The organism is Ketobacter sp. MCCC 1A13808, assembly GCF_009746715.1.
Lineage (GTDB): Bacteria > Pseudomonadota > Gammaproteobacteria > Pseudomonadales > Ketobacteraceae > Ketobacter.
In genome coordinates, this window is the sequence record NZ_VRKW01000001.1 from 865073 (window position 1) to 922743 (window position 57671).

Genomic DNA, 57671 nt, shown 5'->3' on the forward strand with positions numbered 1-57671 from the left:
ATCGTTGTTAACCAAATGAGGGGACATCACATGGCTTTCACTTTGCCAGAATTACCGTACGCAAAAGACGCATTGGCACCGACCATTTCCGCTGAAACCCTGGAGTATCATTACGGCAAACATCACCAGACTTATGTCGATAAACTAAATGGCCTGGTTCCCGGAACTGAATACGAAGGCAAAAGCCTGGAAGAGATCATCAAGTCTTCCTCCGGCGGCGTTTTTAACAATGCAGCACAAATCTGGAATCACACTTTTTACTGGAACAGCCTTAGCCCCAATGGTGGCGGTGAGCCGACTGGTGCCATTGCAGAAGCGATCAAAAGTGCATTTGGTTCTTTCGAAGATTTTAAAGCCAAATTCAACGACAAAGCAGTGAACAACTTCGGCTCCAGCTGGACTTGGCTGGTGAAAAAAGCAGACGGCTCTTTGGATATCGTCAACACCAGTAATGCGGGCACACCGATCACAGAAGAAGGCGTCACTCCGCTGATCACTGTGGATCTTTGGGAGCACGCTTACTACATCGATTTCAGAAATGCCCGCCCGAAATACCTGGAAGGCTTTTGGAATCTGGTTAACTGGGAATTTGCTAACACTAACCTGGGTTAATCGAGCCATGTAACAAAGGCGCTTCGACCACGGTGGAAGCGCCTTTGTTATTTACCTGCCACGGTCATCGATTCCACCAACACCGAACCCATCTGAATATTGCCCCGCGCATCAATATCGTCTCCGATACCCAAAAACTGCCTGAACATATTTTGCAGATTCCCGGCCACCGTAATTTCGGATACCGGGTGCCGGATACAACCGTTCTCGACCCAGAACCCAGCAGCGCCCCGGGAATAATTACCGGTCACAATATTGACTCCCTGCCCCATCAGATCCGTCACCAATAAGCCCGTCCCCATTTTTTGCAACAACTCGTCACGGCTATGTGTAGCACTGCAACGAAGGTTGCGGATTCCGCCTGCATTGGCTGTGCTGGGCAAACCCAGTTTACGTCCGGAATAAGTGCTCAACACGTAATTGATAAGGCGGCCATTTTCAATGAAATATTTCTCTCGGGTCTGCAAGCCATCACCATCAATCGGTGCACTGGCTGCGCCTTGCCGCAGATGGGGTAATTCATAAACATTCATCCAGGAAGGAAACACCGGCTGTCCCCTTTGCCCTTCCAGAAAGCTGGCATGGCGGTACAAACTGCCCCCGGATATGGCTGCGATCAGATGACCAATCAAACCTCCGGCTACTTCAGCCGCAAACATAACCGGAAACTCACCTGTAGCAACCGATTGGCTGCCCAGACGCTGCAATGCTCTTTGCGCCGCTTTACTGCCGATACTTTCTACATCGGGTAACGAACCCACCACACGGCAGCTCTGCGACCAACCACCGCGTTCCATCTCATGATCACGCGATGCAATCAAGGCACAGCTGACACCGTGGCGACTTTGTGGATACGCAGCAACAATGCCATGACTGTTGCCATACGCCCTCACTGAGTCTCCTGTCCCCACATTAGCGCCATCGCTTTTATCAATGCCCTCATAGGCCAGGCCAGCAGCCTCACAGCGTTGCGCTATTTCTATCGCCTGCTGCGGCTGCAGTGGCCAGGGATGATATAAATCCAGATCCAACACCTCGGTCGCTTCCTGGCCGGCATCCGCCAATCCGGAAAATTCATCTGGTGCGGTAAACTGAGCGATATCCAGTGCTGCCTGTACTGTTTGCCGCACAGCCTGATCTGAAAAATCGGAAGTCGATGCACTGCCTTTGCTTTTTCCCCGGTAGACGGTAATCGCAAAGCCGTGATTACGGGTGAATTCAACGGTATCGACTTCTCCATTGCGCACACTGACGTTGAGCCCCTGGTCCTGATAGGCGCCGACTTCCGCGGTCGCACCGGATTTTTCCGCCAACAGCAATGCGGTCTTGATCTTATCCCGCAGGCTTTTCAATTCCTGGTCAATATCCATTTCAGATCCTGTGGTACAATTAGCAACAAATTCGAGTATATCCTGTCCTCCGGGTAACACATCAACAGAGCATAGGCAGCACACACCGAACCATCATGTCTGAATTCAATCATCAAAATCAATCCGAAGAAGAAGACTTGCCGCCGAGCAAATCCGCCGTAAAACGCGAAGCTGAGCGACTAAAAAAAATTGGCGAACGACTCCTGCAATTGAGTGATAGTCAGCTCAGCCCTTTTCCACTAACGGAAAAGCTGGAAATAGCGATCGCAGAAGGCAAGCGTATGAAAAGCCATGAGGGCTTACGTCGCCATAAGCAGTATATCGGCAAACTGTTGCGAGACACGGATACGGACGCCATCGAAGCTCGCCTCAGCGATATTGAAAACGCTCATACGCTTAACACCCAGGCCTTTCATAAACTGGAAACCTTGCGCGATGAGTTGATTGGCGGGGATAACACCACTATAGGCGCCGTTATTGCCGAATTCCCAGGTGTCGATACACAAAAGTTACGCCAGCTGGTGCGTAACGGCAAAAAAGAACAACAGACCAATCTGGCTAATCCCGACAAAGTCAGCAATGCCCACGGGCGCAAATTATTTCGCTATCTGCGTGAAATGAGCGAAGCAAAATAACCGTCCATCATCGGGTCCCTCCCACTACCAACTCATCTACTTTAAGCGTTGGCTGTCCCACACCGACCGGCACCGACTGCCCTTCTTTACCACAGGTGCCAACGCCTTTATCCAGCGCAAGGTCATGTCCAAGCATAGAAACTTTTGACATCGCCTCCGGGCCATTACCGATCAGTGTTGCCCCTTTCACCGGATAGGTAACTTTACCGTTTTCTATCATATAAGCTTCACTGGCGGCAAAAACGAACTTACCCGAGGTAATATCCACCTGGCCGCCACCAAAATTCACCGCATATAAGCCTTTCTTCACCGACTTAATAATATCCGCAGGATCGTCTTGCCCGGCTAACAAGTAAGTATTGGTCATGCGCGGCATGGGTAGATGCGCGTAGGATTCGCGGCGCCCGTTGCCGGTAAGTTCCGCGCCCATCAGGCGGGCATTGAGCTTATCCTGCAGATACCCTTTCAGAATGCCCTTTTCGACCAACATAGTGGTGCCCGTTGGTGTGCCTTCATCATCAATAGTGAGCGAGCCGCGCAGGTCCGGCAGCGTGCCGTCATCCACGATCGAACACAGCGGAGATGCTACCTGCGAACCGATCCGCCCGCTGTAGTTTGACGTGCCCCGGCGATTGAAATCCCCTTCCAGGCCATGACCAACCGCTTCATGCAGTAATACACCCGGCCAACCCGACCCGAGTACGACCGGCATGGTTCCGGCTGGCGCCTCTCTCGCTTCCAGATTTACCTGGGCCATTTTGATCGCATCATCTACGTACTGTTTCAGCGTCGCATCATCAAACAGCTCATAACTCCTGCGCCCACCACCGCCGCTACCACCACGCTCCCGACGGCCATCCTGCTGCAGTATCACGGACAGGCTTAAACGCACCAACGGCCGGATATCAGCACTCAACGTACCGTCAGTGGCCAGAACCAACACGGTTTTCCAGCTACCGGCCAGGCTGACGCTGGCATCCACTACCCGGCTATCCGCCTGTCTCGCCATACGGTCAATTTTTTCCAGCATCGCGACCTTTTGGTTCCGATCCAGACTGTCCAGGGGGTTTTTATTTGAGTATAAAGCGCGAATGGGAGCGGGCTTAACCGCATTTACAGGTCGTGCGGTTCCGGCAACAGTGACAGCGGCATTGGCCGCATTTTGAATGGCTGTCGCGCTGATCAGGTCAGAATAAGAAAAACCGGTCTTTTCGCCACACAAGGCCCGCACACCAACACCGCCGCCCACGTTAAAGCTAGCACCCTTCACAATGCTGTCTTCCAGACTCCAGGATTCGGACAAGGTTTTTTCAAAATAGAAATCAGCGAAATCGACGCCCTTACCCAGCATCGAATCCAGAATTGAATTCAGTTGTGATTGTTCCAATGAATTGGGCAACCACACCTCTTTTTCGGCCAGTTGAATCAGTTCAGATGCGTTCATTTCTTAACGATAGCACGAAAGCATTGGTGCTGCTGTACCGGCATCGCCGCACGCACTTCCCGTTGCCACTCAAAATCCAGGTCCGCAACCACAATGCCCGGCCCGCTTTCCAATTGGGACAACACAGCGCCCCATGGATCTACAATCATGCTTTGTCCCCAGGTTTCCCGTTTCAGGGTGTGCTGGCCGCCTTGATTAGGCGCGATGACAAACGCTTGATTCTCGATGGCCCGCGCCCGCACCAACATTTCCCAATGCGCGCTACCGGTGCGCGCGGTGAATGCCGAGGGAATGGTAAATGCGTCACACCCCTTTTCACTTAACGCGCTGTACAATCCTGCAAACCGCAAATCGTAACAAACCGTCAACCCCAGCTTACCCAGCGGGGAATCCACCACCGACAGCGCATTACCCGGCTCGATTACACGAGATTCTTTATACTCGCCCTGGTTATCCTGAACTGACACATCGAATAAATGGATCTTATCGTAACGGCCCACCTGCTCTCCGGCGGCGTTGAATACCAATGAGGTGGCATTCACTCTTTTATCCGACACCAACGAGCCGTCCGGACGCGTGCGGCAGGGGATTGTCCCACCCACGATCCAAACACCATGGTGCGCACTTTGTTGTGATAGGAAGCCGGAAAAAATGCCCTGCGTTTTTTCCGCTTCGCCCCACTTAAATAAATTATCGCTATCCAAAACCGCGAAATTTTCCGGCAACACCACCATTTTGGCACCGGCTTCCGCCGCCCGCCCTATCAACCGCTCTGCAGAACGGAGATTGGCGTCGACATCAAATGTGCTGACCATTTGCACTGCGCATGCTCTAACTTCACTCATTATGGTGCCTTTTGGGGTGCCGGGGTTTGATAAAGGTTAGGCGTGGGCTCGGCTGCCGGAGGCGTAAATAGCGGGCGGTCCCCGGCTCCAGCAGAACGCTCCTGCCTTACTTGCGGGGCTTTGTCTGCTGCGGGCTTTTCATTGCCGAGCACTGCTTCACCCACTTGTTTGGGAATAATGCTGAATGAGTCTTTTACGCTGATTCTGGGCTCATCAATTGTTCCCTGCACGGCGTATTTGATCGTCGTCAGCTTATCAAACTGGCTGCCTAACATTTTTTCCACTACAAACGCTGTGGCTGCAGCAGGGACACCGCCAATCACGGCTGCGGGTAAAATCAGGTTGCGTGTCACCGGCAGCGTTACATCCAGCCCCATGTCGAGCACACCCGGCTCCATATCAAGTTTACCGCTCACACTCATTTTGATAGAGGGGGAATCTATATGCATTGATTTTATCTCCAGCAAACCTTGGTTCAGGTTGAAATCACCGGTGATTTCATCGTACACCATGTCAGACTCCCGCAAGTCATCAAAATTCAGCTGCAACCGCCGCATAAGCGTCTCAAAATTCAGCGCTCCCCATAATTTGCCTGCGGCATTGGAGCTGACATTGAAAAAGATACCGTCTTCCAGTTCCGCTTTAATATCGCCCCTTAGCCTGGAAACGGCCATTTCAATCGGTGCGCCCGGCCAGCCTAACTGTAAATCCGCTGTTGCCGACTTGCTGCTCAACGTCGGAGTCGCTCCCCAAATCCGCATGATATCCGCTGCATTCTCCCCTTTTACTTGTGCACTGACGCGAGTAAAGCGATTTCCCTTAGCCGATTCATGCCACTGCCCGGTACCGGTTAAAGAAAGGCTTTGGGTAGTGCAGTTTAACTGGGTAATGTCCATCCCTTGCTCGGATGGAATCAATTTCAGATCCCAGCGCCCAAAGTCGGCATCCCCCACCTTCAACTCGTTTATGTTGATATTCACCGGCGGAAAAAGACGGGGAGACAGATCCATCGGCGTCCAGTCAGTCTCCTGCTCCTGATCTTCACTTTTGGGTATATGGACCCGGGTTAACGTGACATTGACCGGCTGCTTCTGGCGAGGTAGTTGTTTAGCCGATTCCAGTAAATACAGCGGTAAGTCAGCCACACCGGAAACTCGACTGTTATCCAGCCAGGTCTTCCAGCCACGTTCAGTCCGCCGGACACTGATATCCGCACGACCGTAATCGGTCCCGGCGATCCGCAACTGCTCGATGCGGAGCGCGGTATCGTCCACCATTTTCAGTGCAGACGAATCAAATTGCTCAGTCTTGTTTTCCGAGGCCATTTGCACCCGATTAAAACTGGCACGCCACTTTTGATCATCAAATTCAGGAAGAACACCCTGCACTACCAGACGATTTTTTTCCGGCAATGATACTGAGCCGGGACCAAACCGAACCATCCCCTTGAGCAACTGTGTTTCGCTGTTTAACAAAACCAAACTAAGAGAATCGTTGTACTTCAACTGCAGTTCGGAAGCGTCATCCTCCAGCGTTCTACGCAGTGAAAATACGGAATCAACAGCCGCTGGTTTGGCAAAGGGTGGGGGCAAATCAACCTGAACACCTCTCAGATTAGAATAGACCTGGAAATATTTTGGATGCTTGCGAGCCATATCTCCCATCGGGATATACAAACCAAATTGGTAATCGATAGTACCGCTGACCGCAGTCATCACCGGCATTGGTTTCCATTCTTTTATTTTCTGTAGTGCCCCGTTGCCGGCCACATTCAATTGAATTTGCCTGCCCTGCTCCAGTCGTGTTGTCGTTATTTCTCCCACCAGCGGACCGTTAAACAAGGTTCCGGTGAGCTGATGCGCTTGCAACCCCCTGTCCAGGTCAAATTCCACTTCACCACTTAGGTCTTCTACCTGCAAACCCTGGCTCGCGATCGTCAGCGAGCCCTCTGACAAATCGATATTAGCCGTCACTGCTAGCCCGGGATTTTCGACAACCTCTTCACCATCAGGAGTGGTTTCGGGTTGCGCTTTGTGCTGTAAAGGTGCATCCAGTTTTAATCTCACATCCAGCGCGCCAGTCATTGAGAAATCGTGAATAAATTCCCCCAGGTAGCCCGCTAACGGGGTTTCGGTCAGCACCTTAAAACCGGATTGCGCCTGGCCTTGTGTTTTCCCTCTCACCGATAAAATATGGGGCTGAGAAGGCTTGTAACGGGGCAAAGTAACTGTCGCATGCTGAATTTTCTGATCGTAGTATGTGCCACTGACAGCATGAGCTTCAACGGCACCACGATCTATAATGACATCCACTAACCCCTGGCGGATCGGTTCTTTCCAGTCTGGCAGAAATCGGAACACTGCATTTTCACCGGTGAAACCTAACATAACGGTGCGTTTCTCGGCAGTGCCTTTACGTAGCGGTCCATGAGCGATGATATCGCCCCGTAACAAATGCCCCGCCTGGATTGCCTGGTCCAGCCAGCTCACCAGCTTGTCATCAAGAATACCGGCTGGCAGGTACAAAGAAGCCTGTGAAGCATCGCCATTGCGCAGGGTCGCCTGCAGTTTTATAAAGGGGGATATTTCTTTGTCTTTGGGTAATGAAAGTGAAAGCTGAAGCCCACCTTGAGCATAGGGTGTCGCGGCCTGAATGACATCCGACTGTAAATTGTAACCATCTTCATTTATTTCCAGTGATACATTACCTTTCAATTTATTGATGCTCAACGCATCCCTGAATAAATGGGGATAATCCAATTCGACAAAGTCATCATTCAGACGAAAAATAAACAAGCCCTTCTTACCCCAGGCCTGGACATCAACATCATGGAACCCCGGATAGTTTTTCCAGGATCGGTTTTCGAACGCCGCTAACGAAAGCGCGAAGCGGTAATCCAGTATTTTTTCACCTTCAACAACCAACTCCAGATTCAAATCCCGCACTTTACCGGAAGGTCGCAGTTTGCTGATTGTTTTGTAAATATCGCTGTCTTTACCCTGAATACCTAAATAATATTTAACCCATGGCTCGATATCCACATCATCAATACTGATCCGGTATAACTCAGAATTATGGGTTTGTTGTTGTGCAAACAGACTCAATCGATCCGGACGCCAAGTGAAACGCCGAGTTTTCATATTAAGGTCTTGTAGCTCCAGCTTCCATTCGTCATGCAAACGCCCGGTCCAACGTATTTTGCCACTCAGCTTTTCGATTTCAGGAGGCTGCACGTCATTGCTGCTAGACAACTTTATATCGTTTGCGGTGAAGTCACTGACGATTTCGGCTAGGGCGCCGCGCTTTAACTTGACCCAGAAGCGCCCGCCGCCAGTTAAACTTTCCACTTTTGCATTGGCAAACGAACGATGTTGCTGCGGGATCCAGGGAAGCCAATCTGTAGCCTCGCTATCAAGAAATACATTGCCGGAGAGACCGCTCTTACTGAATACTGAACCGCTTACCCTACCGGTTAAACGAAACGAAAGATGACCAGGGCCGGACGCGGAGACATAGCCCTTCAGATAGCGACGCTGCAGGCCTGCTTCGCTTTGAAGCTGATGCACATGCAAATCGACGCGCTGGGCGTACAGTCCATCCACACTTAGCTCGGTATTAGTGATCGCAATTCGGGGTTGTGCAACGATAAAATCGACAACTTCTTCGAGTTTTTCTTTGGACTGTTTCTTGTCGGGAGTGAAGCCGCGTAAACTGAAGCGACCATCCTTATATTCGGCATGCAGCTCCGCACCATCAATATTGAGGCGAAACCGCGGCTGCCGGTTCTTCACTGACCGTATCAGCAATAATTCAAAGTCCACTGTCTTCGCCGACATTAACGGTTCGCTACCGGCTTCAGCACGCAAACTGATGTCGTGTACCAAAAACCGGGGAACCAAACCGGTCCAACTGCCTTTTATGGTTTCAATCGACAAATACATGCCGGTTTTTTGATTAACAAACGCCACTAGCTCCGGCTTAAAGTCATCAATCTGATGCACCAACTCCCGCACCACGCCGATCAGAATGGCGCACAGCACCAGCACTGTAACCAGCAAAGCAAGAATTTTCTTTGCGACACCGGAAGCCACTTTTTTCACCGGTCGCCCCGGCTACATAAGCACCACATCAAACTCTTCCTGAGAATAAAGTGACTCCACCTGGAAGCGAATGGTTTTCTTGATAAACATCTCCAGATCGGACACGTTTGCCGACTCTTCATCCAGCAACCGGTCCACCACTGCCTGGGAGGCTATCACAAGAAAGGATTCCACCTCATAGGCACGGAACTGACGCAGAATTTCTCTGAATACTTCATAGCATACCGTTTCTGCGGTTTTTACAATGCCTCTGCCGTGGCACGTGGGGCAATCCTCACACATTACCCGCGCGAGACTTTCGCGCGTGCGCTTTCGGGTCATTTCCACTAAACCCAGTTCCGACACCTGGGTAATTTTGGTTTTTGCGTGATCCCGATCCAGTGCTTTTTCAAACATACGAAGTACCTGGCGTCGATGCTCAGGATCTTCCATGTCGATAAAATCGATAATAATAATGCCACCCAGATTACGCAGCCTTAATTGTCGCGCGATTGCCTGGGCGGCTTCCAGATTGGTTTTGAAGATCGTTTCTTCCAGATTGCGGTGACCAACGAAGGCCCCGGTGTTGACGTCCACAGTGGACATCGCTTCGGTCTGATCAATAATCAGATGCCCACCGGATTTTAATTGAACCTGGCGCGCCAGGGCTTTTTGTAATTCGGTTTCGACACTGTATAAATCAAAGATCGGCCGTTCGCCCGGATAGTGCTCCACCAACTGCTCTACGTCTGGAATAAACTCCCGTACGAACTCAATCACATTGCCGTAGGTCTCCCGCGAGTCAATGCGCACCTTTTCAACTCCGGGCCGGACTTCATCCCGCAAAGTACGGATGGCCAATGCCAGATCCCGGTGAATTAACGTAACCGGTGTAGACCGGGCAATACGCTCGTTAATCGATTTCCAGAGCCGGCGCAGAAACTCCACATCCCGGCGCAGGGATTCTTCATCCGCGCCCTCCGCAGCGGTACGAAGGATAAAGCCTTTTTTCGGTATATCTTCACGCTCGGCCATGATGGTTTCCATGGCGTTACGCAAGCGCTCACGTTCCTGGTCGTCTTCGATACGTTGAGAAATCCCGATGTGATCGGTGTAAGGCATATACACCAAATAACGTGACGGAATCGACAGATGGGTAGTTAAACGCGCGCCTTTCGTTCCAATCATGTCTTTAGTAATCTGCACAACAATAGGCTGACCTTCCGCGACCAGGTCCGATATATTGCCAACGGCGTCCGCAGCGTCATCCGGTTTATCCACTTGCCAAATGTCTTTCGCATGCAGAAACGCAGCCCGTTCCAATCCGATTTCCACAAAAGCGGCCTGCATACCCGGAAGCACTCTGGCCACCCGCCCTTTATAGATGCTTCCGACCAGTCCGCGCTTAACCGTACGCTCCAAAAATAATTCCTGAACGACGCCGTTTTCCACCGAGGCTACCCGGGTCTCCATGGGCGTGACATTAATTAATAATTCTTCACTCATTCCGTTTGATTCCGGGGGGTTGCCACAGGCTCACAGCGGCCTGTTTAATTAATTCTGAAGTCTCATACAAGGGTAGCCCCACCACGCCGCTATAGCTGCCGGCAATACGCTCGACAAAAACCGCGCCCAAGCCCTGAATTCCGTAACCACCGGCTTTATCCTGCGGTTCACCGGTATCCCAGTAATCACCGGCCTCCTGCTCACTGATCTCGCGAAAAACCACTTCAGTCGAAGAATAGCGGCGCAAAACACCGCTCGCCGTGGCCAGGGCTATTGCCGTGATCACGCGATGAGTGCGCCCGGAGAGGCTCAACAGCATTCTGATAGCGTCCGCTTTGTCGGTCGGTTTAACCAGAATCCGGCTATCAAGAACGCCTATGGTGTCAGCGCCCAGTACCGCATCGAAATGAAGATTAAGTTCAGATAAGCGGTTGCGGCCTGCCTCTGCCTTGGTTTGGGCCATACGCTGCACGTAGTCCAGAGCCGGCTCACAATGCAGCGGCGTCTCGTCAACAGACACCGGCAGCACGTCGAATTGCACACCAATTTGAAGCAAGAGTTCTTTGCGTCTGGGAGAAGCGGATGCCAAGTACATCATTTAAGCATATCTCAATTGGTCGCGGTGGTCAGTTAGAGCCTTTCAATTAGAGTGGGTGCCCCGTATATACGACATGGAAAGGCTGACCAGAGGCCAAACTAGGGCGGAAACCAAAACAGAGGTCCAGTACCACAGTGTCCACGGTGAAATATAGACCGCCCGCATGATCATTATGTTCACCAATTGATAAATACCCACGAGCACCAAAATGGATATACATTGCTGCCAGAGTGGGAACAAACGGATTCGCAGATGCAGAACATAGGTGATATAAGCCACCACAGCCAAAGCTAATGCGTTTTGGCCCAACACCGCACCATTTAAGGCGTCCAGCATGATACCTACACACCATCCAGTAATCACGCCCACCCGATGCGGCATAGCGATGACCCAATAGATCAAAACCAACGGAACCCACGCCGGACGCAGGGCGTTGCCCCATTCAGGCAACGGAATTGCCGCCAATATTGCCGCAATAATAAGTGTGAAAACCACCGTAGCTGCGCTGTCTGAAGTGGACTGGATCATGGCTCAGCTCCTTCTGTGGCAACGGTATTGTCGATGGTCTCTTTACCATCGGCGGCGTCATCGCCGGCTTCCGGAGGCGGCGATGTATCCATTGCCCCCTCCAACTGACGGGTTTCTTCGGAAAAAACCAGTAGCACATAGCGGGAACGATCCAGATTTGCCATCGGCTTTGCGTTTACCACCGCAAAGGGTTGGCCAGGATCGTGCTCTACAGTAGTAACAACGCCCACCGGGTAGCCCTTGGGAAAGCGTCCTCCCAAACCGGAACTCACCAGCAGATCGCCCACCACAATGTCAGCGGTATCAGGCACATGGATTAGTTTTAAACTATCCAGGGTTCCGGAGCCCACGGCGATGGCTCGCACCCCATTCCGATTGACATGCACCGGAATACCATGAGAAATATCGGATATTAGCAACACCCGGCTACTAAAAAGCCCGACTTCGATGATTTGCCCCATTAAGCCTTCGGCGTCAAGCACAGCCTGGCCTACGTATACGTTTTCGGGTTTGCCTTTATTAACAATGGCTTCATGTCGGTAGGGGTCCGGATCAACGCCAATAATTTCAGCGATTAGCACCTGATCGTCGACCACATCAGTGGCATTCATTAATTCCTTGAGCCGGGTATTTTCCGCTACTGTAGAAGCCAGTTTCTGCACCCTTCGTTTCAGCACCAGGACTTCCGATTGCAGGCTGGCGTTCTCGGCTTCCAGCTCACCCGTATTGCGCACACTGGCTTCGGACCACGTCATCAATTGTGCCGGAATATCCGCAATATACTGGATCGGCGAGGTAAAGATGGTCAACGTGAAGCGCACCGGCGATAACACGTTAAAACGATGGTCAACGAAGATAAGCATGAATGAAATGACCGTAAACAGAATCAGCCTGTAACGGTTTGCGGTATTCTGGCCGAAAATAGGTTTTATAGCACTACCCCCCCTGATGCACCTGAACCGCAGGCTGCGCTCAGAGATACGCTAACTGTTATTTGCACGGGCCGGATAATAAACACAAAAGCCGGCCATGCGTGTGCAATCGACCGGCTTTGCTCAGGATTACTCATGACGTGGATGATCAATCCACCGAGAACATATCAAATCCGCTCTTATCCATCATTTCCATGGCTTTACCACCACCACGGGCAACACAGGTAAGGGGATCTTCCGCCACGATGACAGGCAGACCTGTTTCTTCAGCAATCAGTAACTCAAGATCACGCAGTAACGCGCCACCACCCGTTAATACCAGGCCCTTTTCCGCGATATCAGAGGCCAGCTCCGGGGGCGATTGCTCAAGCGCACTTTTCACCGCAGAGACGATCTGCGACAGAGGCTCCTGCAAGGATTCCAGTATTTCACTGCTATTCAGCGTAAACGACCGGGGCACACCTTCGGCCAGGTTACGGCCACGCACATCGATTTCCAGCAGTTCTTTGCCAGGAAACGCACAACCGATTTCCTGTTTGATGCGTTCAGCAGTGGCTTCACCGATCAGGCTACCGTAATTACGCCGCACATAAGTAACAATGGCTTCGTCAAATTTATCACCCCCCACCCGCACGGAATCGGAATAGACAATGCCGTTCAGGGAAATAATAGCAATCTCGGTGGTACCACCACCAATATCCACAACCATCGAGCCACTGGCCTCTTCCACCGGCAGACCCGCTCCAATTGCAGCGGCCATGGCCTCTTCAATCAAATAAACCTCGCGAGCGCCTGCACCCAGTGCCGACTCCTTGATGGCTTTTCGTTCAACCTGGGTTGATTTGCAAGGAACACAAACCAGAACACGAGGGCTGGGAGTGATGAAATTGTTCTCATGCACTTTGTGAATGAAATGCTGTAGCATTTTTTCGGTAACATGAAAGTCAGCGATGACACCGTCTTTAAGGGGGCGTATCGCGGTGATATTGCCAGGGGTTCTGCCCAACATGCGTTTGGCGTCCATTCCCACTGCGGCCACACTTTTCGCGCCGTTTTTCTGGCGAATGGCTACAACTGACGGTTCGTCCAGGACGATACCACGATCTTTCACATAAATAAGGGTATTAGCTGTTCCCAGGTCGATCGAGAGATCAGTGGAGAACATGCCGCGTAAACGTTTAAACATAGGAGGATTGACAACCCATCGAGCGGTTTAATTTTTGAACGATTATTTTGATCAAAAAGGCTATTCGGAAACTTCTGATCCGGGCGATAAAACACGACACTCGATCTGTTGCTCCCAAGTTATACTATTGCCGGAACAATAGCAGCGCAGGACCTGTTCGGCAAGGTAACAATCAGAACTTTTATTACAGCTTTTATGAACTTAGCCTCAAATTCCCCGTCAACTGACGCGCGCAGTTTTAACTATTCCTTCACTCCGGGCAATCAGACTTAACATCGACCACCGCCTGATTTCTGGTAACATACGCCCTTCGCGAAATTCACTGCCGGAGAATCCCATGGCATTGGACAAAGAAGATGTAACAAAAATAGCCCATTTAGCGCGCATTCAGGTGGACGACGCTGACATCCCGGCAATATCTGAACGCTTATCTTCAATATTGGGCATGATTGAACAGCTGCAGGCGGCACCCACCGATGGCATCGAACCAATGGCCCATCCCACCGATGCGGCACAGCGTCTGCGTGAAGATGTAGTCACCGAGCAAAATCAACGGGACGCTTTTCAGAAAATCGCACCTGCGACCGAAGACGGCCTTTATCTAGTGCCGAAAGTTATTGAATGATCAGGTAACACATTCATGCATACTAACACCTTAAAATCCTTGTCTGATGCGCTGGCAAAAGGCGATATTTCCAGCCGCGAACTGACTCAGCTGTTTCTTGATCGCATCAAACAACACGACAGCGGCATTAACAGCTTCATTACCCTCACTGAAGAGTTGGCATTAGCTCAGGCTAAAACAGCGGATGACGCCCGCGCAGCAGGCAATGCCGGCCCGCTCACCGGCATCCCCATTGCCCACAAAGACATTTTTTGTACCCAAGGTATCAAGACCAGCTGCGCCTCTAAAATGCTGGATAATTTCATTGCCCCTTACAACGCGACGGTTGTTGAAAAGCTCAATAGCAGCGGCACCGTTACCCTGGGCAAGACCAATATGGACGAATTCGCCATGGGCTCGTCTAATGAAACCAGTTTTTACGGCAGCGTAAAGAACCCCTGGAACACAGAATACGTACCCGGTGGATCATCAGGTGGTTCCGCAGCGGCGGTGGCTGCACGGCTGACCCCGGCGGCTACCGGCACGGATACCGGCGGATCCATCCGTCAGCCCGCCAGTTTGTGTGGCATTACCGGCCTTAAGCCCACCTACGGACGAATTTCCCGCTGGGGTATGATTGCCTTTGCCTCCTCCCTGGATCAAGCCGGACCCATGACGCAAACCGCAGAAGACGCAGCGTTGCTGTTGAATTCCATGGCTGGGTTCGATCCCAAGGACTCCACCAGCACGGATAAAACCGTACCGGATTTTACTGCTGATCTGGGCAACTCCCTTGAGGGGTTGCGCATTGGATTACCGAAACAATACTTCGACAGCGGGCTGAACGCCGATGTGGAAAACGTCGTCCAGGATGCCATCAAACAATATGAAAAGATGGGGGCTCGCATTATTGAAATTGAATTGCCGAACACCCACTTATCCATTCCAGCCTATTATGTCGTCGCTCCGGCAGAAGCTTCCTCCAATTTGTCCCGTTTTGACGGTGTGCGGTTCGGCTATCGCTGCGATGATCCGGCTGACCTGGAAGACCTGTATAAACGCAGCCGAGGTGAGGGTTTTGGTGAAGAAGTAAAACGCCGCATTATGATTGGCACCTATGCCCTGTCTGCAGGTTATTACGATGCCTATTATCTGAAAGCACAAAAGGTCCGGCGACTGATTAAAAATGAATTTGATCGCGCTTTTGCGGACGTGGACGTCATTATGGGGCCGACTTCGCCCAACGCCGGATTCAAGCTCGGTGAAAAAGCCTCCGACCCGCTGTCCATGTATCTCTCCGACATCTACACCATCTCAGTGAACATGGCGGGCTTACCCGGCATATCCATTCCGGCCGGTATCAGCTCAGGACTGCCGGTCGGCTTGCAGATTATCGGCAATTATTTCGACGAAGCGAAGCTGCTTAATGTCGCCCACCGTTTTCAACAGGAAACCGACTGGCATGCCCGAATGCCGGCGGCGTTTCAATAAGGAGGCCTGCCATGCAATGGGAAGTCGTCATCGGATTAGAAGTGCATGTGCAACTGTCCACCCGCTCAAAAATATTCTCGGGCAGTGACACCACCTTCGGCGCCGAGCCGAATACACAGGCGTCGCTGGTCGACCTGGGAATGCCCGGCGTGTTGCCGGTACTGAATGCAGATGCGGTGGAAAAAGCCGTCCGTTTCGGATTAGGAATTGATGCGCAGATTGCACCCCGCTCCGTATTCGCACGCAAAAATTATTTCTATCCGGACCTACCAAAAGGCTATCAGATTTCGCAGTTTGAATTGCCCATTGTCGGACTAGGACAGGTCGATATCACGCTGGAAGACGGCAGCACCAAACGCATCGGTGTCACCCGGGCACACCTGGAAGAGGATGCAGGCAAATCCCTACACGAAGATTTTCAGGGCATGACCGGCATCGATCTGAATCGAGCAGGCACCCCGCTGCTGGAAATTGTATCTGAACCGGATATTCGCTCGGCAAAAGAAGCGGTGGCCTACGCCAAAGCCATACATTCGCTGATCCGCTATCTGGATATCTCCGACGGCAATATGTCACAAGGTTCAATGCGTTGCGATTGCAACGTCTCGCTTCGCCCCAAAGGTGAAGACACATTGGGTACGCGGCGCGAAATAAAAAATGTGAACTCCTTTCGTTTTGTGGAAAAAGCCATCAATGCCGAAATTGAGTGGCAAATGGATGAGCTGGAATCCGGCCGGGCCATTCATCAAGCCACCGTACTGTACGATCCGGTAAAAGATAAAACATTCGCCATGCGCAGCAAGGAAGAAGCCAATGATTATCGCTACTTCCCTGATCCGGACTTGTTGCCGGTGGAGGTAACGGAACAAACCATCAGTGCAATTCGGGCTAAACTACCCGAATTACCGGCGCAAAAAATCGAGCGTTTTATTACTGACCTGGAACTATCGGAATATGACGCGCGCGTACTGGCGTCAGACCGTGTCCTGGCGCAGTATTTTGAGACCGTGGTAGCGCAATCGGGGGCAAAACCCAAGTTGGCAGCCAACTGGGTCAGCGTCGAATTGCTAGGCGCCCTCAACAAAAATGATCTGGAGATTGATCAGAGTCCGGTGGACGCAGATCAACTCGGTGGTTTACTGAAGCGAATTGCCGACAACACCATTTCCGGCAAGATCGCCAAGCAGATATTTGAAGAATTGTGGAATAACGGCGGCACAGCCGATACCATCATTGAAAGTAAGGGACTCAAACAGGAAACCGATAGCAGCGCCATTGAGGCCATTGTGGATCAGGTCATTGCAGACAGTCCTGACCAGGTCGCGCAATATCAAGCCGCCGACGACCAAAAAAGGAAAAAACTCATCGGTTATTTTGTTGGACAGACCATGAAGTTGTCCAAAGGCAAGGCCAATCCGCAAATGGTGAACCAGGTGTTGGCGAAAAAACTGAATTAACGTTTTATCCGACTGGCAGAAATGAGCGGCCGGTAGATTAAAATCTACCGGCCGCTAAAACAGTCAGCGATGCATCAGGATAGTAAAGGAAGCCATCCATACACCTGGACCAACATGATGTTCCGAATCGTCAGAATTGTATCCTTCTGGATTTTTCTACCCTTACTTTTTTTACCTTTGGGCCGCTGCAGCCTGGACCCGGAAATCAACCAGGGATTGCGCAGCTTTTCTTACCAGGTTCAGGGCATACAGCCTGAGTTCCAACTGGAGGAATTTAAAGATTTTACCATCCGCATCATCACTTTCAGCGATGCCCCTTTCCACTACGATTTGATCGGGTGGGGCATTTTCGTCACGCTTTGGATCACTTTTTTCGGGGTTAATTTGCCTGTCTATCTCGCCTGGTTAAAGCCCCTGGCCTGGCTCAGCATTCCACTCATGTTTCTTGTGCATTCAATTTACACCGCCGCCCTGGTGGAAGCTCAAACGGTAACGCTATACGGGCACCTATTCATCTATGTCGGCTACCTATACGGTATAGCCACCTTTAATGCCTACTTACCCGCGAGCGTCCGGCTGCGCTAACGCCCGCACATACCGTAAAATCTGCCCACTAAACGGCTTTTCATCCGGCCCGGATAGCGTCGGTTTGCTCTGGCTATGGGTGTATCCCAAGCGCACCATCTTTTTACTAAACGGCGCATGATGGCCTCTGCCTGGATCCACCAAAATCACCTCACATTGCGGGTTGGCGTGGCGATGAATAAATTCCGACAGCAATTCAACATGCTGTTTCTCGTAAAGCAAATCAGCTCCGATAATGACGTCGAAGGTGCCAAGACCGTCTTGTAAATCTGCCCAGCCCGTTCTCAAAAACGGTATCTTGTCTCCGCTGTTCAATCTGACGTTTTCTGCGAGAAAGCCCCCGGCTTCCGGATGGTAATCGGTCGCCGAAATATCCGCTTTACGGGAATTGAGCAACAAACTGGACAGACCCAGCCCGCACCCCACTTCCAGGATTCGCTTCCCTTCAATTTCAAAATCCGCCATTTGATCCGCCAAAACCTGACTCGATTGCCACAGCACACCAAACAAGGCCCACTGGGCGGAGGAAATCCCCAATAATTCAGCTTCACCTAAAGGATCTGAAAATTCCTGAGCATCTCGTAAACTGCGGACATGGATATCGACACTATCAAACTCAATAGTCTGATAGCGAATTCGGAATGGCGCCATAAAGTAACTCTTGGTCAGGAAGGGACGTGACAACCCGGTTCAGAAATGGTGTTGCCACGGTATAAGCTCACACTATAGGCTTATATTACTTAGGTTGCCACCGGACACCCCCACACTCATGCGCATTATCCCAGGGCCAAGTCGATGAAAGTGCTAGAAAATAAAATCCCGCCTCCGCTAATCGCAACCGTTTGCGGCCTATTCATGTGGGTGCTTTCGTTAGCTACGCCTGCAATTGAAATCACTATCACCGTGCGAGTGATCGCAGTAACGCTAGCGCTACTCACAGGAACGATGTTCTGCCTCGCTGGTGTCCTTTCATTCAAACGTGCGAAAACGACCGTGAACCCGTTGAAGCCGCAGTCCGCTTCCGCGCTGGTGGACTCCGGCGTCTACCGGATCACCCGCAACCCGATGTACGTCGGTTTCGCATTAGGCTTGCTGGCATGGTCATTCTATCTAGCGTCCCCTTGGACACTAACGGGAATATTCGTGTTTATAGTTTATATGAACCGCTTCCAAATCGAGCCTGAGGAGCGCGCGCTGCTGTCGCTCTTTGGCGCGGAATACAGTCAATATCAAGCTCGTGCGCGGCGCTGGCTTTAACTTTTCTGCACCTCACAATATCGGAGCAAACTAAAAAGGGCGCCAATATTGGCGCCCTTTCGAAACGTTGAAATGAGAAAATGCCCTTATCCCGCGTTTTTCAGGCCTTCAATAAAGGTATTGGATTCAGCGATGGATTTCTCCATTTCTTTAATCAACCGAGCGACGTCCGTTTCGATTCCTTTCAGCTCACCTTTCAAAGAATCGATGGCCCGGGCGTTCAGGTTATGCTTTAAAAATAAAACCTGGTCCTGCAGCGCACTCAGCACCGGGTTCATCCGATCTTCCGCCTGCCGCATCGATGTCATCAGCGAGTTGTATTTTTTCTTTGTCGCGTTCATTTTACTAATGCTCTGCCGCTTCAGGTCGGCATTGCTGTACAGCTGAATTTCTTCATTCCACTCTTTAAAGAGTGCATCCGACACGTTTTCCACCGCATTAATACGGTCAGTGACTTCCTGAGCCGCTTCTTTGCTGTCTTCATATTCGCCACTCAGTTTGTCATAGTAATCCTGAAGATCACTATCACCGGTATTTACCAATGCTTGATACTGTTCCAATGCGGAGGAAAACTGTTCTTTTGCATCCGATTGTGCATCCTGAACCTCTTCCACCCTGTCGATCATGATATCCCGTTTGTGATACCCCACTTTTTCCATCGCGCCATAATAAGCACTCTGACAAGCGCACAAAAATCCAACCAACAAAACTAATGTTGCGTGCCGGGCTATTAACATTGAGTCAATCCTCACTCTTTGATTTAACGATTTAAGAACGCACTATGGTAGCGCAGATGTTCTTCCATAAAGGTCGAAATAAAATAATAACTGTGATCATAGCCAGCCCGGTGATTAAGGGTAAGCGAGACCGACTGTTTGGCGCAGGCCGCGTGCAGCAGCTCGGGCTTTAGCTGGTTTTCGAGAAATGAATCGGCTAACCCCTGATCCACCAGTATCGGTTTGTCAAAACCCCGCGATTCAATTAATGCTACTGCATCATGAGCCTGCCAGGCAGCCCGATCGTCTCCTAAATACGCGGCCAGTGCTTTTTGCCCCCAAGCACATTGACTGGGTGCACAGATAGGCGCAAAAGCCGACACGGACCGGTACTGCTGAGGGTTATTCAGAGCCAGCGTAAGTGCACCATGCCCTCCCATCGAATGACCAAAGATACCCTGACGAGACAAATCCAGATTGAACTCATTCTGTACCAGAGCAGGTAATTCCTGCTGAATATACTCATACATCCGATAATATTGATCGAAAGGCGCTTGCGTTGCGTTGACATAAAAGCCGGCACCCAGGCCAAAATCCCACGCGCCCTCGCTGTCATCGGGCACGCCCTCACCCCGGGGACTGGTATCCGGCGCAATCACCGCTATGCCGAGTTCCGCAGCAACGCGCTGGGCACCGGCCTTGGTCACAAAGTTCTGATCGTTACAGGTCAAACCCGATAACCACCACAATACCGGCACGGCCTGCTGTTCGATTTGAGGTGGTAAAAACACGGAAAAGACCATGTCGCAATGACAACTGGCAGAAACGTGCTTTATCCTTAATTGCCGCCCTTCAAAGACCCGCGCCTCTTCCAATATTTCAATCGTCATACCGGCTCCCGAATATCAACTCAATAAAGGATGACAGAGCGGATAGCTTTGCCTTCGTGCATCAGATCAAATCCCCGGTTTATTTCCTCTAAAGGCATAGTGAAGGTAACCATTTCATCAATCTTAATTTCACCTTTCATATACCGTTCGACGTAATCCGGTAGTTGAGTGCGGCCTTTTACGCCGCCGAACGCCGTCCCCCGCCAAACCCGACCGGTGACCAATTGAAAGGGCCGGGTTGAAATTTCCTGGCCGGCCCCGGCCACGCCGATAATAACCGATTCACCCCAACCTTTGTGACAACACTCCAGCGCTGAGCGCATCACATTGACATTACCGATACATTCAAAGGAATAGTCCACCCCGCCGTCAGTAAGATCGACTATGACCTCCTGAATCGGACGGTCATATTGGCTCGGATTTACGAAATCCGTAGCGCCTAACATTTTAGCCATTTCAAATTTTTCTTCATTCAGGTCCACGGCAATGATCCGTGATGCCTTTGCCATTACCGCGCCCTGAATCACCGACAGCCCAATGCCCCCCATACCAAACACCGCTACGGTTGAGCCAGGTTCGACCTTTGCGGTGTTAAGAACGGCACCAATTCCGGTCGTGATACCACATCCCAACAGGCACACTTTATCCAGCGGTGCCGCTTTATTGATTTTTGCAAGGGCGATTTCTGGAATAACGGTATATTCGGAAAAAGTAGAGGTTCCCATATAATGGAAAATCGGTTTTCCGTTCTGGCTAAAGCGGGAGGTACCATCGGGCATCACCCCCTGACCTTGGGTAGCTCGAATGGCCTGACACAGATTAGTCTTACCGGATAAACAGAATTTGCACTTACCGCACTCCGGCGTGTAAAGAGGAATGACATGATCGCCCACCGCAACGCTGGTGACGCCGGCACCGATTTCGACCACTTCACCGGCCCCTTCGTGACCCATGATACAGGGAAACAACCCTTCCGGGTCTGCGCCGCTCAGGGTGTAAGCATCCGTGTGACAAACGCCGGTTGCCGCCAGCTTCACCATCACTTCCCCGGCTTTGGGTCCCTCCAGATCGACTTCTTCAATGGATAACGGTTTTCCTGCTTCCCAGGCAACAGCAGCACGAGTTTTCATTATCGGAGATTCCTTAATAGGTTGCTTAATTGGATCAGAAGGTCAAGTACGGTTTTACTCTTATACCAGACTGGCTAATATTTAAGGGCCTAAGATTACCCTGCAAATCAGATCAATGCCAACCCGGCTCCGATGCATATAGACAACCTAATGCTTGCCGGAGCACACTGTGCAATCCGGGTTTTTACTGATTTTCACCTCACGGAAGCGCATATTAAGCGCATCGACCATTAGTAGCTTACCCACCAGGGTGGCCCCTACTCCGGTCAACTGTTTGATGGCTTCCGTGGCCTGGATACTTCCCACCAACCCGACCACCGGTGATAAAACACCACTGTTTGCACAGGTCTCGTCCTCTTCACCTTCATCCTCAAACAAACAATTATAACAAGGGCTGGCTTCGTTCATGGGATCATATAAACTCACCTGCCCGTCCATGCGGATCGCCGCCCCGGATACCAAAGGCACCTGATATTGCACACTGAGTTTGTTCAATAAAAACCGTACTGCGAAATTGTCCGTACAGTCCAGAATCACGTCCGCGGATGCAACCAATCGATCGCCCATGCCCGGTTTAAATTTAGTGAACTCGGCCGTGATCTTACAATGGGGGTTGAGATCCGCCAGCACTCTCTGGGCCGAATACACTTTGGGCTCCCCCAGACTGACACTGCTGTGCACTATCTGTCGCTGCAGGTTGGTCAATTCAACTTCGTCGTTATCCACCAATACCAGATGGCCTACACCCGCCGCAGCCAAATACATTGCAACGGGGGACCCCAACCCGCCTACGCCGACAATCAAAGCGGTCGCTTTTTTCAGCTTTTCCTGGCCTGCTACATCCAGCTCCGGCAGCATAATTTGCCGACTGTACCTTAATAACTCTTCATCACTCAACATGCTTTAAATCCTTCTTCCAACATCCCATCGTCAAGCGCTCATTGTCTGCCAGATCCCGTAATGTCGCTACTGACGCGAATCCATTTCTAGCATAAATTTCTCTAACTGCTTCGCCTTGCTGAAAACCGTGTTCTATCAAGAGCCAGCCATCGTATCGCAAATAGTCACCCGCTTTCCGGACAATTTCGCGAATGGCATCCAAACCATCTTTGCCGGATACCAGGGCACGCAGCGGTTCGAAGCGCACTCCCACGCCCTGCAAATGGGGATCATCCGTCTCAATATAGGGTGGATTCGATACAATCACATGAAACTGATGAGGCGGAATATTTGCAAACCAGTCTGACTGGATAATGTGGATCGGCAATTGACAGCGTTCGGAATTGCGTCGGGCCAATTGCACCGTTGCATCATCCACATCGGTTGCCGTGATCCGCCAACCCGGCCGCTCGGACTTCAACGCCAATGCGACCGCACCGGTTCCGGTTCCCAGATCCAGCACGTCGATGGAATCTTCAGTACTCAGTTGCAACGCGGTTTCCACCAACAATTCGGTGTCCGCTCGCGGCACCAGCGTAGCCGCACTCACCTCCAGCTCCAGGCTCCAGAAACCTTGCTCACCGGTGAGATAGGCCACCGGCTCTCCTTGCTTACGTCGCTCCACCAAGCGCTGGTACTGCTGCCATCGCTGTGCACTGACCTCCGCTTCCGGCCAGGCTTTTAGCCACGCGCTATTGCGTTGTAACACGTGACACAAGAGCCAGCGACTGTCCACTGGCGCAGATCGCTTCAAAACGGCTTCCGCCGCATCAGCCGAGGCGAGCGTTTGCTGGGCCCAAAGCAAACAACCTGCAACTGTGTGCATTATTCTTCCAGCGCCGCCAGCAAATCGGCTTGGTATTCATTAACCAAAGGTTGAATCACCTCTTCCAGGCTGCCTTCCATGATTTCCGGCAATCGGTATAAAGTCAGGTTAATGCGGTGGTCGGTCACCCTGCCCTGAGGATAGTTATAGGTACGGATGCGCTCAGATCGATCACCACTGCCGACCAGATTACGCCGTGCATCACTGGTTTCTTTCTGCTGCTTGTCTTGCGCGTGCTGCAGCAGCCGTGACTTCAGTAACGACATCGCCTTCGCTTTATTCTTATGCTGCGAGCGTTCATCCTGACACTCAACCACCACACCGGATGGCAAATGGACAATCCTCACCGCAGAATCGGTCGTGTTTACATGCTGCCCCCCCGCTCCGGATGAGCGATAAGTATCAATTCTCAAGTCTTCATTGCGTACCTCGATATCCGTTACTTCATCCGCTTCCGGCAAAATTGCGACGGTGCAGGCAGAGGTATGGATCCGACCCTGGGATTCGGTGGCTGGAACCCGTTGTACACGATGGGCTCCGGATTCAAACTTGAGCTTGGAATAGACATTATCGCCAATCACGCGACAGATAATTTCCTTGTAGCCGCCATGCTCCCCTTCATTCTGGCTCACCGCTTCGATACGCCAGCCAAGGGACTCGCCGTAGCGCGAGTACATACGATACAAGTCACCGGCAAAAATAGCGGCTTCATCACCGCCAGTGCCTGCACGCACCTCAAGGAATACATTGCTACCGTCAAAAGGGTCTTTCGGCAGCATCAACTTTTGCAGCTCTGCTTCCAGTAACTCGCTTTTTTTCTGGTTGGCTTCCAGCTCCTCTTCCCCCATTTCTTTAAGGTCCGGATCGGCCAGCCAGCTTTTCGCTTCTTCTATATTTTTTAGCACCTGATCGTATTCACGATAACAATGCACAATCGGTTCAATTTCCGCGTATTCCTGTGAGAGTTTACGGAATTGATTTTGATCCATAATGACTTCCGGCTGGCTTAACAGCAAACCAACTTCTTCGTATCGCTCGCTACGTCCGGCAAGCTTCGTTCGTAAAGATTCTTTCATTTAACCTGATTCCTGCAGTGAGGATGGATGAGTTAGGGCGAAAGGGAAACAGATCGGCCTGGCTAATCCGGTTTGTCCGGGTCGATGATGCCCAGCAATTGCTGGGCCCATTCAATTTGATCGCTGCGGCCATTTTCCGCCGCATGCTTTAGCTGAGTGGTGGGAGCATGCATTATTTTGTTAACCAGCGACCGGCTCAGGCGGTGCATGATTTCTTCAGGATCGCCACCGCCACGAATCTGTAGCAGTGCTTTTTCCACTTCTGCTTCACGTAAGGCATCCAGTTTTTCACGATAATTACGAACGGTTTCCACGGCATCCAGTACTTTGAGCGAATCCATATATTGCGACATACACAGGTCCACCAGCCCCTCGGCTTTATTGGCGGCTTCCTGTCGCTGACGGCGATTCTCATCAATCACCTGTTGCAGGTCATCCACGGTATATAAATAGACGTCCGGTAACTTACCGACTTCTTCTTCTATATCCCGGGGCACTGCAATATCGATCATAAACATGGGCGCATGTTTACGCACTTTCAACGCATTTTCCACTGCGCCCTTGCCCAGAATCGGCAACGGACTTGCGGTAGAAGAAATCACAATATCTGCACTGGCCAGATGCAACGGGATATCGCGTAAGGTAATCGCGCGGCCATTAAACTCTTCGGCAATCGCGTTGGCGCGCGCCAGCGTGCGGTTCGACACCAGCATATTTTTCACACCCTGCTCAGCCAGATGCCGGGCCAATAGCTCAACCGTTTCTCCGGCTCCGATGAGCAAGACTCGGGTTTTTGCCAGATCGGAGAAAATACGTTTGGCCAGCTTCACGGAAGCGTAGGCTATTGAAACCGGATTTGCGCCGATACCGGTTTCCGTGCGAATTTGCTTGGCTGCCGAGAACGAGTGCTGGAATAAACGCCCCAGTTGCGGCCCTACTGTGTTGGCCTCCTGGGCAACAGAATAAGCCGACTTCAGTTGGCCCAGAATCTGAGGTTCGCCCAACACCATGGAATCCAGCCCGCTGGCAACCCTCATTACGTGCCGCACCGCCGCTTCATTCCAAAACTCATAAACGCTACGGGTAATCTGGTCCATGGGTAAGGCGTGATATTGCCCTAGCCAATTAAGTACGAACCCGGAGTCCGCTTGCTCCGTTGTGCAATAAAGCTCAGTCCGATTACAGGTCGATAGAATAGCGACCTCCTGCAGCCGGGCTTGCTGGCGCACTTCGTTCAGCGCACTAATAACCCGTTCCGGCGCGAAGGCCAGTTTTTCCCGCAGGTCAACCGAAGCGGTTCTATGATTAATGCCGTACGCGAGTAATGCCATGGTTACCGATGATTCACAGCGGGGTGCAAGATTACACTGCTGTAAAAATACTCTCTCCCAAAAAAGTCGCGGGATTATATCACAAGCCTACGACTTAGCTGTCAATAGGGGAACATCAACCCCATTTAACAATCTATAGTTATACTACGAATGCGACCTGTGGATAATTTTCTTGCATGGCTGCATTATTCCTGCTTTGATAAAGCTTAGCGCACACACGGGCCTGCCTGCAGTCTTATGATTTATAACCATTTTTCGATCATTCTTCCTCTGATTTCCGCTCTAATTTTAGGCGGCTGTGCCAGCCTGGGTGGTGAAAAAGCCCAACAAGCCCAACAACCCGAAGCAAATGCCCATAAAGTGGCCGAAACACCAACCCGACCTTTTACCGGGGACACCTTATACGATTTGTTATTAGCGGAGTTCGCAGGCAAGCGCAATCGAGCCGACGTGGCGCTAGGAAACTACCTGAAACAAGCCCATGAAACCCGTGATCCACAAGTAGTAGAAAGAGCCACCTTTATAGCACGCTACCTGGGCGCCCATCAGGCAACCCTCGACGCATCCATGCTTTGGTCTGAAATAGAACCCGCCAACCCCGTCCCCCGTGAACTCGCAGCGATTGAACTGATTCGATTCGGTAAACTGGATGACGCAATGGAGCAAATTGACCTGCTCATCGCCAGTGACGGCCGCATGAATTTCGAATTTCTGCTACAGGCAACGCGCTCCGCGAACCGCGAAACACGACAGCAAATACTGGCGAAACTGCAGGATTATTCGAAAACCATTGACGATGACAAACTCTGGTTTGCCATCGGGTCACTGGAAGCAATGGACGGCAACCATAAACTCGCGATTAAAGATTTCGACCGGGCACTTAACACCACCCCGAATTACAGCGGGGCTATTCTGGCCCGAGCTCAATCTCTTATAGCATTGAACCGGCTGGACGAAGCCATGAGCTATCTGTCCAAGCAAACCGAGAAATTCCCGGAAAACAAACGCCTGGGTATCGTCTATGCCCGCTATCTGATGCAGCAGGGTCAATTAGAAGCTGCGCAACAGCAGTTCTTCAATTTATCTCAGAATTTCCCCAACGACGGTGACCTGGTGTTATCACTCGCGCTGTTGAGCTGGGAAAACAAGCGCCAGGACGAAGCCAAAGACTATTTCCGGCAGTTATTGGAAATGGGACACCGTGTGGATGAATCCAATATCTACCTGGCGCGCATTGCAGTGTCTGAAAAGCAATTGGATGAGGCCGGTAAATACTTCCAGCAAGTGCGGATAGGCCCCCACTACGCCGTCGCCCAGATTCAGCTGGCTTTACTCTGGCAGCAAACTGGTGACCTGCAAAAGGCATTTGATACGCTGGATCAGGCAGCAGATTCCATGCCAAAAGAACGCGACCAGTTCATATTGGCCAAAAGTGAAATTCTTGCCAACGATCAACAGCTAGAAGAAGCTATTGAAGAGCTCGACCGCGGGCTCAGCAGCAGCCCTGACAATACCAATATGCTTTACGCTCGCGCTATGATGAAAGAGCAACAGGAAGATTTCGAGGGTATGGAGGCCGATTTACGTCAGGTATTGGAATTGCAACCCGACAACAGCGCCGCCTTAAATGCACTGGGCTACACCTTTGCCAATCGCAATCGACGGCTTAGTGAAGCTTGGGAGCTGATTGAGCGCGCCTATACACTCAACCCCGAAGACCCCGCCATTATCGACAGCATGGGATGGATTAAATACCGCATGGGCGAAACCCAGGTCGCCCTGGATTATCTGCGAAAAGCGTACGAGGCATTCGAAGACCAGGAAATTGCTGCACACCTGGGCGAAGTGCTGTGGGTCTCCGGAGAGCGCGAAGAAGCCGCCATCATCTGGCGTAACGCCCTTGAAAAGAACCCGAACAGCCAGGTTTTAAAAGACGTCATAGAACGTTTTAACCCAAAGTCGTTATAATATGAGCCATTGCGCGTGCATAACGCGCTTTTAAACCTTCAATCCAACCTGCGAATTACATTCTGAAGAGCCCACTTGAACAGATCGCTTAAATTCCTGTGCATTATCCTAACGGCTGTCGCGTTGAGCAGCTGCGCGCTTTGGTATCCGAAAAGCACAGCACCCACTGCGCCCGAACCCGGCCAGAATGTGGACTGGGTAGAACATGTCAGACAACTCACCCTCATGCGAGAGTGGCAAATCCGAGGCAAAATAGGCGTTCGGACCGCCACCGACGGTGGCAGCGCCTATCTCGATTGGAGCCAGTCCTTCGACAGTTTCTATATATTATTATCGGGTCCCCTGGGTCAGGGCTCCACCATTATCAGTGGCAACCCTTCCGGAGCCAGACTGGAAAACAGTGACGGTACCTTTGTGTCCGACTCACCCGAGAACCTGGTAATGGAACACACCGGCTGGCAGATCCCGATTAATCAACTGCTGTATTGGGTCAAAGGCATACCCGCCCCCAGCGGCGACATCCAAATGACGCGCAACGCCCTGGGCACACTCGACACCCTGCAACAGGATGGATGGAAACTGGAATTTGATCGCTACGGCAACGCACTGGATTCCCTGTTACCTCAGCGCATCAAAATCCAGAAAGACGATTTGAAAGTCACTTTAATCATCAAGGAATGGCTGCCTCTGAGCAACACCGGCACCGACGAGACATGAAGCTAACCGTAAACGCCCCCGGTAAGCTGAACCTGTTCCTTCACATCACCGGGCGCCGCACAGATGGCTATCATACCCTGCAAACGCTTTTTCAGTTTGTGGATTACTGCGATGTGCTCTCCTTTTCGAGTCGCTCCGATGCCATTATCGAGGTCAAACCGGATATAGCCGGACTGCAGCCCGAGGACAATCTCATATATCGTGCCGCCAGTCTGCTCCAGTCTCACAGCCGAAAACCCTGCGGAGTGGATATTCAACTGCAGAAGCAACTGCCGATGGGCGGTGGCATGGGTGGAGGCTCATCGAATGCTGCCAGCACGCTGGTAGCCCTCAACAAGCTCTGGCAGTTGGGTCTTAATAAAGTGACCCTGGCTAAAATCGGCCTAAGCCTCGGCGCGGATGTGCCTGTCTTTATTCATGGGCACGCGGCCCTCGCTGAAGGGATTGGCGAGGTGCTGCAAACGGTCGACATCGCCGAACCCTGGTATCTGATTGCAATCCCGTCCTGCCACGCCAACACTGCCGAACTTTTCCAAGAAAAACAATTGACAAGAGATTCAAAGATTATCAGAATACGCGACTTCCTGAAGGGGGGTAGCCGGAACGACTTTGAGCCTGTGCTCAGAAAACGCTTCCCTCTGATCGATCGCTGCATGCAGATGATCGACTGCACCGCCCGGGACAGCCACGACGCCAAAGGGAGTGCAAGGGTTACCGGAAGTGGAGCCTGCTTATTTGTCGAATGCGAGTCAGAACCCGGAGCAAACCGGCTACTACTCGACATTACCCGGCAGATGGACCGCTTCCAGCTTACAAATCAAGATGTTAGCTGGAAGATAGTAAAAGGCTGTAACCACTCACCGTTATATACTGGAGATCTGGCCAGCCAAGGCTAAAATCCAGAAAAAACTTCTAAAACATTTGATGATTATCTGGTAAGATTCCGCGCCCAGACTGACCATCAGATCTGTCAAAAGTTGTAGGGCCGTCGCCAAGCGGTAAGGCAACGGGTTTTGATCCCGTCATCCCCAGGTTCGAATCCTGGCGGCCCTGCCATATTTTCTAGCGTGCATTTTAATCTCATTATCCAATTGATAAGGTGACTAGCGTGTCCAATCTTATTGTTTTCACTGGAAACGCAACCCCCGAGCTTGCAAAGAAGGTAGCGAATTACCTGCATGTGCCCCTCGGGGACGCTGAAGTCAGTCAATTCAGCGACGGCGAAATCTCGGTAGAGATAAATGAAAATGTACGTGGAAGCGATGTCTTTATCATCCAGTCCACCTGCGCGCCCACCAATGACAGCATTATGGAAATCATGGTCATTGCAGACGCCCTCAGACGCGCCTCTGCCGGCCGCATTACTGCCGTAATCCCCTACTTCGGCTACGCCCGCCAAGATCGCCGGGTGCGCTCTGCAAGGGTACCGATTACCGCCAAAGTAATTGCCGACATGCTCACCACCGTCGGGTTTGACCGCTTACTGACCGTCGACCTGCATGCGGACCAAATCCAGGGCTTTTTCGATATTCCCGTGGATAACGTTTACGGCTCACCGATCCTGCTGGATGACATTCAAAAACAGGATTATGACAACATGATGGTGGTATCACCTGATGTCGGCGGCGTAGTTCGGGCCCGCGCTGTCGCCAAGCAGCTAAACGACTGCGACCTCGCCATCATCGACAAACGCCGCCCGAAAGCGAACACCTCGCAGGTGATGCATATTATCGGTGAAGTAGAAGGCCGCACCTGCATCCTAGTAGATGACATGGTCGATACCGCAGGCACACTGTGCAAAGCGGCCGAAGCATTGAAAGAAAATGGTGCCAAGAAAGTGGTTGCCTATGCGACTCACGCCGTTTTGTCCGGCCCGGCCATTGATAACCTGAACAACTCGAAAATGGACGAACTGGTTATAACTGACACTATCCCGCTCTCGGAAGCAGGCAGGTCGTGCAAGAAAATTCGCCAGCTCAGCCTGGCCCCGATGCTGGCCGAATGCGTCCGCCGCATCAATAACGAAGAATCACTAAGCGCAATGTTCATCCCGAAGGACTAACCTCCTACTGGAACCATTGCAACACCAACCCCTTCTGCCAGTTTGGTCGCAAAACACAGAAGGTTTATTAGATAGGAGCAAACTCATGTCCAATGAGTTCACAATCAACGCCCAAAGCCGAGGCGAAGCAGGGAAAGGTTCGAGCCGCCGCCTGCGCCGCCTTGAAAACCGCATCCCAGCAATCGTTTACGGTGCAAACAAAGATCCACAACAAGTATCAGTGGAATTTAAAGACATGGTAAAAGCGCTGGAAAACGAAGCGTTTTATTCCCATGTACTGACTCTGGTTGTCGACGGCAATTCTGAACAGGTGGTATTAAAAGACCTGCAACGCCATCCAGCCAAGTCCATCCCGGTCCACGCTGACTTCCAGCGCGTTGATACCACCCATAAACTGCATATGAACATTCCGCTTCACTTCCTGAACGAAGATAAATGTGCGGGCGTTAAACAATCTGGCGGCGTCATTGCCCACCAAATGGCTGAAGTAGAAGTAACCTGCCTGGCCAAAGATCTGCCGGAATACATCGAAATCGACGTCGAAAACCTGGAGATGGGCAGCGTAATCCACCTCAGCGACATCAAACTTCCTGCTGGTGTCGAAATCCGGGCGTTGCAGCTGGGCGAAGACCACGACCTGCCGGTTGTCAGCGTTAGCGCACCGCGTGGCGGAGCGGACGAGGAAGCCGGCGACGACGAAGAGTCAGCCACCGAAGAGTAAGCTCAACACGAGGCCCGGCAGTTGAAAGACGGTATCGAACTCATAGTCGGCCTGGGTAATCCAGGTCGACAATACGAGGACACCCGACACAACGCCGGTGCCTGGTTCGTGCAAGGGCTGGCACGCCAATACAATGTCAGCCTGAGCAGCGAATCGAAATACCCCGCCCTCACCGGACGCGCCACAATCAATGGCCACCAGGTTCGATTGCTCATCCCCACAACGTTTATGAATCTCAGCGGTCAGGCCGTGGCACCAGTTGCCCATTTCTTTAAAATTCCGCCACAAAAAATCCTGGTCGCGCACGATGAGCTGGATATGCCGCCCGGCATTGCCAAATTGAAACAGGGCGGCGGTCATGGGGGACATAATGGCCTGCGGGACATCATTAGCAAGCTCGGCAATCAAAAAGATTTTTCCCGTTTACGCATTGGCATCGGCCATCCGGGCAGCGCCGATAAAGTAAGCGGATACGTGCTGGGCAAACCACCCAGACAGGAACAACAATGGATCGAAGACGCCATAGATCAAGCTTTACGGATCGTGCCGGAACTACTGGACGGCCAGTCCGACAAAGCCATGAATCGCTTACACAGCTTTTCTGCGTCGTCATAACACATCTACAGCAATGGTAAACTCCAATGGGAATTAAGTGCGGTATAGTCGGCTTGCCGAATGTGGGTAAATCCACTCTGTTCAACGCCCTCACCAAAGCGGGTATCGAGGCGCAAAATTTTCCGTTCTGCACCATCGAGCCCAACACAGGCGTAGTCCCGGTTCCGGATGCCCGTCAGGACACATTAGCGGCGATCGTCAAACCCAACCGGGTGGTCCCCACCACCATGGAGTTCGTCGACATTGCAGGGCTGGTTGAAGGCGCCTCTAAAGGCGAAGGCCTGGGCAACAAGTTTCTCGCCAATATCCGTGAAACCGACGCAATAGCCCACGTAGTTCGCTGCTTCGAAGACGGCAACATCGTTCACGTGGCAGGTAAGATTGACCCCCTGTCAGACATCGAAATCATCAACACAGAGCTGGCGCTTGCCGATATGGACAGCGTAGAAAAGGCATTACTGAAAGCCGCCAAGCAAGCCAAGGGCGGAGACAAAGACGCCCAAGCCAAGCAGAAAGTATTTGAGAAATTGCTGCCGATTTTAAACGAAGGCCGCCCTGCCCGCACTGCAGACCTTACGGAAGATGAGTTTAAGCTGATCCGCTCATTCAACCTGCTGACACTCAAGCCCACCATGTACATTACCAATGTCGCGGAGGATGGCTTTGAAGACAATCCTCTACTGGATGCCGTGAACAAGCTGGCAGCATCGGAAAACGCAGAGGTTGTCCCGATTTGCGCCAAAATCGAATCCGAAATTACCGAACTGGATGAGGCAGATAAAGCGGAGTTTCTGGCTGAGCTGGGCATGGAAGAACCGGGCCTGAACCGCGTTATCCGCGCCGGATACAACCTGCTGGGTCTACAAACCTATTTCACGGCAGGGGTACAGGAAGTCCGCGCCTGGACAGTCAAGGTTGGCGCAACCGCACCCCAGGCTGCCGGCGTCATCCATACCGATTTCGAAAAAGGCTTCATTCGTGCAGAAGTGGTCGCTTACGACGACTTCGTCAGCAATAACGGCGAGCAAGGCGCGAAAGAATCCGGCAAGTGGCGACTGGAAGGGAAAGAGTACATTGTTAAAGACGGCGACGTGGTGCACTTCCGTTTTAATGTTTAATTACAGCACTTTCGCTTGACTTTGGCCTGCCAGATTGCGAGAATTTGCGCCCTCGAAATGGCTATGTAGCTCAGTTGGTTAGAGCACATCACTCATAATGATGGGGTCGCAGGTTCGAATCCCGCCATAGCCACCATCCGATTTGTAAAAGAAAAAGCAGCACCACGAATAAAAAAGGCCATGAGAAAACAAAATCTCACGGCCTTTTTTATTGCGTCAAACAAAGCGATATGACTTTGCCTAACCCGCTTCTGCTTCCCCCAGAAACTCACTGGATTGCTCTTGGATCTGAGCCAGTAATTTCTTGCGGTCAGCGATCATGGTCCTGTAAGTGCGTGCTGTCGATAGCCGGGTGTGATTGCCTGCATCCCCCTCGATCCTGGCCAATTGCTCTTCTAACCGAGCAATATCCCGGACTACCATACTGTCTAGCTTATCCAAGCTATAGCGAGCACTGATCGGACTGCTTCGCTCTACTGTTTTCATACAGCTCCATCCCTAACTATTTTAGATCGGTACTGGTACCGCCCCACATTGGTCAAATGAAGATTTAACGTTGGCGTGCCCACTATTTTTGCCAAAATAGTGCAAAATGTACACTAATTGCAAGTAAATTCCTTGTAAGCGCGGACATTCTAACGACGAACGGCAGCTCAGCTCCAGACCCGATCTGTATAGTTTGTGTTTCAACCCGGTTTCTTGCCACCATTATCCGGACCATAGGGGAAAGTAGGAAACGGGGTTACGTTGCCTCCGCCCTTAACTTCCGTAATTTTCCCGACACCTTCTTTTTCAACCTCGTCCACGCGGATAATAGAGTGCATCGGAATATAGCTTCTTGCCACCTCACTGAATTGCGCCTTTAAGCGCTCTTCCGATGGATCGACCACCACCTGGTTACGCTCCCCGAACAAAAATCCCTCGATTTCAAGAAACCCATACAGATCACTTTGATACACATTCTTGACATAGATCTCATAGATCTCGCCCTGATTCAAAAAAACCACACGGTAAATCGGCTCGGCGCTCATTTGCTTGTCTCTTAAAAACCGGATTTTTGTTCCGGTTATTTACAGTATTTTTTGGGAAGGGGTATATATTGAAATAACCTTCAACTAAGTCTCTGCCAGTATACCTTTTTTTCGTTCTTGACTGGACATCAGATTGCATAGAACTTAGAGTTGTCCTGGGCTTTTTTAGAGGGGCACGGGAAATTTCCAACTGGCTTTTTTGGTGGGGGTATTTTTCCCAAGTCAGCCTGGTTGATGTCGGTAACACTGCTGTAATCAAATCAACCGTATAACAATAACTGCTGAGCTGCTGATCCTGGGCAATTTCACTGTGTCAGTAATAAAAGTCGCCAATCTTAGCTTCAGGGGCGACCTAGTAGGGCTAGTCAATAGCCTAACAATGCGCATAGTATTTGCCAACATGTTGTTCCGCTGGCATATGCATTACTGGCCGTCAGTAATTCAGTAATATTGTTGGCTATCTGCCAATCTGGACGAGCTCACCCTGGATGGTTGTGGGTGGCGCTTTCCCTATGTTAGTCGCATTCCCAGTTTTCAATCCATTTTTAATGACGCCGTATATACCAATGTGACAGCATTGGGTTGGCGAGGTTTATCAAACCACATACGTTAGCCGGCAAAAGCCTATTCATGTTTAACGGTCGGCTAATAATAAGAATCAGGGAGTAAACAATGCAGTCATTAGCAAAGCGATGCACCACGATCGGTGCTGCTGCACTCGCTGCCACAAGCAGCGTGGCTTTCGCAGATTGGCAACTGGATATGACGCCAGGGGTCACTGACATAAGCCAGCAGGTATTCGATCTTCACCGAACGATGTTGTGGTGGTGCGTCGGGATTGGGATTATCGTATTTGGTGCGATGTTCTATTCGATGCTTATGCACCGAAAATCCAAAGGGCATAAAGCTGAACAGTTCCATGAAAGCACCACCGTCGAAATAGTCTGGACGATCGCCCCCTTCATCATCCTGATCTTTATGGCTATACCGGCTACCCGGGTACTCATTGCCATGAGTAACACCGATGATTCGGCACTGACCATTAAGATCACGGGATCCCAATGGAAGTGGCATTACGAATATCTGGAATGGGAAGGTAAAGGCAACCTGGGCGTCGATTATTACAGTGTGCTCTCTACACCCAACGAACAAAGGTTCCGCCCTGTCCGCAGCTCTGGTTTATTCCCTAAAGGTATCGAAAAAGAATCTTATCGCGAAGATGGCAACTATCCCGAGATGGAAGCGCTGTATAAACGTGATGTAGACAAACCCCTGGTAATACCGACTGACCGCAAGGTTCGCTTCCTGATCACATCAGACGACGTCATACATTCCTGGTGGGTACCGGACTTTGCAATCAAGAAAGATGCCATACCCGGATTCATAAACGAACTTTGGACTCAGGTTCCGAATGATAAACCCGGACTTTATCGGGGCCAGTGCGCTGAGCTGTGCGGTAAAGATCACGCCTTCATGCCGATCGTCGTTGAGGCAAAATCGGTCGACGATTTTGATGCCTGGCTAACCACCGCCCGAGAGGAACAGGAAGCCGCAGAGCTTGCGGCCGCTAACAGCCTGGATAAAACCTTTACTAAAGATGAGTTGATGGCTGAAGGCGAAAAGCAATATATGGCTCGCTGTTCTGCATGTCACCAGGCCGGTGGCCAGGGCTTACCGCCTACCTTCCCGGCGTTGAAAGGCAGTGCCGTCGCCATTGGTCCGGTCGCAGATCACATCCGAATTGTGACGCACGGGAAAAATGCGATGCCCGCTTTCGCGTCCATGCTTAAACCAAAAGACATTGCAGCCATTGTTACCTATGAACGCAACGCCTGGGGCAACAGCCCTTCGGATGGTGTTGATGTTGTCCAACCACGCGACGTTGCTAATCAAGAATAGGGGGAATCAAAATGGGTGACCATCATCACGGCCCGGCCAAAGGCATAAAACGTTGGCTATTTGCAACCAACCACAAAGACATCGGCGCGATGTATCTGTGGTTCAGCTTCATCATGTTCCTGACCGGCGGCTTTATGGCCATGGTCATTCGAGCCGAACTCATGTATCCGGGCTTACAACTGGTTGATCCGAACTTTTTCAACCAGATGACCACCACACACGGATTAATCATGGTGTTTGGTGCCGTCATGCCGGCCTTTGTCGGTCTCGCCAATTATATGGTGCCACTGATGATCGGTGCGCCGGACATGGCGTTACCGCGGCTCAACAACTGGAGTTTCTGGATTCTTCCCTTTGCTTTCAGCTTGCTGATTATGGCGATTATCCAATCTTTCCTGGGCATTGCTGACGCGCCCAACTTTGGCTGGACATTCTATGCACCCCTGTCCACCAAATACGGCCCGGCTTCCACGGACTTCTTCATCTTCTCTGTGCATATGATGGGTGTTTCCTCCATCATGGGTGCGGTTAACGTTATCGTCACTATCTTCAACCTGCGCGCACCCGGCATGACCTTTATGAAAATGCCATTGTTCGTATGGACCTGGTTGATCACTGCGTTTCTGCTGATCGCGGTTATGCCGGTTTTGGCTGGCGCGGTAACCATGATGCTAACCGACCGACATTTTGGAACCAGCTTCTTCGACGCGGCAGGTGGCGGTGACCCGGTATTGTTCCAGCACGTATTCTGGTTCTTCGGGCATCCGGAGGTGTACATCATGATCCTCCCGGCCTTTGGTATCGTCTCTGCAATCATCCCGACCTTCGCCCGCAAGCCGTTGTTTGGCTATGCCTCCATGGTGTATGCAACAGCCTCCATCGCATTTTTGTCCTTTGTAGTCTGGGCGCACCACATGTTCACAGTCGGGCTGCCGTTAGCGGGTAACCTGTTTTACATGTACATGACCATGCTGATCGCCGTACCCACCGGGGTCAAGGTGTTCAACTGGGTAGCTACCATGTGGAAAGGTGCGATGACCTTTGAAGTGCCTATGTTGTTTTCCATTGCCTTCGTGATCCTGTTCACCATCGGTGGTTTTTCCGGACTGATGCTGGCGATCACGCCGGTGGATCAGCAGTACCACGACACCTACTTTGTGGTGGCCCACTTCCATTATGTACTGGTGACCGGTGCCGTGTTCTCGATCGTAGCTGGTGTCTACTATTGGCTGCCGAAATGGACCGGCCTGATGTACAACGTCGGCTTGGCGAAACTGCACTTCTGGAGCTCCCTGTTTTTCGTAAACCTGCTCTTCTTCCCCATGCACTTTGTAGGGCTGGCCGGAATGCCTCGACGTTATTCTGACTACTCCCTCCAGTTCGCCGACTTTAACTGGTGGATCAGTATCGGTGGTTTCGGCTTCGGCCTGAGTCAACTGATTCTGCTGGCCGTCCTGATCCAGGCTTGCTTCCTCAAGAAGGGCAAACCCGTTAGCGATCAAGTATGGGAAGGCGCTGAAGGTCTGGAGTGGACACTATCTTCACCCCTGCCTTACCACAGCTTTACTACTCCACCCGTAGTGAAATAGAACAGAGAAGAGGCAAAAGGATAATGGACGAGCAACACACTCAACAATCAAACCAACGCATGGTCATTAAGCTACTGCTCATCGTAGTTGGGATGTTTATTTTTGCAGTGGGTGTGTTGCCGCCGATGTACGATGCCATATGTGATTTCACCGGACTGAATGGTAAAACCTCGAACGAAGCTGCCGACGCGAAGGATGCGGTTGTGCAGGAAGATCGGGAAGTGACCATTCAGTTCCTGGCGGATACCGACCCGGCGATGGTGTGGGATTTCAAACCCAACACGTTCAGCATCAAAGTTAATCCGGGCCAGATTCACAAAGTGGACTTTCACGTACGCAATCCGGCTTCGCATCTGATTGTCGGGCAGGCGATACCCTCGGTAGCGCCTGCTAACGCAACACCCTATTTCAAAAAAACCGAATGCTTTTGCTTTCACAGTCAAGAGCTGGAAGGTGGCACAGAAATGGATATGCCGCTGATATTTTATGTCGACCCGGGCTTACCAAAAAGCGTACGCACCATCACGCTTTCCTATCAGCTCTACGATATTACAGCGAAATCTGAAAAAGCCGCCCTAGCCGCAAATTAATAAAATTCTGATCGCTCAGGAGATCAAACCATGGCTGAAAAACCGACGTCTTACTATGTTCCCGAACAGAGTCCCTGGCCTTTTATAACCGCAGTGGCACTGTTTCTCGTTGCCTTTGGCGCTGCCAATTTTGTACAACAACACTCAGTTACCGGATTGGTTGCTAATGACAGCAACTCCGGCAGTTATATTTTGCCTATTGGGATACTGGGCATCATCGCCATGATGTTTGTTTGGTTCCGCGACACCGTTCGTGAAAGCCTGGCCAATATGAACAGCGATCAGATGGATCGTTCATACCGAATGGGTATGTTGTGGTTCATTTTCTCGGAAGTTATGTTCTTCGCTGCCTTCTTTGGTGCACTTTTTTACGTCCGTTTGCTGGCACTCCCCTGGCTTGCCGGTGGTGGCGAAGAGGCAATGACCCATGAATTGCTGTGGCCGGATTTTCAGAATCTGTGGCCATTAACTTTAACGCCCGGTGGCACCACCACCCAAGCCATGCCGGCCTGGGGCTTACCTTTGCTGAATACCGCATTGCTGGTAACCAGTAGTATTACATTGACGATTGCTCACCACGCATTGATTGCCGGTAACCGCGCCAAGCTGAATATATTTTTGTTTTTAACACTGATACTAGGCTATACCTTCCTGTTCTTTCAGGTAGAAGAATATATACATGCCTACAACGATTTGGGCCTGACTTTACAGGCCGGAATTTATGGTTCCACGTTCTTTATGCTGACCGGTTTTCATGGCATGCACGTCACCATCGGTGCCATTATGCTGACCATCATGTTAATAAGATCAATGAAGGGACACCTCACCCCGGATAATCACTTTGCGTTTGAAGCATCGGCCTGGTACTGGCACTTTGTAGACGTAGTCTGGTTATTTTTGTTTGTGTGTGTTTACTGGCTTTAATTGTGTTCCGGCCGGGCAGTGTTGTGCCCGGCCCCACCCTACTTCACTGCTCTCTTTATCCCCTCAGCCCATGCGGCTGAATCCACCCCATAAAGAACGCGAAACCCAGCAATAGCAGTAACACAACAGAAAAACCAACACGGTACGCCAAAAACCGGACTGTACGATATTGATCATCTTGCTTGTTACTCACCAAAGAACGCAAGGCACTGAATAAACTAAAGGCAATCAATAACAGGACAACAACCACAACTATTTTAATTAACATGACTCTTCCAGGCAGTAACGTGACATCGAAGTATAACAATGGGTAATTCAACATCACAAACAGGTTTCGGATTAAGATTCGGTGGCTTTTTTTTCTCGCCAGGTCTCATCCCCACTGTGGTGACGATATTGCTGCTGTGCCTGTTAGTGAACCTGGGCTTCTGGCAGATGCGCAGAGCCCACGCAAAAGAGTTTTTGCTTGAGCGTCTGGCTCAGCGCACCCAGCTCGCCCCGGTCACACTTGATCAATTGCTTTCCCACGGCAGCGACCTGGCAGACTATCCACTACAAGTCACCGGCCGATTTCTGGAGCAATATTCCTTGCTACTGGATAACCGGTCTCACAATGGAATTGCAGGCTACCAGGTACTCACCGCCTTTTTGACCGAAGGCCGGATATTACTGGTCAATCGGGGCTGGATTGCACGCGGCCCGTCACGGGACGTTTTTCCCGAAATTCCAGCGGTAGCTGCCCAGCCGACAAGCGATGGTACGCTACAGCGAGTTTCAGGGGTCACTCATCAGCCGAGCCCCAACTATTTCGTGCTGAAAGAAGACGATTACACTAAGGTGAGCTGGCCCTATTTAATCCAAAAAATAGACCTTGAAAAATCTTCCCTGCTGTTTGATTATCCGGTGCTGCCTTTTGTCCTGCGGTTACAACCTGATCAATCCAGTGGCTTTGTTCGTGAATGGCATAACAATATTATGGGGCCGGAGAAACATTATGGGTACGCATTGCAGTGGTTCTCACTGGCATTTGCCCTCGTAGTTATTTATCTGGTAGTGAACACATCAAAAACAAAAAACATGCAGTAACCATGGAAAACGAAACCGTTCAACAAATCCGCACAAAAAACCGGCGTACGCTGCTAATCGCTTTAGCTTTGTTTGTTATTCCGGTAATCGTTGCTGCGGTATTGCTAAAAACCGGGCTGTACAAATCCGTCGGCACCTCCAACAAAGGGCTGCTGATCAATCCACCGCTGTCATTTGAAGACATTCCGCTAAAAGATGCAGCCAATAAGGTTCTGGACCCGGAGCAGTTTAAACGCAAGTGGTGGCTGGTCTACGTCATTCCCGAGCATTGCGATGAATCCTGCAGCAATTCCCTGTTCCAGATGCGCCAGGTGCATACGGCATTAGGGCCGGAACAATCCCGGGTGGAGCGGCTCGTAATCAGTACCGCTCCGCTCGAGGCCCCGTACGATCGCCTGATAAAAGAGGAATTTCCCAAACTTAGGGTGGTTTTCACCCAGGCATCACAATTAAAGCAGGCGTTTGCCCCGGTTGAAGACAATCAGCTAAAAGCAACGCCCTCCGGACACATCTATCTGGTCGATACCATGGGTGCCGTATTTATGTATTACCCCACTTATCAGGATGAGCAGGAGTCGATTTTGAAAGGACGTGACCTGCTGAAAGACCTGAAGAAAGTGCTCAAATTATCGAAGATAGGATAATTTATGTGGCTTAAACGACTGACATTACTGGCGGTATTACTGGCCTGCGGAGTGGTGGCGCTGGGTGCCTATACCCGCCTCCAGGACGCCGGCCTGGGCTGTCCTGACTGGCCAGGGTGCTATGGCAAGCTGGTTGTTCCCCAATCAGAGCACGCTATTTCCGCTGCCAACGAAGCCTTCCCGCACCGCCCCCTGGAAAGTCATAAGGCGTGGCCGGAGATGATTCACCGTTATTTCGCCTCTTCTCTGGGCCTGGTGATCTTTGCAATTCTGTTTATGTGTATCAGGGAACGTAAAAAGAACTCCCGTGTTCCCATCAAATTGCCCATAGCCCTATGTATATTAGTGGTATTCCAGGGTTTGCTCGGGATGTGGACCGTGACTTTGAGCTTATTCCCTACCGTCGTGATGGCCCATTTGCTGGGGGGGTTTACCACCCTATGCCTGCTGTTTCTACTGGCAGTACGGGTGCGACTGCCAAAGCCACCCCACGCCCTGACCCTGTCTCCAGACCAGCTCGACCCTGCGCCCTCCCCGTTGTTGAAGTGGGCGCTGGCGGGGATAGTAATCCTGGGGCTGCAGATTGCATTGGGTGGCTGGACCGCAGCCAATTACGCCGCCACAGTTTGCAATGAATTACCACTCTGTCAGACTGGCTGGCAACAGCATATCAACGTCACCCAAGCTTTCCAGTTATGGGGCCACGGAGTCGATGATTACGAGCATGGGCCGCACCTGGGACCGGATGCCAAAATAACCATCCATGTCAGTCACCGGATCGGCGCCATGATCACGTCCGCGTACTTAACCGGATTGTTTCTTTTTTTGTTGTTGTCGCCGCAGATACGCAGCAAAACAAAAAAAGCAGCGGGTTATGGCCTGGGGTTGTTATTACTTCAGGTTTTGCTAGGCATCAGTAATGTGATTTTTGGATTACCATTGCTGGTGGCTGTCGCACACAACGGGGTTGCAGCCCTGTTAATGATGTCTTTAATACTTGTGAGCGTGCATCTCTTTCGCTCGGGGAGACCCATATGAACAGAACAGCCGGCAACAGCCAGGCCATCAACAGTCCGGACGCCAATATGGCTATCGATGAAAACAGTAGTGTAGGTTGGCGCGACTATTACGAACTCACCAAACCACGTGTTGTGATGTTACTGATGCTCACCGCCATCGTGGGTATGTTCCTATCCACACCCAGCATGGTGCCCCTGGATGTGTTGATTCTGGGTTCCCTGGGAATGGCGTTTGCCATGGCGGCCGCTGCAACCGTGAACCAGGTTGTCGATCATCGCATCGATTCCATTATGGCCCGCACCCATAATCGTCCCATTGTGAAAGGTAAAATCAGTACCCTGCGGGCTCTGACCTTTGCAGCGATCCTGTCTGCGTTGTCCATGTTTATCCTATCCTTCTTTATCAATACGCTGACGGCTTTTCTGACCCTATTCGGCATTGTGGGTTATGCTTTTGTTTACACGATGTATTTGAAACGGGCCACGCCCCAAAACATCGTTATCGGCGGCATTGCCGGTGCCATTCCACCGCTGCTCGGCTGGACCGCGGTGACCAACCAAGTAGACCCCCATGCCCTGTTGCTGGTTCTCATTATCTTTATCTGGACTCCGCCTCATTTCTGGGCCCTGGCTATACATCGCCGGGATGAGTACGCCAAAGCGGGCATCCCGATGCTGCCGGTCACCCACGGCATAGCGTTCACTAAAACGTCGGTTTTGCTGTATACCATTTTGCTCTGTCTTTGCACTCTGCTGCCGTATCTGACCGCCATGAGCGGGCTAATTTACCTGAGCTGCGCGTTAGTGCTGAATGGCATCTTTCTCTTTTACGCGGCTAAATTGAAATTTGCAGCGGAACCCGGCACGGCCATGAAAACATTCGGTTATTCCATTGTGTATCTGATGGGTTTGTTCATCGCACTGCTAACTGATCACTACTTCACGATTCGGTTTTTGCACATATGATTCGTGTGCGGTAAGAGGCAAACATGCAACCATTCTCAACTGCAATGCGTTTCCCGTTAGGACCTGTAGCGAGCGGTATTATCGTGTGGCTAGGTATCCTATCGACTAATTCTGCGGTCGCTAATGAGCTGCCTTCATTGCACACGGTGCTATTGCATAACAGCGATATCCAGGAAAAAAGTATTTCCCGTCACTTAAACGATCTGCGGCACGGCACCGCATTACACAAACCGCAATCGACGGATGCAGCGACCACCACCGATGGCGACCGCATCAGCCTGTTTTTGACTACCTCCCGTTCAGAGGGCGAGCAAGACACCACGGACTTGGAGACCGGATACGATGCAGAGGGTCATCACTCCACGGCAGCAGCCGATTTTCGCATCAACCAAGAGTGGCTGGCGGGAATCGCCTATGGTTACAGTGAATCGGAATTGAATTACTACAGCAATGACCCGACTAACAGCACCACGGTCGATAGTGAATCCGATTTCGTCACACTTTATAGCAGCTGGTATCGCAGAGACTTTGCGGTCGATATGGGGCTGGGTTACAGCGATACCCAGTTTTCAACACAGCGCACGATAGCCGGTGTGGACACGATCGGTGACACAGGTAGCCGTCTTTTCAGCCTGCACCTGTCCGGCGCTTTTGATTTCTACTACCAGGGTCTGACCTATGGCCCACTGGCGGCGCTGGATATGCTGAACGGCCATATTGATGCTTATACGGAGCAGGTCGCCGGTATTGGCGTTGCCCAACTCAAAGAGCAAGACGTACGCTCTGCGATCCTCTCCATGGGCGCTCAGGCGGCCTATGCACAGCACTTTTCCTGGGGCGCCCTGGTGCCACAGATCAAAGGCATCGCCCGCTATCAGATTGAGAACGATCAGAGGCAGATATACGGGGGTTACGCACTGAATCCTGGCCAGACAGTCGTCTTTCCGGCCGACAAACCGGACACCACCTGGTTTGAGTTCAGCGTAGGCCTGTCGGCCGATCTTAGCCGCGGCATTTCGTTTTACCTGCATTATGAGGCCGTTGTTGACTACAGCGCTACCAGCCTGCAGACCGCCAGCGCCGGAATACGAGCCGATTTCTGATAAACGCCGGGATAAAACAAAATCCGGAGTAACAATCCTGCCATAAAGAACCTTCTGGTCTAACAGGGGGTCATTTCCTTGCCTAAAAGCCAATCAACAGCTAACAAGAATTATTACCCCTATGAGAATTGTGAGGTAATGTTATGTGGCATTCCGGGAATGACCAGTTAAGAGAATTTCATTATTACAATGAAGATGGCGTCTTTATTGGTAAAAGTGAGGGTTGCCTGCCACAACAGGACCTGTTTGATCAGGCCCACTATGTGTTTGATAATGACAGCGACATAGTGAAAAATCTGGACCTGTTGGCGATTGCGAATCGCAAACTCAAGAATTTACGACAGAAGCTGATCGATGTTCCGATGAAAGACATTAACCGGATCATGGAGTTGAACGATGAAATTGTGCAGCTCGAAAGCAGCATCGAACAGATGAAGAAGCAGCCCGCAGGCCCGGAGCAGGGGTTTACGCAAGTTCAGGCGGGGTAGCAGGCTGCCAAGTCAAAGGCACGAATCCAACAACCTGCACACAACTTGCCTGCCCAGAGATCGGCATCGGTCAACCCAGGTTAACGTATCGCGTCAGGTGAAAATCGGTATTGCCCAGCAGGGCATCAATGGCCGTCAGGCGCTTGAAATAGTAGCCCACATCCAGCTCATCTGTCATACCCATGCCACCGTGCAGCTGGACTGCTTGCTGACCGATAAAACGCCCCGCTTTGCCCACCTGTACTTTGAAAGCAGAAACGGCCCTTGCCGCAATGTCGCCACCCTCTAGGTTGCGCAATCCTGCCATATACATTGCAGATTGCGTTAACTCATGCTGGATAAACATATCCACCAACCGATGCTGCAATACCTGAAATTTACCGATCGGTGAGCCAAATTGTTTGCGGGTTTTACAATAGTCTACCGATGACTTATAGAGTACTTCCATCGCACCCACGGCTTCGGCACCCAGCGCAACGGTAGCTTCATCCAGCACCGTGGTTAAGCCCGCGAAGGCACCACCGGGTTTACCAACCAATTGCTCTGCATTGACCGTCACCCCATCGAAACAAATATTGGCCGCGCACGAGCCATCGCTGGTCGCGTATCGTGTAACTTCAACACCGGCCTGATTCGGCTCAACCAAAAACAAACTGATGCCCTGTGGATCAGTCAGCCCGCCACTGACGCGGGCAGTCACTAACAATTTATCAGCACCCTGCCCGTTCAGCACCATGACTTTCTCGCCGTGCAAGGTAAAACCCGTTCCTCCCTGCCTGGCCTTTGTGGAAACACAGGCTGGATTGCCGCGGGACACGGATTCTTCATAGGCCAGCGCCAACTGCAAGTCACCCTGAATCAACGCCGGTAACAATGATTGCTTTTGTTGGTCATTCCCCAACAATTCAATTGCGCGCCCACCCATGATAACGCTCGCGATATAGGGCTCCACCACCAAGGCCCGCCCGAATGCTTCCATCATAAGCATGACGTCAAGGCTACTACCACCAAAGCCACCATTTTCTTCAGCAAAAGGCACACTTAACCAGCCCAACTCAGCAAACGTTTTCCAATTATCTTTGCTGTATCCACTCTCGCATTGCAACAACTTACGCCGGGTTTCAAAATCGTAATCGTTGTTTAAAAAGCGGGTGATACTGTCCACCAGCATGTGTTGTTCTTCTGATAGTTCAAAATTCATAGTTACAATCCCAAAACCGTTTTCGCGATAATGCCACGCTGGATCTCATTGGAACCGCCGTAAATACTGGTGGCCCTGGCATTCAGATATTTCGGCATTACGGTAAGCGCATAATCAGGCCCGATAGGATCAACGCCCGATCCGGGTTGCAGGGCCTCTAATTGCAACGGCAAGCCTGCTACACCGACCGCTTCGACAGCGAGTTGCGTCAGCTTTTGGCTTAGCTCCGTGCCCACGATTTTGGTCATCGATGCCACAGCTCCCGGACTTTGCCCACTGCCCAAAGCTGCTTTGATACGGTTTTCAGTAAATTCCAGTGCGCTGATTTCAATTTCGACTTCGCCCAACCGGCGCATGAAATGCGGATCTTCCAGCAAATACCCACCAAACCCATTGGGCTGTTGTCGGGCAATGGCTTTGATTTGCTTTAAATAGTGGTGTAACCCCGGCGCATATTCCTGACCACCCCGTTCAAACATCAGCAGATACTTTGCTACGGTCCACCCCTCGTTCTCTGCGCCAATGCGATTGCTCTTGGGTACTCTTACATTGTCAAAAAACACCGTATTTTGTTCGCGCACACCGTCCAATCCGATAATCGGTTCAACCGTAATGCCAGGTGCATCCATATCCATCAAAAGAAAGGTGATCCCCTGCTGTGGTTTGCACTGTTTATCGGTGCGCACCAGGCAAAAAATCTTATTCGCGTAATGTGCGTAGGTCGTCCAGATTTTGGTTCCGTTCACGATATAGTCGTCACCATCGGACACGGCCGTCGTCTGTAAGGATGCCAGATCAGAGCCCGCGTTAGGTTCAGAATAGCCCTGACACCAAAAATCGTCGCCGGATAATATACGCGGCAAGTAATACTCTTTTTGTTCCGGGGTACCACAGCCGATAATGCAGGGACCGCACATCTGCAAACCCATGGGAATCAGTTGCGGGGCATCGGCTTTCAGGCTTTCTTCTGCAAAGATAGAACGTTGAACCACATCCCAGCCGGTACCGCCATATTGCCGCGGCCAATGGGGGGCGACCCAGCCTTTCTTATGCAAAATTTTCTGCCAAGCCATGGTGCGTTCCTTATCGAAGAACACACTGGTACTCAGGCGGCCGGCCTGGCGGATATCATCGGTTAACGATTCATTTAGAAACTCACGTACTTCTTCGCGAAATTGCCGGTACTCCGGCTTCAGAGACAAATCCATATTCACCTTCTGTTAAGCAGTTTGATGACTGCTTAGCGAGTGCATTTCCGGCATTATTGTCTACTGACGTGAACGATCAGTCGATGGCAAAAACTATCTTTGTAATGACTTGATTAGGCGAGTCAAGGCTTTGGCAATGTCCTCAGCCGCAGTTTCGTCATTGGCTATCACCATCCAGGCGTCGCCGCTGACGGGATGTTTAATTTCACATTGGTCGACAGCCGAACTGCATCGGAACGAAATAAAAGGGTTAATTCCAAATGCATCCTGGCTGGTAACGGATATTTCGGATTGACCACCAAGGGCGGGTTTAACGGATTTTTTGGTCACTATAATTTGCGCAGGCTGTTTAATGGCGAGCGAATATTCTTCCCGATCCGATGTTTTCAGGTTTTTAACCTTTCCGTCCAGATACACGTAAGACGACAGCAAGCTGTTAATGTGCAGGACTAAGGCATCCGAGAGATCGGATGCAAGATATAAGGATTGAATTTTCTGGTCATAGGCTTTACCGGCACTGTCCTCTATCGCAATGTCACCACCACTTTGCAGCTGGCGCATTTGCTCTCGGGAACTGGATGCAGCCTGTCGTGAATTTTTCTGCTCTTCTATGGCGGTAATACTATTCAATGCCTGCTCGTAATAAGGCGCTTCACGACCCGCCTTTTCAACGTATTGCGATAACTGTTGGTTGGCACTGTCCAGCTCGCCGTAATGCAGGGACACCAAACCGGAAAGATAATAGAACTTAGCGGCAGGCGTGGTTTTAAGAGCGGACACCCGCTGCAAATAATCGCGGGCCGCATCAAAGTTTTGCTCAGAGAGTTTTTCTTCGGCTGCCAACACCAAACGATCGGTCTCAATTTCGGGGGGTAATGCAAATACAGGACCGGATAGCAACCAGACCGCTGAACTCAACCCTATAACAAGCCGCGACTTTTTCATCATATTCTTATTTTCTTAACCTAGGCCCTACCTACAAACAGGGAACATCGAACAAGCACAACACGGCTTCTGATTGTGACAGCAAGCAGCGGACCAGGCAACGCAGGTGCTACCCGGACCCACGAATCTGTGAATTAATCGAGTTTAAAGCTGAAATACATTGAAAGACCATCAATTAATCCCATTAACTCAGGGGGATGGTCTATCAGTTTAAAACCGGTATCAAAGCATTCCGGACTCACATCAGGCCGACACCAGCAACTCAGCGCATCGAAATCAATATTTCGTGGCCCGTCAATCTCACGTGGCAGCTTAATCCGAAACTGAAATACGCTGTGAGTCAGCAGCGGAATATGGCTCACGAGCCGTAATCCTTCCGTTGAAATATTCACGATATAGCCGATGGGCTTGCCCGTTTTACGATTATACACACTCAGATAATATCTGAGATGATGTCGTTTAATGACACGCTTTTCTCTAATTTTCTTTTCCATAATCCCCGATTTCGCGTTTGTTTGGCCGATGAGTAGCGCCACTGCATTTTTCGATTATATTTAATTAAGTTTAGCTTCCCGAGCGGTTACCACAACTTCAGCGACAAGAGATTTTGTTTTAAAAAACCAGAATGATCAGAACAGGCCTTTTTGAACACATTTTGCCCTGATATTGTAAGCTTCTCGTTTAATAACGCTAAATAACTGAATATTCACAGGATATCTGCTATTCCTTAAAGGTAAATGACGTACAGGTTGTTACCAAATTGAAATTCCAGAGTAAAAAAACATCCGCACCAAACCGGCTGTGTGTACGGCTACTGAAATACCTAATCGGATTTCTTTTGATTAGTGGCCCCACACTGTCTGCTGCCGATTACGCCCTGACCTTACAAACCAGTCAGGAAGCCCAGCTGGAATCCCAGCGAAAGGCCTATCATCGCGCCCTCAAATATCTGGGCAAAGGGCAGCGCAGCCGGTTTCGTGATGCGATAGAAGCATTAGAAGATTACCCTCTTTATCCGTATCTCAAATATAAGGAATACAGCCGCTATATCAGTTCGGTCAGTAAAGAAGAGCTGGAAGATTTCCTTAGCATGTACGGCGATACGCCAATGGCAACCTGGCTGAAACGCCGCTGGATCCAAAGCCTTGCCGATCAGAAGCAATGGGAAACCTATCTTAACGAGTACAGGCTCGGTGAATACAATACGGAATACGATTGCTATTACTATTGGGCGCAGTACAAAACCGGAGAGCGGGAATCCGCTTTTGCTGGTGCGAGACTAATGTGGCTGGTGGGAAAATCCCAACACAATGCTTGCGATCCTCTGTTCCAGGTGTGGAAAACCACCGGAGAAATGCAGGGGGATTTAGCTTGGGAAAGGACGGCTATGGCAATGGACAACCGTCAACTCCAACTGGCGCAATATCTTGAACAAAACCTGGATGAAAACAAAAAGCCACTTTCCCGAGAGTGGCGCCGACTTTATCGCGACTCCAAGCGCTTAAAACAGATCAGCCGTTACCAAAAATGGGGCGACGATGCCAAACCCATGATCATCACAGGTATGGATAGACTGATCCGCAAAGACAATGCATTAGCGCAAAAACTATGGCCGGAGTATCTGCAAACGTTTCAATTTACGGCTGCCGAAAAAGCCAAAGTTGCTAACGAATTTGCTTTGGTGCTGGCCATTCGGCGTCAGGCCAGAGCGGAATACTGGCTTAATCAGGCAGCCCAATACGGTTTTGACCCCGAACTCATCCCACTGGGTATCCGACACGCACTCTATTCCCAGGATTGGCACCGGTTACAGGTATGGCTTGCCATGATGGACGATTCGGCCGTGACCGATAACGGCTGGCAGTATTGGAAAGCCCGGTCCGAATTGAAGCTGGGGTCAGTAGACCTGAATTCCTTTCCTCGGATCGAAATTGATAAAAACCGAGTGGACGTGCAGGCATTTCAGGACCGGTTTCTGGAAGCGCTGTATAGCAAACAGGATTTTCTTCAGTTGCTGCCCCGCTCCGTGGTCCAGAAAAAGTTCGTAGACTATCAACCCATCAACCGCCTGAAAAAATTATCAAGCGAGCGTGACTACTATGGTTTTCTGGCCAGTGAACGTTTGCATAAACCGCTTAATCTGAACAACGTTGAAACGCCGGTGAGCGAAGAAAACCTGAATAAAATGCTCGATCATCCGGGCGTGCAGCGAGTACGCGAACTGCACATTATGAAATTGGATTACGTAGCGCGCGCTGAATGGGAGTACCTGATCCGCCAATTTAATGAACAGGATCGGAGCACTCTCGCACACCTGGCTTATATCTGGGGCTGGCACAATCCGGCGATTCGGGCAGCCTATCGGTCTGAATCCTATAACAACCTCGAAATCCGGTTTCCCATCGCCTATCAGCCACAAGTAAATAAATACGCTGAAAAAGCCGGGCTTGACACCACCTGGGTGTATTCTCTGATTCGTCAGGAAAGCGCGTTTATGCCTGCAGCGCGCAGTGCAGTGGGAGCAATGGGAATGATGCAAATAATGCCCGGCACCGCGAAGCAGATTTCAAACTCCATTGGCATCAGCACACCCAGCACCCGAGAAATGCTGACCGCGGAATCCAATATTCACCTGGGTACCGTATACATGAGCCAACTGCTGAAAGAGTTCAAGGGCAATTTAATCTTGGCCACTGCAGCCTATAATGCCGGCCCACACCGGGCACGCGCATGGCAACCGAAATACATACCAGTCAGCGGCGATATCTGGGTTGAGACCATCCCGTTCCATGAAACCAGAGGCTATGTCAAAAACATTCTTACTTATCAGGCGATCTACCGTCACCATTTAGGAGAACAAGTGAGACTCTCCAGTGCGCTGCATCTGATTCCGCCGAAAAAGGGACAAGCCACAGCGCAACTTTATTAGTCCTGTGCTAGCCCTGCCTCACCTAGCGAGGGGCTAATGCTTGAAAACTTTTTTACAGCGCCTGGAGATAGTGGTCAGCAGATTCACTAAGCGGTAAAAATGACTGCCCAGGACGGGGTTTCCGGAGGTTAACAACGCCACCGAGATCATCCTTTCCGGATCGGCCCAACAGAAGTTATTGGTGAGCCCGATATGGCCATAAGCATGAGGCGCGGCAGGACCGAATAATCCGATCGGATAATTGCCCAACATCATTCCTGCGCTGTAGCGCATCGGGACAAGTAAAGTACGATCCAGTTCGGTGGCACTCACTTCCCGCACAGCCCGCTCTACCGTGACCGGCTGAAAAATACGTTTCGCTTCAAACTCCCCACCACTCAGAAGGCAATGAAAAAAGCGCGAGCATTCTTCCGCGGTCGCAGTAATGTTTCCTGCCGGAATTATTTGCTGATAGAAGCGGGGGTCGTTAGACACTTTAATCGCGGTGGCCAAATCCGCTCCCAGCACACGCTTGATAAATTGCTTCATGGGAAACACCACCGGGAGTCCCGTCAGGTAATTGGTCGCCACTTCAGGGTAGCGTTCGGCACTAATGCCGTAGTTAAAATTACGCATACCCATCGGCTCCTGAACATTAACCCGCAAAAATTCTGCAATCGTATCGCCGGTTAAGCGCTGCACCAACTCACCCAACACATAGCCCCCGGTCAAAGCGTGATAGGCCAGTTCATGCCCATGAATGGCAGTGGGTTCTGCATGGTAAATCAACTCCATCATGGAATCATGATGAAACAACAACTCCGGATCGATATCCTTAAACGAAGCAATACCGGCGCGGTGGGAAAGAATTTGTTGCACCGTTATACGTTTCTTACCGTTACTCGCAAATTCCGGCACGTAATAACTCACCGGGTTCATCAAATTAATCTGATTACGCTCTTCCAGCAGATGGATCAACATTGCCGTAACGGCTTTAGACGCGGAAAACAGACAAAACGGCGTATCCGGTGTAGCCATCACTTTGGGGCCTCGCTCCCCCGGCCCGTTACCCTGGGCGTGCCCGATGGAACGATTTAACAAAATCTCCCCGTGACGCCGGATACAAATTGAAAGCGCCGGATAGGCTCCTGTACGGTAAAGATTTTTAACCGCTTTCCAGATCACGTCGCGGTCGTGGTCTGTCAGCCCCAACCACTCAGGGCTCATCTCGTTGTCAGCAATTGTGCTGATCTCTTTCAGTGAGCGGGGTATCTGGATATTATTCTCAATTCTGCCAAACAGATTCGGTAATGCCGTCATGTTTACTACTTCCGTCCATTGCAATGAATTGGGGCACAAACAAAGTGTTGCAAAAAAGCGCGGGTAATCAAGGTGTTTCCATGTAATAAGCGGCTAAGCCTACGGAAATTTTCAGTTTCTGTCGACGCTTTACCTGGCTGTACCGGCCACGGGTATACACAAAGTGGACACACACCTAACGACTCTGGACCAATCCGTGTAGAATAGTAACGCACACATGCAAGCAGTTTGACATTACTCCCTAACCTGTTACGGTTGGGGGTGGTATTTCAAGGAAGAACTCCCGAAATTTCAAGGTGTTATACACATGTCCAAAGAGAACTCCCGGCTGAATCAACTTAGCGCAGGCATTAAAGGCGCCCTTCGAATTAGCCAAACATTCCGTATCCTGGCGCAAACCGGTTTCGACTGGATGATGGGGGACCGGCCCCCGACCCCGACCCTCTTACGGCAAACGTTCGAACGGCTCGGTACGACCTACATCAAGCTGGGCCAATTTATTGCCAGCTCCCCTTCCGTGTTTCCGGATGAATACGTTGAAGAATTCCAGCTATGTCTGGATAAAACAACGCCCGTCCCGTTCCATATCATGAAGCGGGTCCTGGAGAAAGAATTCGGCAAATCCCTGAAAACGGTATTTGCGGAGATTGATCCGGTGCCGTTGGCGTCCGCATCCATAGCCCAGGTTTACGCCGCCAAATTGGTTACCGGTGAAGACGTGGTAGTCAAAGTGCAAAAGCCGGGGGTAGAAAACATTCTGCTCACTGATCTGAATTTCCTGTTCGTCAGTGCCAAAGTACTGGAATTTTTTGTTCCCAACCTGTCCATGGCGTCGCTATCGGACATCGTGGACGAAATCCAGAAAGGCATGCTGGCCGAGTGCGACTTCTATAAAGAAGCGGCTAATATCGACGATTTCCACAAGTTCCTGGAAGAAACCGGCAACACCCAGGCCACCGCACCGAAAGTTTTTAAGCAGGCATCCACAATGCGGGTGCTGACCATGGAGCGTTTCTACGGGGTGCCTTTCACGGATCTTGATAGCGTCCGGCACATTACGTCCAACCCGGAAGCCTTGCTGATCACCGCCATGAACACCTGGTTTTCAAGCCTGCTGTTTTGCGAATCCTTCCACGCCGACGTCCATGCCGGTAACTTGCTGGTGCTGAAGGACGGACGCATCGGCTTTATCGACTTTGGCATTGTCGGGCGGGTCAAATCCAGCACCTGGGAATCCGTCTCCAAATTCATCTGGGCTATTGGTCAGGAAGATTATGACGAGATGGCGGTGGCCATGCTGGGGATCGGCATGACGGACGAAGAAGTCGATGTGGAGAAACTGGCCAAGGACATAGAGAAGCTTTACTCCAGTATGGACAGGGTCATGCCGGACCTGGATTTAAATGCCGGAGACATGGCCTCCATCAGCGAACACGAGGTCAATAAAGTTATGATGGATCTGGTAGGAATCGGTAAGCGCCACGGCATTCACTTTCCGCGCGAATTCGCCCTGCTGCTGAAACAGTTGTTGTATTTTGATCGCTACGTTCGCTTGTTGGCAATGGACGCCAATATCTATATGGATGAGCGTCTGAATTTCACCCCGGACATGGATTGGAAACGCATACACTGATCTCCAAATAAAAAAGGCAGCCTAATCGCTGCCTTTTTTACACGCTCTCGCCTTATAAAATACCCATTTCTTTTTTCTCCCGATAATAAGAGAAAATGTCGTCCAGGCTGCGGGTCGTTTTAAAACCGAAGGTTTTGTTAAACAACGCCCCGTCAATAATCACCGAATATTTATAGTAATTCACAAGGTAAGGCGGCCAACCTTTCCAATCCATTCTTTTACTGATCATGCGCGGCAGCCCGTCCGGCACCGAAGGAATCGGCAAACGCCGGCATCCACATTGTACCACTGCATCCTGATAGCTAACCCAATCATCAGTGGCAACGTTATAGACGCCCGGCTTGTTTTGCTTAAAGGCTTTCACTACCGCGTGGGACATATCTTCAACATGAATGAATTGCATCATAGGAGAAAACCCCATCAACACCGGGGCGACTTTGCTGGATAACAACAAACTCAGGGAATTCAACACTCCGGGACCGGTGATGTTACACGGGCGTAAAATAGTGATGTTAAGCTCAGGGTATTTCCAAAGATAGATGTTCGCCAGGTTTTCCAGCTCTACCGAATCGACCAGATCCATGGTCAATTCCGATGCCTTAAGCGGTGCCTCTTCCGATAGCAACGCGGGGTTATAAGGACTGGCCCCATAGACAAAGTAGGTGGATAATACCACCACCTGTTTCACCCCGTATTTATGGCACAGATCCAATAACCGCTGCGTACCCAGAACGTTATGATTGTACCGGTTACGATGCGTGGATTCGTATAACCCCATTCGCCCCAGATGAATGACAGCCTCGAACTTGTGCTTGCGGAAAATATCTTCGAAACCGCGCTTGTTGTACTCCACACGGTAACTGGACATCCCTTCTTCCAACTGAACCCTACGCCGGAAATCGACCAGCACAATGTGATAGTGGTGCTTTAGCTCGTTAATAACATACTGCGCCAGGGATCCACCTGCTCCGGTCACTAATATCTCAGGCTTATGTTTGTGAATCATTCGAACCACCCCTTTCGAGCCTGCAAGCCCTTTTCAATCAACTTATTGATTTCTTCTTTCACCCGTTCAACCTTAATTGCGACCTCGTCTTCATTGCTAATGGGGCCTTCAAAATGCATGGGTTCGCCAAAATACAAACGCACCTTGGTGGGTAGCGGTAGCGGCGTTGTAAGGGGTAAATACGGCATGCCAAAGATCTTTGCGAGACGTTTAAAATGAAAAGGCGTAGGCATCGTTTCTTCACATCCGACCACACCCACCGGCACAATCGGTGTATTTTCTGTAATTGCCAGATGCATAAAGCCCAGACCAAAACGTTGTAATTTATAGCGCTTACTCCAGGGTTTGCCGGAACCCCGCACCCCTTCCGGGAAAACAATAATGGCCTCTTCCCGTCGCAGCATTCTGGCGCAATTATCAGGATCACCGATAACCGCGCCCATTTCATTGAAGATATTGCCCACAAACGGCAATGTCGGTAACCAGCGTTCAACCATCACGCGTACGGCCCGGGGAGCGTGCTGGTTGGTCGCCAGGGCATAAGCCACTAAACTGCCATCAATGGGGAGCTGCCCGCCGTGATTTGCAATCAGCAACAGACGCCCGTTAGCGGGTATATTTTCCAATCCGTAGGCTTCGACCCTGAAGTAATCCTCAAACACAGGGCGCATCACGCTCAAGGCAATTTTGACTGCGTCGGTATTATAGCCCCATGGATCGTAGCCAAAACTGCCAACCGGTTTTGGTATTTTATCGACGATGGTTTCGGTCTCTCTGGAAACCAAAATATTCTTAAGATAATTCCGGATACTCATTCAGCCCTGCCTCATAATTCCCTAAACAGAGAGGATCGTTCCTCTCCGGTTACAATGTCCGGCTAAACCTGTTTGGCTCAGCCAATAAGTCAACACCGGGATCGATGCTGCTTTTAGGTGGGTGCAGATATGGGTAACTATTTTATTGTTGGGATTATGATGACTGCAATTTGGCGGACTTCCGATTAAACCGGTGCTCGCAACACCTCATCAACGTCTGCCTGGCGCTATAAATTCACTCTGTGGTGATTGACTCGCCTATTTGCCCCACCGGCGGTGCAGCTGTCTCAGCCCGCCTGCCCGCAGTATATCAAACTTTTGTTTTTAAACATTAAATTCAACGCCTTAAAGTGAGCGTTTACAGCACCCCCGCAGGTGCCGTAGAGTGAACCACACTATTTCATAGGTCGCTTTCTTTACCAGGAACGATTCTGACGCAAAATGATCAAATCAAACCTATTATAAAGAGTTAAAGAATTCTCCCAGGATTTAAATTGCAGAGGTTGTACAGTTGTGGCAAAGGACAATGAAGACAAACGCTTTAAGGCAACGACACCGGGAAAGCGTTTTTTAAGACTGGCAGGTATGTCAGCCAGCATTGCAAAAAATGTCGCCAGTCATAAAGTGAAAGGATTATTTAAAGACGAGCAGTCTCAGGCGCAAGACCAGGAACAACTGTACGCCGACATCGGCAAACAAATCGCCCAAACATTGGGCGAAATGAAAGGCGCGGTAATGAAAGTGGGCCAAATTGCGTCACAGGTTAAGGACCTGTTACCTGAGGAAGTGGCCAATGCGCTTGAAGTACTGCAGAAAGAATCTCCCCCCATGCCCTACCCCATGATTCGTCGCCAGTTGATCAAGGCGCTCGGTGATACACCGGAAAACCTGTTTGCGGAATTTGACGAATCGCCTTTTGCCGCAGCCTCAATCGGACAAGTGCACAAAGCGCTAACCAAGGAAGGGGTTGAGTGTGTCGTTAAAATTCAATACCCCGGCGTTAAAGAATCCTGTGACTCCGACCTCAAGCACCTGAAACGGGCGCTTAAGCTTGCCGGCCTGGTCAAAGTCAGCGCCGAGGTAATCGACAAAACCTTCGAAGAAATTCGCCGCATGTTGTATGAGGAGCTGGACTATGTGCACGAAGGAGAGAACCTGAATCTTTTTGCCGAATACTACAAAGATCACCCTTACGTCATTATTCCGGAATTGATCGAATCCCTTTCCGCGGAAACAGTATTAACGCTCACCTATGTACCCGGTGATTCGCTGCAGCAAGTAAAGGAACCGGCTTACAGCCAGGACATGAACAACTTAATCGGCTACCGGCTTTTTGAAACGTTTGGCCAGCAAATCTACGATTTACATGCGGTGCATTCCGACCCGCATCCCGGCAACTTCGCGTTCCGGCCGGATGGCAGCATTATCCTCTATGATTTCGGCGCAGTGAAACGCATACCGGAAGAGACCATTGCCAAATTACGCAGTCTGGTGGCCGATGCGCTGGACGGTCGCGTAGAAACCCTGGATCAGCACTTACTCAATATCGGTGTGCGTCAGGCCAACGGCAAAGAACCCGACGCCGCTTATTACCGGGAGTGGATCGATATCGTAATGGCTCCGTTCGCGAACGACGCCTCCTATGATTTTTCGCAGTCCAATCTGCATCGCCGGGTAATGGGAAAAATGAAACGGGATGGCATGAAATACATTGGCTCCTTCCAGCCTTCACCTGAAACCATGCATATTGACCGGGTTATCAGTGGGCACTATTGGACCATGGTGGATCTGGGCGTAAAAGCATCCTTCCGCCCGCTAGTGGATAAAATCGTGTTGCATAAAGCAGCCTGACGGGCCGCTTTATGCACTTCATTGGTACTCAACCTGAGTGTCAGCAATCAATTGCCCTGCGTACCAGTTAACGGGTTGCAGGGTGATTTTAATCTGCTCCCGGGTCAAACCATGTGCCGGTAACGCTTGTCGCATAACAACGTCAGCCCCGGCACGGGTGACCGGATAAATTTGCCGCGCAGTGGACTTAAAATTTTCTTTTTCAAC

At 50.8% G+C, this 57671-nt stretch carries 55 protein-coding genes and 2 tRNA genes (1 of these 57 cut by a window edge); 29 read left to right on the forward strand and 28 right to left on the reverse strand.

The window, feature by feature from the left end:
* Window positions 1–30 precede the first annotated feature (30 nt).
* Window positions 31–612: a superoxide dismutase [Fe] gene (gene sodB, locus FT643_RS03765; RefSeq protein WP_156869316.1), complete on the forward strand. Its 582-nt coding sequence runs from the start codon at window positions 31–33 to the stop codon at window positions 610–612.
* A gap of 47 nt (window positions 613–659) precedes the next feature.
* On the opposite strand, the gene pmbA is transcribed toward sodB, so the two are convergent.
* Window positions 660–1982, reverse strand: a complete 1323-nt coding sequence (pmbA, locus tag FT643_RS03770; RefSeq protein WP_156869317.1) for a metalloprotease PmbA — start codon at window positions 1980–1982, stop codon at window positions 660–662.
* Between the two features lie 95 nt (window positions 1983–2077).
* On the opposite strand from pmbA, the gene yjgA reads away from it, so the two are divergent.
* On the forward strand, window positions 2078–2617 hold the full coding sequence (yjgA, locus tag FT643_RS03775) for a ribosome biogenesis factor YjgA (RefSeq protein ID WP_156869318.1): 540 nt from the start codon (window positions 2078–2080) through the stop codon (window positions 2615–2617).
* A 7-nt stretch (window positions 2618–2624) separates the two neighbouring features.
* Here yjgA and tldD read toward each other — a convergent pair whose 3' ends face one another.
* The 8 genes from tldD to FT643_RS03815 form a co-directional block, all read right to left on the reverse strand.
* On the reverse strand, window positions 2625–4061 hold the full coding sequence (gene tldD / locus FT643_RS03780; RefSeq protein WP_156869319.1) for a metalloprotease TldD: 1437 nt from the start codon (window positions 4059–4061) through the stop codon (window positions 2625–2627).
* Window positions 4058–4906, reverse strand: a complete 849-nt coding sequence (locus FT643_RS03785) for a carbon-nitrogen hydrolase family protein (protein WP_156869320.1) — start codon at window positions 4904–4906, stop codon at window positions 4058–4060. Before FT643_RS03785 ends, tldD begins: the two co-directional genes overlap by 4 nt.
* A complete protein-coding gene (locus FT643_RS03790) occupies window positions 4906–9006 on the reverse strand; it encodes a YhdP family protein (protein WP_156869321.1) in 4101 nt (1366 codons plus the stop codon). The genes FT643_RS03785 and FT643_RS03790 overlap by 1 nt, the downstream gene beginning before the upstream one ends.
* A gap of 12 nt (window positions 9007–9018) precedes the next feature.
* Window positions 9019–10491, reverse strand: coding sequence for a ribonuclease G (gene rng / locus FT643_RS03795; protein ID WP_156869322.1), 1473 nt, complete (start codon window positions 10489–10491; stop codon window positions 9019–9021).
* Window positions 10484–11089, reverse strand: a complete 606-nt coding sequence (locus FT643_RS03800) for a Maf family protein (protein WP_156869323.1) — start codon at window positions 11087–11089, stop codon at window positions 10484–10486. The genes rng and FT643_RS03800 overlap by 8 nt, the downstream gene beginning before the upstream one ends.
* A gap of 42 nt (window positions 11090–11131) precedes the next feature.
* A complete protein-coding gene (gene mreD, locus FT643_RS03805; protein ID WP_156869324.1) occupies window positions 11132–11617 on the reverse strand; it encodes a rod shape-determining protein MreD in 486 nt (161 codons plus the stop codon).
* Window positions 11614–12597, reverse strand: coding sequence for a rod shape-determining protein MreC (mreC, locus tag FT643_RS03810; RefSeq protein ID WP_317621938.1), 984 nt, complete (start codon window positions 12595–12597; stop codon window positions 11614–11616). The genes mreD and mreC overlap by 4 nt, the downstream gene beginning before the upstream one ends.
* A 100-nt stretch (window positions 12598–12697) precedes the next feature.
* Window positions 12698–13735 (reverse strand): rod shape-determining protein, encoded by a 1038-nt coding sequence (locus FT643_RS03815; RefSeq protein ID WP_156869326.1) that lies wholly within the window; start codon window positions 13733–13735, stop codon window positions 12698–12700.
* 337 nt (window positions 13736–14072) lie between these two features.
* On the opposite strand from FT643_RS03815, the gene gatC reads away from it, so the two are divergent.
* The 4 genes from gatC (at window position 14073) to FT643_RS03835 (ending at window position 17872) form a co-directional block, all read left to right on the forward strand.
* Entirely contained in the window at window positions 14073–14360 is a 288-nt protein-coding gene (gene gatC / locus FT643_RS03820) for an Asp-tRNA(Asn)/Glu-tRNA(Gln) amidotransferase subunit GatC (RefSeq protein ID WP_156869327.1), read from the forward strand.
* Between the two features lie 15 nt (window positions 14361–14375).
* Window positions 14376–15830 (forward strand): Asp-tRNA(Asn)/Glu-tRNA(Gln) amidotransferase subunit GatA, encoded by a 1455-nt coding sequence (gene gatA, locus FT643_RS03825; protein WP_156869328.1) that lies wholly within the window; start codon window positions 14376–14378, stop codon window positions 15828–15830.
* 11 nt (window positions 15831–15841) lie between these two features.
* Window positions 15842–17287, forward strand: a complete 1446-nt coding sequence (gatB, locus tag FT643_RS03830) for an Asp-tRNA(Asn)/Glu-tRNA(Gln) amidotransferase subunit GatB (protein WP_156869329.1) — start codon at window positions 15842–15844, stop codon at window positions 17285–17287.
* Between the two features lie 114 nt (window positions 17288–17401).
* Window positions 17402–17872, forward strand: a complete 471-nt coding sequence (locus tag FT643_RS03835) for a hypothetical protein (RefSeq protein ID WP_156869330.1) — start codon at window positions 17402–17404, stop codon at window positions 17870–17872.
* On the opposite strand, the gene FT643_RS03840 is transcribed toward FT643_RS03835, so the two are convergent.
* Entirely contained in the window at window positions 17846–18523 is a 678-nt protein-coding gene (locus tag FT643_RS03840; protein WP_156869331.1) for a class I SAM-dependent methyltransferase, read from the reverse strand. The two genes, FT643_RS03835 and FT643_RS03840, sit on opposite strands and share 27 nt — an antisense overlap.
* Window positions 18524–18667: 144 nt before the next feature.
* On the opposite strand from FT643_RS03840, the gene FT643_RS03845 reads away from it, so the two are divergent.
* Window positions 18668–19129, forward strand: coding sequence for a methyltransferase family protein (locus FT643_RS03845; protein ID WP_156869332.1), 462 nt, complete (start codon window positions 18668–18670; stop codon window positions 19127–19129).
* Window positions 19130–19215: 86 nt separating this feature from the next.
* On the opposite strand, the gene FT643_RS03850 is transcribed toward FT643_RS03845, so the two are convergent.
* The 7 genes from FT643_RS03850 to hemA form a co-directional block, all read right to left on the reverse strand.
* Complete coding sequence (locus FT643_RS03850) at window positions 19216–19866, reverse strand: DUF2959 domain-containing protein (protein WP_156869333.1); 651 nt, start codon at window positions 19864–19866, stop codon at window positions 19216–19218.
* 23 nt (window positions 19867–19889) lie between these two features.
* A complete protein-coding gene (fghA, locus tag FT643_RS03855) occupies window positions 19890–20735 on the reverse strand; it encodes an S-formylglutathione hydrolase (RefSeq protein WP_156869334.1) in 846 nt (281 codons plus the stop codon).
* Between the two features lie 20 nt (window positions 20736–20755).
* Complete coding sequence (locus FT643_RS03860) at window positions 20756–21868, reverse strand: S-(hydroxymethyl)glutathione dehydrogenase/class III alcohol dehydrogenase (protein ID WP_317621939.1); 1113 nt, start codon at window positions 21866–21868, stop codon at window positions 20756–20758.
* Between the two features lie 144 nt (window positions 21869–22012).
* Window positions 22013–22765, reverse strand: coding sequence for a HesA/MoeB/ThiF family protein (locus FT643_RS03865; protein WP_156869336.1), 753 nt, complete (start codon window positions 22763–22765; stop codon window positions 22013–22015).
* On the reverse strand, window positions 22755–23630 hold the full coding sequence (gene prmC, locus FT643_RS03870) for a peptide chain release factor N(5)-glutamine methyltransferase (RefSeq protein WP_156869337.1): 876 nt from the start codon (window positions 23628–23630) through the stop codon (window positions 22755–22757). Before prmC ends, FT643_RS03865 begins: the two co-directional genes overlap by 11 nt.
* Window positions 23630–24706, reverse strand: coding sequence for a peptide chain release factor 1 (gene prfA, locus FT643_RS03875; RefSeq protein ID WP_156869338.1), 1077 nt, complete (start codon window positions 24704–24706; stop codon window positions 23630–23632). The genes prmC and prfA overlap by 1 nt, the downstream gene beginning before the upstream one ends.
* Window positions 24707–24768: 62 nt before the next feature.
* Window positions 24769–26037, reverse strand: a complete 1269-nt coding sequence (hemA, locus tag FT643_RS03880; protein ID WP_156869339.1) for a glutamyl-tRNA reductase — start codon at window positions 26035–26037, stop codon at window positions 24769–24771.
* A gap of 237 nt (window positions 26038–26274) precedes the next feature.
* Here hemA and FT643_RS03885 point away from each other — a divergent pair, with 237 nt between their 5' ends.
* The 9 genes from FT643_RS03885 to FT643_RS03925 all read left to right on the forward strand — a co-directional run bounded on the left by FT643_RS03885 (window position 26275) and on the right by FT643_RS03925 (window position 33374).
* The gene (locus FT643_RS03885) at window positions 26275–28005 is read left to right on the forward strand and encodes a tetratricopeptide repeat protein (protein WP_156869340.1); all 1731 of its coding nucleotides are present in this window, start codon (window positions 26275–26277) and stop codon (window positions 28003–28005) included.
* Window positions 28006–28080: 75 nt separating this feature from the next.
* On the forward strand, window positions 28081–28722 hold the full coding sequence (gene lolB, locus FT643_RS03890) for a lipoprotein insertase outer membrane protein LolB (RefSeq protein WP_156869341.1): 642 nt from the start codon (window positions 28081–28083) through the stop codon (window positions 28720–28722).
* Window positions 28719–29618: a 4-(cytidine 5'-diphospho)-2-C-methyl-D-erythritol kinase gene (gene ispE / locus FT643_RS03895; RefSeq protein WP_156869342.1), complete on the forward strand. Its 900-nt coding sequence runs from the start codon at window positions 28719–28721 to the stop codon at window positions 29616–29618. Before lolB ends, ispE begins: the two co-directional genes overlap by 4 nt.
* A gap of 85 nt (window positions 29619–29703) precedes the next feature.
* Window positions 29704–29778, forward strand: a tRNA-Gln gene (locus FT643_RS03900).
* A gap of 52 nt (window positions 29779–29830) precedes the next feature.
* Complete coding sequence (locus FT643_RS03905) at window positions 29831–30784, forward strand: ribose-phosphate pyrophosphokinase (RefSeq protein WP_317621922.1); 954 nt, start codon at window positions 29831–29833, stop codon at window positions 30782–30784.
* Between the two features lie 85 nt (window positions 30785–30869).
* Window positions 30870–31505 carry a 50S ribosomal protein L25/general stress protein Ctc gene (locus FT643_RS03910; protein ID WP_156869343.1) on the forward strand — a complete coding sequence of 212 codons (636 nt, stop codon included), beginning with the start codon at window positions 30870–30872 and terminating at the stop codon, window positions 31503–31505.
* 21 nt (window positions 31506–31526) lie between these two features.
* Window positions 31527–32120 carry an aminoacyl-tRNA hydrolase gene (gene pth / locus FT643_RS03915; RefSeq protein WP_156869344.1) on the forward strand — a complete coding sequence of 198 codons (594 nt, stop codon included), beginning with the start codon at window positions 31527–31529 and terminating at the stop codon, window positions 32118–32120.
* A gap of 26 nt (window positions 32121–32146) precedes the next feature.
* Entirely contained in the window at window positions 32147–33238 is a 1092-nt protein-coding gene (gene ychF, locus FT643_RS03920) for a redox-regulated ATPase YchF (protein ID WP_156869345.1), read from the forward strand.
* Window positions 33239–33297: 59 nt separating this feature from the next.
* Window positions 33298–33374: transfer RNA gene (locus FT643_RS03925), tRNA-Met, on the forward strand.
* Window positions 33375–33478: 104 nt separating this feature from the next.
* On the opposite strand, the gene FT643_RS03930 is transcribed toward FT643_RS03925, so the two are convergent.
* Together FT643_RS03930 and FT643_RS03935 are read right to left on the reverse strand one after the other, a co-directional pair.
* Window positions 33479–33724 carry a hypothetical protein gene (locus FT643_RS03930; RefSeq protein ID WP_156869346.1) on the reverse strand — a complete coding sequence of 82 codons (246 nt, stop codon included), beginning with the start codon at window positions 33722–33724 and terminating at the stop codon, window positions 33479–33481.
* Window positions 33725–33924: 200 nt separating this feature from the next.
* Window positions 33925–34269, reverse strand: coding sequence for a DUF1820 family protein (locus tag FT643_RS03935; protein WP_156869347.1), 345 nt, complete (start codon window positions 34267–34269; stop codon window positions 33925–33927).
* 672 nt (window positions 34270–34941) lie between these two features.
* Between FT643_RS03935 and coxB the strand changes: the two genes are divergently transcribed.
* The 4 genes from coxB to FT643_RS03955 are packed head-to-tail and all read left to right on the forward strand — an operon-like array spanning window position 34942 to window position 39271.
* A complete protein-coding gene (gene coxB / locus FT643_RS03940; protein WP_156869348.1) occupies window positions 34942–36168 on the forward strand; it encodes a cytochrome c oxidase subunit II in 1227 nt (408 codons plus the stop codon).
* A gap of 11 nt (window positions 36169–36179) precedes the next feature.
* Window positions 36180–37757, forward strand: a complete 1578-nt coding sequence (gene ctaD / locus FT643_RS03945; protein WP_156869349.1) for a cytochrome c oxidase subunit I — start codon at window positions 36180–36182, stop codon at window positions 37755–37757.
* 23 nt (window positions 37758–37780) lie between these two features.
* Complete coding sequence (locus tag FT643_RS03950) at window positions 37781–38347, forward strand: cytochrome c oxidase assembly protein (protein ID WP_156869350.1); 567 nt, start codon at window positions 37781–37783, stop codon at window positions 38345–38347.
* 30 nt (window positions 38348–38377) lie between these two features.
* Window positions 38378–39271 (forward strand): cytochrome c oxidase subunit 3, encoded by an 894-nt coding sequence (locus tag FT643_RS03955; RefSeq protein ID WP_156869351.1) that lies wholly within the window; start codon window positions 38378–38380, stop codon window positions 39269–39271.
* Between the two features lie 55 nt (window positions 39272–39326).
* Here the strand turns inward: FT643_RS03955 and FT643_RS03960 are convergent, their stop codons facing one another.
* Entirely contained in the window at window positions 39327–39539 is a 213-nt protein-coding gene (locus FT643_RS03960) for a twin transmembrane helix small protein (RefSeq protein WP_198043291.1), read from the reverse strand.
* A 38-nt stretch (window positions 39540–39577) separates the two neighbouring features.
* On the opposite strand from FT643_RS03960, the gene FT643_RS03965 reads away from it, so the two are divergent.
* The 6 genes from FT643_RS03965 to FT643_RS03990 all read left to right on the forward strand — a co-directional run bounded on the left by FT643_RS03965 (window position 39578) and on the right by FT643_RS03990 (window position 44577).
* Window positions 39578–40357 (forward strand): SURF1 family protein, encoded by a 780-nt coding sequence (locus FT643_RS03965; protein ID WP_156869353.1) that lies wholly within the window; start codon window positions 39578–39580, stop codon window positions 40355–40357.
* Between the two features lie 2 nt (window positions 40358–40359).
* The gene (locus tag FT643_RS03970) at window positions 40360–41001 is read left to right on the forward strand and encodes an SCO family protein (RefSeq protein ID WP_156869354.1); all 642 of its coding nucleotides are present in this window, start codon (window positions 40360–40362) and stop codon (window positions 40999–41001) included.
* A gap of 3 nt (window positions 41002–41004) precedes the next feature.
* A complete protein-coding gene (locus FT643_RS03975; RefSeq protein ID WP_156869355.1) occupies window positions 41005–42039 on the forward strand; it encodes a COX15/CtaA family protein in 1035 nt (344 codons plus the stop codon).
* A gap of 47 nt (window positions 42040–42086) precedes the next feature.
* Window positions 42087–42986 carry a heme o synthase gene (gene cyoE, locus FT643_RS03980; RefSeq protein ID WP_156869464.1) on the forward strand — a complete coding sequence of 300 codons (900 nt, stop codon included), beginning with the start codon at window positions 42087–42089 and terminating at the stop codon, window positions 42984–42986.
* 23 nt (window positions 42987–43009) lie between these two features.
* Entirely contained in the window at window positions 43010–44089 is a 1080-nt protein-coding gene (locus FT643_RS03985; RefSeq protein WP_156869356.1) for an autotransporter outer membrane beta-barrel domain-containing protein, read from the forward strand.
* A gap of 143 nt (window positions 44090–44232) precedes the next feature.
* Window positions 44233–44577: a hypothetical protein gene (locus FT643_RS03990; RefSeq protein WP_156869357.1), complete on the forward strand. Its 345-nt coding sequence runs from the start codon at window positions 44233–44235 to the stop codon at window positions 44575–44577.
* Window positions 44578–44647: 70 nt separating this feature from the next.
* Here FT643_RS03990 and FT643_RS03995 read toward each other — a convergent pair whose 3' ends face one another.
* The 4 genes from FT643_RS03995 to FT643_RS04010 all read right to left on the reverse strand — a co-directional run bounded on the left by FT643_RS03995 (window position 44648) and on the right by FT643_RS04010 (window position 48425).
* Entirely contained in the window at window positions 44648–45778 is a 1131-nt protein-coding gene (locus FT643_RS03995) for an acyl-CoA dehydrogenase family protein (RefSeq protein ID WP_156869358.1), read from the reverse strand.
* A gap of 2 nt (window positions 45779–45780) precedes the next feature.
* Window positions 45781–46986 (reverse strand): acyl-CoA dehydrogenase family protein, encoded by a 1206-nt coding sequence (locus FT643_RS04000; protein WP_156869359.1) that lies wholly within the window; start codon window positions 46984–46986, stop codon window positions 45781–45783.
* A gap of 93 nt (window positions 46987–47079) precedes the next feature.
* Window positions 47080–47934 carry a tetratricopeptide repeat protein gene (locus tag FT643_RS04005; RefSeq protein ID WP_156869360.1) on the reverse strand — a complete coding sequence of 285 codons (855 nt, stop codon included), beginning with the start codon at window positions 47932–47934 and terminating at the stop codon, window positions 47080–47082.
* Window positions 47935–48065: 131 nt separating this feature from the next.
* Window positions 48066–48425 (reverse strand): PilZ domain-containing protein, encoded by a 360-nt coding sequence (locus FT643_RS04010; protein ID WP_156869361.1) that lies wholly within the window; start codon window positions 48423–48425, stop codon window positions 48066–48068.
* A 344-nt stretch (window positions 48426–48769) separates the two neighbouring features.
* On the opposite strand from FT643_RS04010, the gene FT643_RS04015 reads away from it, so the two are divergent.
* Window positions 48770–50860 carry a transglycosylase SLT domain-containing protein gene (locus tag FT643_RS04015; RefSeq protein WP_156869362.1) on the forward strand — a complete coding sequence of 697 codons (2091 nt, stop codon included), beginning with the start codon at window positions 48770–48772 and terminating at the stop codon, window positions 50858–50860.
* A 33-nt stretch (window positions 50861–50893) separates the two neighbouring features.
* Here the strand turns inward: FT643_RS04015 and FT643_RS04020 are convergent, their stop codons facing one another.
* Window positions 50894–52159, reverse strand: coding sequence for a serine hydrolase domain-containing protein (locus FT643_RS04020; protein ID WP_156869363.1), 1266 nt, complete (start codon window positions 52157–52159; stop codon window positions 50894–50896).
* A gap of 307 nt (window positions 52160–52466) precedes the next feature.
* Between FT643_RS04020 and FT643_RS04025 the strand changes: the two genes are divergently transcribed.
* On the forward strand, window positions 52467–53792 hold the full coding sequence (locus tag FT643_RS04025) for an ABC1 kinase family protein (RefSeq protein ID WP_198043292.1): 1326 nt from the start codon (window positions 52467–52469) through the stop codon (window positions 53790–53792).
* Window positions 53793–53844: 52 nt separating this feature from the next.
* Here the strand turns inward: FT643_RS04025 and FT643_RS04030 are convergent, their stop codons facing one another.
* Together FT643_RS04030 and FT643_RS04035 are read right to left on the reverse strand one after the other, a co-directional pair.
* Complete coding sequence (locus FT643_RS04030) at window positions 53845–54798, reverse strand: SDR family oxidoreductase (protein WP_156869364.1); 954 nt, start codon at window positions 54796–54798, stop codon at window positions 53845–53847.
* Window positions 54795–55613 carry a lysophospholipid acyltransferase family protein gene (locus FT643_RS04035; RefSeq protein WP_156869365.1) on the reverse strand — a complete coding sequence of 273 codons (819 nt, stop codon included), beginning with the start codon at window positions 55611–55613 and terminating at the stop codon, window positions 54795–54797. Before FT643_RS04035 ends, FT643_RS04030 begins: the two co-directional genes overlap by 4 nt.
* 513 nt (window positions 55614–56126) lie before the next feature.
* Between FT643_RS04035 and FT643_RS04040 the strand changes: the two genes are divergently transcribed.
* Window positions 56127–57464: an ABC1 kinase family protein gene (locus tag FT643_RS04040; protein WP_317621923.1), complete on the forward strand. Its 1338-nt coding sequence runs from the start codon at window positions 56127–56129 to the stop codon at window positions 57462–57464.
* A gap of 18 nt (window positions 57465–57482) precedes the next feature.
* Here FT643_RS04040 and FT643_RS04045 read toward each other — a convergent pair whose 3' ends face one another.
* Window positions 57483–57671: the 3' end of a hypothetical protein gene (locus FT643_RS04045; RefSeq protein WP_156869366.1), read on the reverse strand. Its footprint extends 333 nt past the window's final position; the window shows 189 of its 522 coding nt (coding positions 334–522); the start codon falls outside the window, past its right edge; the stop codon is at window positions 57483–57485.

Coding starts and splice junctions, on each gene's coding strand:
- sodB (WP_156869316.1), top strand. CDS start 31: ATGGCTTTCACTTTGCCAGAATTACCGTACGCAAAAGACGCATTGGCA.
- pmbA (WP_156869317.1), bottom strand. CDS start 1,982: ATGGATATTGACCAGGAATTGAAAAGCCTGCGGGATAAGATCAAGACC.
- yjgA (WP_156869318.1), top strand. CDS start 2,078: ATGTCTGAATTCAATCATCAAAATCAATCCGAAGAAGAAGACTTGCCG.
- tldD (WP_156869319.1), bottom strand. CDS start 4,061: ATGAACGCATCTGAACTGATTCAACTGGCCGAAAAAGAGGTGTGGTTG.
- FT643_RS03785 (WP_156869320.1), bottom strand. CDS start 4,906: ATGAGTGAAGTTAGAGCATGCGCAGTGCAAATGGTCAGCACATTTGAT.
- rng (WP_156869322.1), bottom strand. CDS start 10,491: ATGAGTGAAGAATTATTAATTAATGTCACGCCCATGGAGACCCGGGTA.
- FT643_RS03800 (WP_156869323.1), bottom strand. CDS start 11,089: ATGATGTACTTGGCATCCGCTTCTCCCAGACGCAAAGAACTCTTGCTT.
- mreD (WP_156869324.1), bottom strand. CDS start 11,617: ATGATCCAGTCCACTTCAGACAGCGCAGCTACGGTGGTTTTCACACTT.
- FT643_RS03815 (WP_156869326.1), bottom strand. CDS start 13,735: ATGTTTAAACGTTTACGCGGCATGTTCTCCACTGATCTCTCGATCGAC.
- gatC (WP_156869327.1), top strand. CDS start 14,073: ATGGCATTGGACAAAGAAGATGTAACAAAAATAGCCCATTTAGCGCGC.
- gatA (WP_156869328.1), top strand. CDS start 14,376: ATGCATACTAACACCTTAAAATCCTTGTCTGATGCGCTGGCAAAAGGC.
- gatB (WP_156869329.1), top strand. CDS start 15,842: ATGCAATGGGAAGTCGTCATCGGATTAGAAGTGCATGTGCAACTGTCC.
- FT643_RS03835 (WP_156869330.1), top strand. CDS start 17,402: ATGATGTTCCGAATCGTCAGAATTGTATCCTTCTGGATTTTTCTACCC.
- FT643_RS03840 (WP_156869331.1), bottom strand. CDS start 18,523: ATGGCGCCATTCCGAATTCGCTATCAGACTATTGAGTTTGATAGTGTC.
- FT643_RS03845 (WP_156869332.1), top strand. CDS start 18,668: ATGAAAGTGCTAGAAAATAAAATCCCGCCTCCGCTAATCGCAACCGTT.
- FT643_RS03850 (WP_156869333.1), bottom strand. CDS start 19,866: ATGTTAATAGCCCGGCACGCAACATTAGTTTTGTTGGTTGGATTTTTG.
- fghA (WP_156869334.1), bottom strand. CDS start 20,735: ATGACGATTGAAATATTGGAAGAGGCGCGGGTCTTTGAAGGGCGGCAA.
- FT643_RS03865 (WP_156869336.1), bottom strand. CDS start 22,765: ATGTTGAGTGATGAAGAGTTATTAAGGTACAGTCGGCAAATTATGCTG.
- prmC (WP_156869337.1), bottom strand. CDS start 23,630: ATGCACACAGTTGCAGGTTGTTTGCTTTGGGCCCAGCAAACGCTCGCC.
- prfA (WP_156869338.1), bottom strand. CDS start 24,706: ATGAAAGAATCTTTACGAACGAAGCTTGCCGGACGTAGCGAGCGATAC.
- hemA (WP_156869339.1), bottom strand. CDS start 26,037: ATGGCATTACTCGCGTACGGCATTAATCATAGAACCGCTTCGGTTGAC.
- FT643_RS03885 (WP_156869340.1), top strand. CDS start 26,275: ATGATTTATAACCATTTTTCGATCATTCTTCCTCTGATTTCCGCTCTA.
- ispE (WP_156869342.1), top strand. CDS start 28,719: ATGAAGCTAACCGTAAACGCCCCCGGTAAGCTGAACCTGTTCCTTCAC.
- FT643_RS03910 (WP_156869343.1), top strand. CDS start 30,870: ATGTCCAATGAGTTCACAATCAACGCCCAAAGCCGAGGCGAAGCAGGG.
- ychF (WP_156869345.1), top strand. CDS start 32,147: ATGGGAATTAAGTGCGGTATAGTCGGCTTGCCGAATGTGGGTAAATCC.
- FT643_RS03930 (WP_156869346.1), bottom strand. CDS start 33,724: ATGAAAACAGTAGAGCGAAGCAGTCCGATCAGTGCTCGCTATAGCTTG.
- FT643_RS03935 (WP_156869347.1), bottom strand. CDS start 34,269: ATGAGCGCCGAGCCGATTTACCGTGTGGTTTTTTTGAATCAGGGCGAG.
- coxB (WP_156869348.1), top strand. CDS start 34,942: ATGCAGTCATTAGCAAAGCGATGCACCACGATCGGTGCTGCTGCACTC.
- ctaD (WP_156869349.1), top strand. CDS start 36,180: ATGGGTGACCATCATCACGGCCCGGCCAAAGGCATAAAACGTTGGCTA.
- FT643_RS03950 (WP_156869350.1), top strand. CDS start 37,781: ATGGACGAGCAACACACTCAACAATCAAACCAACGCATGGTCATTAAG.
- FT643_RS03955 (WP_156869351.1), top strand. CDS start 38,378: ATGGCTGAAAAACCGACGTCTTACTATGTTCCCGAACAGAGTCCCTGG.
- FT643_RS03960 (WP_198043291.1), bottom strand. CDS start 39,539: ATGTTAATTAAAATAGTTGTGGTTGTTGTCCTGTTATTGATTGCCTTT.
- FT643_RS03965 (WP_156869353.1), top strand. CDS start 39,578: ATGGGTAATTCAACATCACAAACAGGTTTCGGATTAAGATTCGGTGGC.
- FT643_RS03970 (WP_156869354.1), top strand. CDS start 40,360: ATGGAAAACGAAACCGTTCAACAAATCCGCACAAAAAACCGGCGTACG.
- FT643_RS03975 (WP_156869355.1), top strand. CDS start 41,005: ATGTGGCTTAAACGACTGACATTACTGGCGGTATTACTGGCCTGCGGA.
- cyoE (WP_156869464.1), top strand. CDS start 42,087: ATGGCTATCGATGAAAACAGTAGTGTAGGTTGGCGCGACTATTACGAA.
- FT643_RS03985 (WP_156869356.1), top strand. CDS start 43,010: ATGCAACCATTCTCAACTGCAATGCGTTTCCCGTTAGGACCTGTAGCG.
- FT643_RS03990 (WP_156869357.1), top strand. CDS start 44,233: ATGTGGCATTCCGGGAATGACCAGTTAAGAGAATTTCATTATTACAAT.
- FT643_RS03995 (WP_156869358.1), bottom strand. CDS start 45,778: ATGAATTTTGAACTATCAGAAGAACAACACATGCTGGTGGACAGTATC.
- FT643_RS04000 (WP_156869359.1), bottom strand. CDS start 46,986: ATGGATTTGTCTCTGAAGCCGGAGTACCGGCAATTTCGCGAAGAAGTA.
- FT643_RS04005 (WP_156869360.1), bottom strand. CDS start 47,934: ATGATGAAAAAGTCGCGGCTTGTTATAGGGTTGAGTTCAGCGGTCTGG.
- FT643_RS04010 (WP_156869361.1), bottom strand. CDS start 48,425: ATGGAAAAGAAAATTAGAGAAAAGCGTGTCATTAAACGACATCATCTC.
- FT643_RS04020 (WP_156869363.1), bottom strand. CDS start 52,159: ATGACGGCATTACCGAATCTGTTTGGCAGAATTGAGAATAATATCCAG.
- FT643_RS04025 (WP_198043292.1), top strand. CDS start 52,467: ATGTCCAAAGAGAACTCCCGGCTGAATCAACTTAGCGCAGGCATTAAA.
- FT643_RS04030 (WP_156869364.1), bottom strand. CDS start 54,798: ATGATTCACAAACATAAGCCTGAGATATTAGTGACCGGAGCAGGTGGA.
- FT643_RS04035 (WP_156869365.1), bottom strand. CDS start 55,613: ATGAGTATCCGGAATTATCTTAAGAATATTTTGGTTTCCAGAGAGACC.